We start from the raw sequence: 56,412 nt of genomic DNA on the forward strand, positions 1-56,412 counted from the left end.
GGCCCGGCCGCGGGCGTCGCGCTGGTCGCGGGCGCGGGGGGGGGGCCCGCCGCCCGGGCGGCCGCGGGCCGTTAACCCCGGGGGCCGCGCGGCCGGGGGGGGGGCGGCGGGGGGGCCGCCCCCCGCGGCCAGCCAGCCGGCGGTGTGCTCGACCGCGCGGCCGAGCACCTCGGGCTGGTCGGCCGCGGTCAGCGGGCGTCCTGCGACCCGCTCCACCGCCTCCCACCACAGCCGCTCGGTGTCCACGAGCGTGCCGTCCATGTCGAACAGGACGGCCTGGAGCGGGAGTCGGGGATGGGGGGTCACGTCGGTCTCTCTCCTCACTTCTGGATACGTTCCGCCACCAGCACCGGCCGCTCGGGCAGCGACACCCGCACGGTGCATCCCGCGCCGAGCCCGGCGGCCTCGTGGGCGGGCAGGTCGGCCTTGGCCTCGGTGCCGTCGGCGAGTCTGACGGTGACCCGGACCACGGCGCCCAGGAAGGCGGTGGCGGCGACCCGGGCGGTGCCCGCCTCGTCGGCGCTGACCCGGACGGCCTCGGGCCGGACCAGGACGTCCACCTCGGTGGCGGCCGGAACCGTCCCGTCGACGGGCAGCCGCTGCCCCAGCACGTCCACCGTGCCGGCGGCGAGGGATCCCGGGATCCGGCTCATCGTGCCGACGAACTCGGCGACGAAGGCGGTGGCGGGCCGCCCGTACAACTCGGCGGGTGCCGCGCACTGTTCGAGCCGTCCGGCCCGCATGACGGCGACCCGGTCGGCGACGGACAGCGCCTCTTCCTGGTCGTGCGTCACGAACAGCGTGGTGATGCCGAGTTCCTGCTGGAGCCGGCGGATCTCCTCGCGCAGGGTCAGCCGTACCTTGGCGTCGAGCGCCGACAGCGGCTCGTCGAGCAGCAGCACCCGCGGGCGCAGCGCGAGGGCCCGGGCCAGCGCGATGCGCTGCTGCTGGCCGCCGGAGAGCTGGTGCGGGAAGCGCCGTCCCTTGTCGGCGAGGCCGACCAGCTCCAGCAACTCGGCGGCGCGGGCCCGCCGTTCGGCGGTGCGCACGCCCCGCATGCGCAGTCCGAAGGCGACGTTGTCGAGGGCGTCGAGGTGCGGGAAGAGGCTGTACGACTGGAAGACCATCCCGGCGTCGCGGCGGTGGGCCGGCACCCGGGTGATGTCCTCGCCGTCCACCAGCACGGCGCCGGCGTCCGGGTGCTCGAACCCGGCGAGCATGCGCAGCGCGGTGGTCTTGCCGCACCCGGAGGGGCCGAGCAGCGCCACGAACTCCCCTTGGCGCACGGCGAGGTCGAACCCGTCGAGGGCGACGGTGGTCCCGAACGCGCGGCGCAGGCCGCGGAATTCGACGGTGGCGGCCTGCTGAGCGACGGCCTTCTCCAGTGTGGTGGCGGTCATGGTGTCATCCCCGGGACGAAGCGGTTCGGGTACGCCCGCCGGCACCGGCGAGCGCGAGGAGCAGGGCCCAGGTGACGAGCAGGCTGAGCACGGACACGGCGACGGACATCTGGGCCTGGGAGCCGCCGACGTTGTAGATCCATACCGCGAAGGGCTGGAAACCCAGCAGCCGGGCGACGGTGAACTCGCCGAGCACCAGCGCCAGCGTGAGGAAGGCCGCGTTCAGCAGCGCCGGGCGCAGATTCGGCAGGACGGCCCGCAAAAGGGCCTGCGGCCAGGAGGCGCCGCAGCTGCGGGCGGCCTCGACCAGGGTGCGCACGTCGATGGCGCGCAGTCCGGAGTCCAGCGCCCGGTGCACGAACGGCAGCGCCATCACGACGTAGGCGAGGACGAGCACGATCGGGAAGCTGGGGTTCTGGACGGCCACGAACGTCTGGAACAGCGGTGTACGGGAGAGGTGTTCGGGTCCCCACCTGAGCACCGTGGCGATCCCGGCGACGAACGCGATGGGCGGCACGACCAGCGGCAGTGAGCACACCACCTCGACGACGGGCCGCAGCCGGGGCGCGCCGAGTCGCAGGGCGACCAGGGCGGGCACCATCAGCAGCAGGACGACGGCGATGGTGGCCGCGGCCAGCTCCAGCGAGAGCAGCAGCCCGGAGCCGAAGCCGTCGGCGGACAGGATCTGTGCGTAGGCGTCGAAGGTGAGGCCCTGCCCGGGCACGTCCACCGTGAAGACCACGGACGCGGCGAGCGGCACCAGGAAGTACAGCGCGGCGAGAGCGAGCACGGCCCACCGCCCGGGGTTCAGGCGTCGAGCCATCGGGCGCTCCGTCGTTGCGGGGGCAGGTACACGGCCATGACGAGGACCGCGACCAGGACCATGTCGAGGCTGAGGGCGAGTGCCACGTTCTCCTGGCCGACCAGCACGTTGCCGGAGATGGCGTCGGCGATCTGCAGGGTCACCAGCGGGACCGTGCTGCCCACCATGGCGGCGGCGGTCGCGTACGCGGCGAACGCGCTGCCGAACAGCAGCACCAGGCCGCCGAGCAGGGACGGCGCGAGGACGGGCAGGGCCACGTGCCGCCAGTACTGCAGGACGGTGGCGCCGTTGTTGCGGGCGGCCTCGCGCCACTGGGAACGCAGTCCGTCCAGGGCCGGGGTGATGGTGAGGACCATCAGCGGGATCTGGAAGTACAGATAGACGATCACCAGCCCCCAGAAGCTGTAGAGGTCCCAGCCGGCGTCCGCGAGGCCCAGGTGCCGGGTCAGCACGCCGGCGTTGCCGAGGGTGGCGACGAAGGCGAAGGCCAGCGGGACGCCGCCGAAGTTCGCGAGGACGCCGGAGGCGGTGAGCACCGCGTCGTGCAGCGCCCGGGAGCGGGAGGCCACGACCGCCTGCGCGAGCGGCAGTCCGAGCACGACCCCGAGGACGGCGGTGACCGCGGACAGCTTCACGCTGCCGGCGAGGGCGGTGAGGTACGGCCCCTGCAGCGAGGTGGTCAGGTTCTCGACGGTGTACGACGTGGCGCCCGTGGCCCGGTCCTCGACCGTGAAGGCGCCGTGCAGCATGGCCAGCGCGGGGATGCCGAAGGCGACGGCGGTGAAGACCAGCAGCGGGGCGACGGCGAGCCAGCCGGGGGCGCGGCGCCGCCGCTTGGGGGAAGCGGTCGGCGCCACGTCCGCGCGCGGGAGGGCGGCGGTCATCCGGAGACGGCCTTGGACCAGCCCTGGCCGAGGACCGTCTTGGCCTTGCTCTGCTGCTCCTCGGTCGGGAAGGCGGGGGTGCCGGTGACGCTCGGGAGCTTGGCGGCGGCCTCCTTGTCGAGGGTGCCGGCCTTGTCCAGGGCGGCCATCAGGACCGGGCGGGCGTACCCCTTGAGCCACAGGTTCTGGCCCTCGGCGCTGTAGAGGTACTCCTGCCACAGCCGGGCGGCCGCCGGGTGCGGGGCGTCCTTGTTGACGGCCTGGGAGTAGTACTGGGCGTACTTTCCGTCGGCGGGCACCGCGACCTTCCAGTCGACGCCCTTGGCGCGGAACTCGTCGGCGTAGCCGGCGTTGAGGTAGTCCCAGTCGATGCTGATCGGCGTCTCGCCCTTCTCGACGGTGGCCGGCGTGGACTCGACGGGCGTGTAGTTGCCGTTCTTCTTCAGTTCGGCGAAGAAGTCGAGGCCGGGCTGGATGTCGTCGAAGGAGCCGCCGCCCGCCAGCGCGGCCGCGTAGACGCCGCCGAAGGCCGAACCGGACTTGGTGGGGTTGCCGTTGAGCGCGACCTGGCCCTTGTACTGCGGCTTCAGCAGGTCCTTGAAGGTGGTCGGGCACTCCTTGACCCGCTTGGCGTCGCAGCCGATGGAGACGTAGCCGCCGTAGTCGTTGTACCAGCGGGCCTGCGCGTCCTTCTGGCCCTCGGGGATGTCGGCGAACGAGACCACCTTGTAGGGCGCGAGCAGCCCCTGCTCGGCGGCACTGAGCGCGAAGGAGCTGCCGAGGTCGAGGACGTCAGGGGCGCGCTTCTGGCCCTTGCGGGAGGTGACGGCGTTGATCTCGTCCTGGCTGGAGCCGTCGGGGCTCTCCACGGCGATCTTGATGCCGTACTTCTTCTGGAAGCCGTCGATGAGGGCGCCGTAGTTGGCCCAGTCGCGGGGCAGCGCGATGGCGTTCAGCGTGCCCTCCTTCTTGGCGGCCTCGACCAGCGCGTCCATGCCGCCGAAGTCGGCCGCGGAGGTGGCGGTGGCGGCGCTCTTGCCGTCGGCGGTGGTGGAGGCGTCGTCGGGGGCGGCGCCGCAGGCGCTCAGGGCGAGCGCGGCTACGACGGCGAGGGAGCCGCTCAGGACGGCAGTTCTCGGCAGGGACACGGTCACGGTCTCTCCAGGAGTACGCACGAGGGTGAGATGACGCAGATAACTTGTCTGAACAAGTTGGCACTCAGTACGCCCGCCGCCGATGTCCTGACCGTGAACATCGGCCAAACCCCGACCGGAGATTCCCTGCACAATCCCGGCCGGCACACAGCACCGAAGAGCGTCGATTAGGCTGCTCACGCTGTGCACAGCGACCTATGCAGAGGGGATACATGGCCGCGCGACACGAGGAGATCGCCGACGAACTGCGCCGGGCGATCGACCGCGAGGAGTACGCAGTCGGCAGTCGGCTGCCCGCGGAGACCGAACTCATGGCGCGGTACGGCGTCTCGCGCGGCACGGTGCGCCAGGCCGTCGCGACCCTCACCGCCGAGGGACTGATCGGCTCCCGCCAGGGCGCCCGACGGGTGGTCCTGGCCAGCCGCCGCAGCCAGAGCTTCGCGGAGCTGCGCAGCTTCGCCCAGTGGGCGCGCGCGATGGGCCGCGAGGCGAGGGGGCACGTGGTGGCGCAGGAGCGCCGCGCGGCCACCGAGGAGGACGCCGTGCGCCTCCAACTGCGCGCCGGGACACCGGTGTTGCATGTGCTGCGGGTGCGCGGTCTGGACGGCGAACCGGTCCTGCTGGAACGGACCGTGTACGCGGACTGGATCGCGCCGGCGGTCGAGGCGATCGAGCCGGACTGCCCCTCCGTCACCCAGCGCCTGTTCGAGGACACGGGCCTGGTCTTCGCCTACGGCGAGCACGTCATCGACGCGGTGGCGGCGGGCGCCCAGGACGCGGAACTGCTCGGCGTGCGCCGGACGAGCCCGCTGCTGCGGGTCCGCCGGGTGACCACGACCCGCGAGGGCCGCCCGGTGGAGTGGTCGGACGACCGCTACCGCTCGGACGCCGTCAGCTTCAGCGTGCGCAATTCGATCGGGAACAACGCCCTGGCCCGCAAGACCGCCGACCGAGCCGACTGAAGGGACCCCACGGACCGAGCCCGCACCACCGCACCGCGGCTCGCCGACGAGCACACGCGCGCGCCGGGCTTCGGCTTGCGCGTGCGGACGGCGGTCGGGCTCGTGTTCTACTTCGGGTACGGCCATCGCCGTTCCCGTCCCGCGTCGGCGCAGGCCCCCGCGGTGGCGGAGGAGGACCCGGACGAAGAAGTGAACCACGCGCAGTGCTGAACGATCTCGACGAACGCATCGTGCACGCCCTCGCCGAGGACGCCCGCCGCTCCTACGCGGACATCGGGCAGTTGGTCGGCCTGTCCGCACCGGCCGTGAAACGGCGCGTCGACCGGCTGCGCGCCACCGGGGCCATCACCGGATTCACGGTGCGGGTGGACCCGGCGGCGCTCGGCTGGGAGACCGAGGGGTTCATCGAGCTGTACTGCCGGCGCAACACCTCACCGGAGACCATCCAGCGGGGCCTGGAGCGCTACCAGGAGGTGGTGGCCGCGTCCACCGTCACCGGGGACGCGGACGCCGTCGTGCAGGTCTTCGCCGCCGACATGCGCCACTTCGAGCGGGTGCTGGAGCGCATCGCGGGCGAGCCGTTCGTGGAGCGGACCAGGTCCGTGCTGGTGCTGTCACCGCTGCTGCGCCGCTTCTCCTCGGGCGCACCGGGCTGATCGGCTGTCACCCGAAGCGGCGGCGGACCGCCGTCCGCAGGGGCCGCACGCCCCAGGTGTGCCCGCCGGTTCCGGGCAGGAGGCCGGCGCGTACGAGGAGAAGTGATGGCGTCCGGTGAGCACCCGCTTCCGTCCCGGGGCGGCGGAGACGACCCGGAACCCGGGGACCGTCGAGCCCTCGGCGTGGGGCCGCGGACCGGACACGGCGCGGTCGGCGCAGGCGGGCGTGCGGGCCGCGCCGCGGCGGGCGAAGGACCCTTCCAGTGCCGTGCCGAGTCCGCGGCGCACGGTGGCACGGCCCGCCGCCACGGCCCGCGCGGCACCGGCGACCGCGGGGTCAGTTCCAGCTGGCGTGCAGAGGCTTGCCCTCGGCGTAGCCGGCCGCGCTCTGGATGCCCACGACGGCCTTCTCGGCGAACTCCTCCAGAGAGCCCGCCCCGGCGTAGGTGCACGCCGAGCGGACGCCCGCGATGATCGAGTCGATCAGGTCCTCGACGCCCGGACGGACCGGGTCGAGGAACATCCGGGAGGTGGAGATGCCCTCCTGGAACAGCCCCTTGCGGGCCCGGTCGTAGGCCGACTCCTCCGAAGTGCGGTTGCGCACCGCGCGCGCGGACGCCATGCCGAAGGACTCCTTGTACAGGCGCCCGTCGGCGTCCTGCTGGAGGTCGCCCGGCGACTCGTACGTACCCGCGAACCAGGAACCGATCATCACGTTGGAGGCGCCGGCCGCCAACGCCATGGCCACGTCCCGCGGGTGCCGGATCCCGCCGTCGGCCCACACGTGCTTGCCGTACTTGCGGGCCTCGGCGGCACACTCCAGCACGGCCGAGAACTGCGGCCGGCCCACGCCGGTCATCATGCGGGTCGTGCACATCGCGCCCGGCCCCACGCCCACCTTGACGATGTCCGCGCCCGCCTCGATCAGATCCCGGACGCCCTCGGCGGAGACGATGTTGCCCGCCGCGACCGGGACCCGCGGGCCGAGGTCGCGCACCAGCTTGAGCGCGCTGATCATCGATTCCTGGTGGCCGTGTGCGGTGTCGATGACGAGCGTGTCGACCCCGGCGTCCAGCAACTGCTGCGCCTTGCCCGCCACATCGCCGTTGATGCCGACCGCGGCGGCGATGCGCAGCCTGCCCTGCGCGTCGGTGGCCGGGGTGTACAGCGTGGCGCGCAGCGCACCCTTGCGGGTGAGGATGCCGGCCAGCCTGCCGTCCCCGTCCACCGCCGGGGCATAGCGGCGGTTGGCCGCGTCCAGCGTGTTGAAGGCCTCGCGCGGATCGATGTCCGCGTCGAGCAGCAGCAGGTCGCGGGACATGACCACGGCGAGCTGGGTGAAGCGGTCGACGCCGGACAGATCCCGGTCGGTGACGACACCGACCGGCCGCCCGGCCTCGTCGACGACGACACCGGCGTTGTGCGCACGCTTCGGCAGCAGCGCCAGCGCGTCGGCGACGGTCTGGTGCGGGGCGAGCACGATCGGCGTGTCGAGGACCAGATGGCGGCTCTTCACCCAGGTGACGACGTCCGTGACGACGTCGATCGGTATGTCCTGCGGGATCACCACCAGGCCGCCGCGCCGGGCCACCGTCTCGGCCATGCGGCGGCCCGCGATGGCGGTCATGTTGGCGACGACCAGCGGGATCGTGGTGCCCGTGCCGTCCGGGGAGCTGAGGTCCACACCCTGACGCGAGCCCACCGCGGAACGGCTCGGCACCATGAACACGTCGTCGTACGTCAGGTCGTACGCGGGCTGGATGTCATTGAGGAAACGCACGTGCTGCACATCCCAGTCGATCAGAGGTGGCCCCCGGACAGGTCTGCCAGGGGGAAGAGCACGTACTTCATTGTCCCATGGCGACCGGAATGCGCGGCCCGGGCGGATCGTCCAGGCAGGTCAGGGGCGGATTCGGAGGATCCGACGAAGACCGGCCGGGCGCCGACATGGCGGCCTCGACGGGCCGCCGTCAGCCGAGGGCGAGGGCGACGGTCAGCCGCGGTTCACGCCCGGACGCCTCGGTGAACACCTCCTGCGCGACGGACCACTCCTCGGGCCGCTCACGGGCGTACTCCCGCCAGCCGGTGACGACGACGAGCAGCGCGCGGCCGGCCGTCGCCGTCGGCCACACGGACGGATCGGCGAGGCTGTCGGCGAGGGCGTCCCAGTTGCGGCCGAACCAGTCGGGCAGACCCAACGCGTGCGCCGACCGGTCCATCAGCCCGGCCTTGTCGACGATGCCGCCGAGATCGACCGTCACCACGTACGGGATCGTCATCTCAGCACCGCCCGGAACGACTCGTAGTGATCACCGGAGTAGTAGACCTCCTCGCCCTGCCCCGTGACAATGCGCCGAGCGCCACGGTCGCGCGCTCCCGGGGTCCGCACGGTGTATGCGTGGCAATTCTGCCGCATCCCTCTGACCTGGGCTTATGACGGTTGAAACAGCTGTGACCTGCGAAGGGCACACGGCCGCGCAGAGCATCGGCTCATCCCTCGACGTCACCCGCACCGCACAGGACTTGGCGTTCCTGGCGTCCGACGAGGCCGCCTACGTCACCGGCGTCGTCCTGCCCGTCGACGGCGGTATCGCCATCTGACGCGGTGCGCAGGCGCCGGACCCCCTCGGCACGGTGGCCCGGCGGCCAACGCCTCCCCTGGGACGGCGAGTCGGCGGGCGAACTGGAGGTGCGCGGGCCGTGGATCGCGGGCGCGTACTCCAACGGCCCCGGCACCGAACCCCTGCGCCCCGCCGACAAGTTCAGCGAGTGCGGCTGGCTGAAGACGGGGGACGTCGGCACCATCAGCCCGGACGGCTTCCTCACCCTCACCGACCGGGCCAAGGACGTCATCAAGTCCGGCGGCGAGTGGATCTCCTCGGTCGATCTGGCGAACGCCCTGTCTCAAGGAAGACGCCACCGCCGACTTCAAAACCCTGCACGCCTTCCTCGCCGAGGAACGCCGGATCGCCAAGTGGCAGCTCCCCGAACGCTGGACCAGCAGCCCGCGACCAGTACGGCGAGACAGAGCAGGAGCGCCGAGAGCGCACAGGGGACGGGCCGCGGCAGCATGCGTCGATGCTGTCACGGCCGTCCCCGCGTCGGTCCGCTGCCGCGGCCGGTCAGGGTCCGTCGGGGTCCGCCCGGTTCAGGGCGGGTCGCGGCGTGGGGCCCGCGGTCATCAGGTAGTCCGCGGCCGAGGTGTCCGTCACCAGGCTGGTGACGAGGCCGGAGCGCAGCACCGCGTCGATCGCCGCCGCCTTGCGCTGCCCGCCCGCGATCGCGACGACCTCGGGGACCCGGCGCAGCTGGTCGGCCTTGACCGTGATGCACCGCTCCCCCAGGTCCCGGCCGACCCGGCGGCCCTCCGCGTCGAAGAGGTGCGCGGACATCTCGGCGGCGACCCCGAGCGAGGCGTAGTGGCCGCGCTCCTCGTCGCTGAGCATGTCGTGCACCGTCGAGATGCCCGGCTCCCAGGAGCCGATCGAGACACAGGCGACCGTGACCTTGTCGAAGTACTCGAAGGCCCGGGCGATCCCCGTCTGGTTGCGCAGCGCCGCCGCGGTGGCCGCGTCCGGCAGCAGCATCGGCGCGTAGATGGGGTGCGCGTCGCCGCCGGACACCTGCGCGGCGCGGCGGACGGCCTCGACCGAACCGCGCTCGGCGGTCCCGGCGTCGTACACACCGGTCAGCTGGACCACCGTGCACGGCGGCAGCCGGTCGAGGGCGGCGGCCATGTGAATGGTGGACCGGCCCCAGGCCAGGCCCAGCACGTCTCCCTCGTTGACCAACTCGCCCAGCAGGTCGGCCGCGACCTCGCCGAGGTTCTCCGGATCCGGGGTCTCCTCCGCCTCGGCCGGGGACTCCACCACGACGGCGTGTCTGAGGCCGTAGCGGGCGCGGAGCGCGTCGGAGCGATCGGCGTCCAGTTCGGCCGGCACACGGATCTCGATGCGCACGAGATCCCGTTCCAGGGCGGTCTCCAGGACCCGGGCCACCTTGAAGCGGCTGACGCCGAACTCCTCCGCGATCTGGATCTTGGACTTGCCCTCAAGGTAGAAACGGCGGGCCATGGCCGCCGCCTGCACCAGCTCAGCGGGTCCCATCCGCATGCGGCCCGCCGACATACCCGACACGGCGCTCTCCTCACTGCTGTTCACACTCTGGATTCGCCGTTCATCCTTGCAGATCCGGCGCGGTTGATCAGCCCTGATGGCCGCCGTTCACGTACCCGTGGCTCAGTGGTCGCATGCCCAGGACGCCTTCGCGGTGGCCGCCTGCGCCTGTGCGCGCAGTGCACGTACCGCCGCTGCCGGGTCCTGCGCGCCGTAGACGGCCGAGCCGGCCACGAAGACGTCGGCTCCCGCGTCCGCGCACCGCTCGATCGTGGCCGCCGAGACGCCACCGTCCACCTGGAGCCACAGTTCGAGGCCGTGCTTGTCGATCAGTTCACGGGTGCGGCGGATCTTCGGGAGCATGATGTCGAGGAACGCCTGGCCGCCGAAGCCCGGCTCGACCGTCATGATCAACAGCATGTCGAGTTCCGGGAGCAGGTCCTCGTACGGCTCGATGGGCGTCGCGGGCTTCAACGCCATGGAGGCGCGGGCGCCCTTGGCGCGGATCTCGCGGGCGAGCCGCACGGGCGCGGCGGCCGCCTCGACATGGAAGGTGACCGAGGAGGCGCCCGCCTCGATGTACTGCGGGGCCCAGCGATCGGCGTCCTCGATCATCAGATGGCAGTCGAGCGGCGTGTCCGTGGCCCGGGCCAGGGACTCCACGACCGGCACGCCGAGCGTGAGGTTCGGCACGAAGTGGTTGTCCATGACGTCGACGTGGAGCCAGTCGGCGCCCTCGACCGCCTTCGCCTCGTCAGCGAGACGGGCGAAGTCGGCGGACAGGATGCTGGGGTTGATCTGCACGGCCATGCCCCAAGCCTGCCACGTCCGCCCCGCCACGTCCCCGCCGGGAGCCCACAGACACCCACCGCATCCACCGCCCCCAGAGCCCGCCCTCCTCGCCCCCGCCCGAACACTCGGCACCCGAGACCCAGCCGACCCCCTACCCCAACAGCCGGGAGCCCGCAGCCCCGCCACCCCGCGGCCCCGGAAACACCTCGACCCACAGGCCACACACCCGAAGGCCCGAGCAGCCCCACCACCCAAGCCACTCCCCGCCAAAGACCCGCCGACCGGCCCAGGCGGAGACCGTGGGCCCACTCGGACGCAGAGGCCGGGGGTGGGTCAGGCTGTTCGGCGGATCAGGGCCAGGTACATGGCGTCGGTGCCGTGCAGGTGCGGCCACAGTTGGATGTCGGGGCCCTCGCCGAGCGCGGGCATCCCCGGCAGCAGCGGGCGGGCGTCGATGAGTTCGGTGTCCGGGCGCTGCTTGAGCACGTCCGCGACGACCGCACGGGTCTCGGCGAGGTGCGGCGAGCAGGTGGCGTAGCCGACGACGCCCCCGACCCGCACCGAGTCCAGCGCGCTGCGCAGCAGGGCCCGCTGCAACGGCGCGAAGCCGTCCAGGTCCTCCGGGCGGCGCCGCCAGCGGGCCTCGGGCCGCCTGCGCAGGGCGCCGAGACCGGTGCACGGCACATCGACCAGCACCCGGTCGAAGCCGCCCGCCCGCCACGGCGGCCGGGTCCCGTCGGCGACGACGACCTGGTACGGCCCCGGATTGCCGTGCAGCGCCCTGGCCACCAGACCGGCGCGGTGCGGCTGCCTCTCGGCGGCGACCAGGACGGCCCCGCGCTCGGCCGCCAGCGCCCCGAGCAGCGCGGCCTTGCCGCCGGGTCCCGCGCACCCGTCGAGCCACTTCTCGTCCGGCCCGTCCAGGGGCGCACCGGCCAGAGCGAGAGCGACCAGCTGGCTGCCCTCGTCCTGCACACCGGCCCGGCCCTCCCGTACCGCGTCGACGGCGCCGGGCTCCCCGCCCTCGGTGAGCCGCACGGCGTACGGCGACCAGCGTCCCGGCACGGCGGCGTCCTCGCGGAGCAGTTCCCGCGGGTCGGCCCGGCCCGGCCGGGCGACGAGGGTCACCTCGGGGCGTTCGTTGTCGGCCTCCAGCAGCTCCTCGATCCCGGCGCGCCCGCCGCCGAGCGAGTCCCACAGCGCGGAGACGATCCAGCGGGGGTGCGAGTGCACGACCGCGAGATGGTCCTCGGGGTCCTCGTCGTAGGACGGTGCCACCTTGGCCAGCCAGCCGTCGAGGTCGTCCTGCGCGACCTTCCGCAGCACCGCGTTGACGAACTTGGCCCGCCCGTCGCCGAGGACGACCCGGGCCAGCTCGACGGAGGCGGACACGGCGGCGTGCGTCGGGATCCGCGTGCCGAGGAGCTGGTGCACGCCGAGGCTGAGCACGTCGAGGACCGGCGGGTCGACCTCGCGCAGCGGCCGGTCGACACAGGCCGCGATGATCGCGTCGTAGGTGCCCTGCCGGCGCAGCGTCCCGTACACCAGCTCGGTGGCGAGGGCGGCGTCCCGGACGTCGAAGTCGCCCTTCTCCCGTGCCTTGCGCAGCAGCGGCGGCAGTACGAGGTTGGCGTACGCGTCCCGCTCGTCCACGGCCCGCAGGGCGTCGAAGGCGAGGATGCGGACGGGGTCCTTGTGGGGACGGCGGTAGGGCTTGCCGGGCCGGCGCGGCCGGCGGGACTGCTCGCTCACGAAAAAGGTGCTCCGGTGCTGGAAGGGGTGCGCGTCCCAGCGTACGTCGGCAGGACGCCGCGGGCGCCGGACGGGGCGTCAGCCGCCCAGCGTCTCCCCGTCGGCGATCCGCACGCCGCGCGCCCAGTCCGCCGCCCGCATCGGCTTCTTGCCCTGGGCCTGCACCCACAGCAGCTCGACGGCGTACGAGCCGGTGCCGACGTGGACGCTGTGCTTGCCGACCGCCGGCTGCCCCGGGGCGAGGTCGGTGCGCTCCGGCGCGGGCGTGACGTGGATGAGCTTGAGCCGCTCGCCGCGGAAGGTGGTCCAGGCGCCCGGCGCCGGGGTGCAGCCGCGCACCACCCGGTCGACGCGCAGCGCCGGGGCGTGCCAGTCGACCCGGGCGTCCTCGACGGTGATCTTCGGTGCGACGGTGATGCCGTCCGTCGGCTGCGGTACGGCCTTCAGCGTGCCGTCCTCGATGCCGTCCATGGTCGCGGCGAGCAGCCCGGCACCGGCGAAGGCGAGCCGGGTGAGCAGGTCGCCGCTGGTGTCGGTGGGCCGGATTGCCTCCGTGACCGTCCCGTAGACGGGGCCCGAGTCGAGCCCTTCCTCGATCAGGAAGGTCGAGGCGCCGGTGATCTCGTCGCCCGCCATGAGGGCGTGCTGCACGGGCGCGGCGCCGCGCCAGGCGGGCAGCAGCGAGAAGTGCAGGTTGACCCAGCCGTGGGCGGGGATGTCCAGGGCCACCCGCGGCAGCAGCGCCCCGTAGGCGACGACGGGGCAGCAGTCGGGGGCGATCTCCCGGAGCCGTTCCAGGAATTCGGGATCGCGTGGCTTCGCCGGCTTCAGCACCTCGATGCCGGCCTCCTCCGCCCGCTCGGCCACGGGGGACGCGACCAGCCGACGCCCGCGCCCGGCCGGCGCGTCGGGCCGCGTGACGACGGCGGCCACCTCGTGCCGCCCGGCGGCGATGAGAGCGTCCAGGGCGGGAACGGCGACCTCGGGGGTACCGGCGAAGACGAGCTTCATGGGCGGGTGGGGGCCTCTCGGGCGGGGGTGGACGGGCAGCGCACCAGTCTATGCCGACGGGGCCGCCCGGGGCGGGGCGCCCGCGGGCGGAGGCCAGGCTTCCGCGTATCTGCAACGGCCGGGTGGTGTATGGGTGGCCCGACGGCGTACGCATATGCCCACACGCCCCCACACCGTGACCAGCCGCGGGCAGACGCGTTGGTCAAGAAAGAGTTGACCACAACGGGCCGCCAGCGCGGCCCGATTCCTTTCAACGCCGGTTCGAGAGGCTTGTTCATGGCCGACCACGCAACGCACGACGCCCAGGCCCGGGCCAGCCTGCACTTGTTGGTGCGGGACATCGAGCGGGTCCGTCGGCAGGTGGACGCACTGCGTACGCTCACCGCCCAGTTGGGCAACGTCTACCGCCCGCGCCGCTCGGGACCCTCCACGGGCTTCGTCGTCTACGGACGGGCCCCCGCGCCGACCGTCCGTCTCGCCCAGGAACTCCGGGACAGTGTGGAAACCCTGGTCACGTCCGCCGTGGACTTCGACCGCTCGCTGGGCTTCTCGTGGGACGCGGTGGGCTCGGCCCTCGGCGTCACCAAGCAGGCGGTGCACCGCCGTTACGGCGCACGTCGCGCCGCGGCCCGGGCGGCTACGGAGACCGAGCACGCGCCGGAGCCGACGGGCAGCCGCACGGTGAACGTGAACACCGGTCTGCCCGCGGTGCCGACGGTCCCCGCGGCCCGTTCGATGCCGACCCAGCCGACCGCGGGCAGCCCCACGCTCCGCGAAGAGGTCCGCCCCACGGCCTTCCCCGGCCCCCGCAACGGCTGACCCCCCGTCACCCGCCCTCCCGACCCAGGCCCCGGGAGGGCAACCACCGCCCCGCAGACAACCAACGCCCCAAAGGGGCGCGAGGAACTGCGCGACCAGCCACAACGACGCCCCAGACAACCAACGCCCCAAAGGGGCGCGAGGAACTGCGCGACCAGCCACAACGACGCCGCAGACAACCGACGGCCCAAAGGGGCGCGGGGAACTGCGCGACCAGCCACGACGGCACCGCAGACGACCGACGACACAGCGCCGCACCCAGCGGAGCGCTCAGCCGATGTCCGGGGGGTCGATCCGGATCCGTACCGGCTCGCCGCCGCCCCGTACCATCCGTGCCGCCTGGGCCGTCTTCAGTGCCGCCGCCAGCGCGGACCCGCTGCCGGGCGGAACCCGGACCAGCGCCCGTTCCCACCGCTCCCCGGGCGGCGGCCCCCCGGTACGCCGGGGCCGTCCGGCCGCCACGAACGGCAGCGGCACGGGCCCCAACACCTCGGCGTCCGGCGGGAGTTCGACCGTCGCCAGGAATCCGGCCACGGCCTCGACCGGGCCCGAAACGGCCGCCATCCGGGAGACCGGCGGGAACCCCAGCTCGGCCCGCTCCGCCAGCTCCCGCACCGCGTGCCCGACCGGATCCCACCGCACCAGGGCCTGCACCGGCCGCAGGGTCGGCTCGGCGACGACCACCACCGTGCCCCCTTCCCCCTGCGGCCGCACCAGCGCCGCGGCCCCGAGCCAGCGCCGCAGCGCGTCCTCCCCGGCGCGCAGGTCCGGCCGGCCGAGCATGGCCCAGCCGTCGAGGAGCAGCGCCGCCGCATAGCCGCCCTCGGCGACCGGCTCGGCCCCCGGTGTGCTCACCACCAGCGCGGGCGTCCCCGGCACCGTGTCCAGCACCTGCTCGCGCCCCGAGGTGCGCACCGGCACCGCCGGAAAGGCCCGCCCCAGTTCCTCGGCGGTCCGTCGCGCCCCCACGACCTGCGCGCGCAGCCGGAACGAGCCGCACTCCGGGCAGTGCCAGCCGGCCTCCTCACGACCGCACCAGCCGCACCACAACGCCCCCGCGTCCCGCGCCTCCAGCGGCCCGGAGCAGTGCCGGCACCGAGCGGGCGCCCGGCACGTCGCGCAGGCCAGGCGCGGCACATATCCGCGCCGGGGCACCTGCACCAGCACCGGGCCGTGCCGCAGTCCGTCCCGGACCGCCTGCCAGGCCGGCGTCGGCAGCCGGGCGGCACGGGCGGCCTCGTCCCGTGCCAGGTCGCCGTCGCCCACGGTCCGCACCAGCGCGGCGGCCCGCCGCACCTGCTCCCGGACGGCGACCAGGGGCCGCGCCCAGCCGCTCTCCACCAGCTGCGCCGCCTCCACAGTGCAGCTCCAACTCCCCAGCAGAAAAGCGCACTTGTCCAGGGCGGCGCGCAGCAGCAGCACATCCCGGGCATGCGGCTGCGGGGCGTGCGGCTCACTGTGGCTGTCGTCGCCGTCGTCCCAGATGGCGAGGAGCCCCAGGTTCCGCACCGGCGCGAACATGGCGGCCCGCGTCCCGACAACGGCCCGGACCGCCCCCCGGCGCACCGCGAGCCACTGCCCGTACCGCTTCTCGGGCCCGGCGTCCGCGGTGAGCAGTGCATGCCGTCCCCGGCCGAGCCGCGCGGTGAGCGCGGCGTCCACCCGGGCCGCGGCACGCCCGTCCGGTACGACGACGAGCGCGCCGCGCCCCGAGGCGAGCGTGGCGGCGACGGCGAGGGCCAGTTCCTCGCTCCACTGCGGGCCCGGCAGCGCGTTCCACACGGCCCGCGGAGTGCCCCCCGAGGCCAGCGACCCGATGAACGCCGCCCCCTGCTCGTACCGGGCCCACGATCCGGCCTCGGGCGGCGCCGGCGGTGGCAGCGGCGCGGGCGACGGCCGCCCCTCGGCCCGCGCGCTGCGCGGCGGCACGGCCAGCTGGAGCACATCGGCGAGGCTGCCCGCGTACCGGTCGGCGACGGCACGCGCGAGCCCCAGCGACTCCTCGCTCAGCACCGGCTCGGGGGACACCACCTGGGCCAGCGCGGCCAGCGGCCCGGAATAGTCGGACTCGGCCCGCCGCTCGATGAGGAACCCGTCGATGAGCCCGCCGCCCTCCCGGCGCCCCTCCCGCACCCGGTGCCGGCCGGCCCCGAACCGCACCCGCACCCGCACCCCGGGCTGTGCCTGCTCGTCCAGTTCCTCGGGCACGGCGTAGTCGAAGTACCGGTCGAGGTGGAGCACGCCCTTGTCGACCAGCACCCGCGCGACGGGCAGCTCCTTGGCCAGTGCGGCACCCCGCCAGGTCCGCGGCTTGGCCCGCGGCGCCTTGGCACCGCGCACGCTCTCCCGGATGAGCGCGAGCTGCTCCGGCGGCGCCCCGTCGGCTCCACCGTCCCGCTGCCCGTTCTCGCTGCTCACGCTTGCATTCTTACCAAACCCCACCGACAATCGACGGCTGACCGCCGCGTCGGCGGCCGGATGCGGGGCCCGTGCCTTCCGCGCGCCGCCCGTGCCATGGCGCGGCGAGGCCCGGCTTCCCACGGGAAGCCGGGCCTCGTTTTCGGGCGTCGTCGGGACTACAGGCCCACGGCCTGGCGCAGGGCGTCCACGCGGTCCGTGCGCTCCCAGGTGAAGTCCGGCAGCTCACGGCCGAAGTGGCCGTAGGCGGCGGTCTGCGCGTAGATCGGGCGGAGCAGGTCGAGGTCGCGGATGATGGCGGCCGGGCGCAGGTCGAAGACCTCGTCGATGGCCTTCTCGATCCGCTCGGGCTCGACCTTGTGCGTGCCGAAGGTCTCCACGAACAGACCGACCGGCTCGGCCTTGCCGATCGCGTACGCCACCTGGACCTCGCAGCGGGCGGCAAGGCCCGCGGCCACCACGTTCTTCGCGACCCAGCGCATCGCGTACGCCGCCGAGCGGTCCACCTTGGACGGGTCCTTGCCGGAGAACGCGCCACCGCCGTGCCGCGCCATGCCGCCGTACGTGTCGATGATGATCTTCCGGCCGGTCAGGCCCGCATCGCCCATCGGACCGCCGATCTCGAACCGGCCCGTCGGGTTCACCAGCAGCCGGTAGCCCTCCGTGTCCAGCTTGATGCCCTCGTCCAGGAGCGCCTTCAGCTCCGGCTCGACGACGAACTCACGGATGTCGGGGGCGAGCAGGGACTCCAGGTCGATGTCCGAGGCGTGCTGGCTGGAGACGACCACCGTGTCCAGGCGCACCGCCTTGTCGCCGTCGTACTCGATGGTGACCTGTGTCTTGCCGTCCGGCCGCAGATAGGGGATCGTGCCGTTCTTGCGCACGTCGGACAGCCGCTTGGACAGCCGGTGCGCCAGGAAGATCGGCAGCGGCATCAGCGTCGGCGTCTCGTCGGTCGCATAGCCGAACATCAGGCCCTGGTCGCCCGCGCCCTGCTTGTCCAGATCGTCACCCTGCTCACCTCGCAGGGCGCCCTCGACCCGGGACTCGTACGCCGTGTCCACGCCCTGGGCGATGTCCGGGGACTGCGCGCCGATCGACACCGACACACCGCAGGAGGCGCCGTCGAAGCCCTTCTTCGAGGAGTCGTAGCCGATCCCCAGGATCGTGCCCCTGACCAGGTTCGCGATGTCCGCGTACGCCTTGGTGGTGACCTCGCCGGCCACATGCACCAGGCCGGTCGTGATCAGCGTCTCCACGGCGACCCGGGACGTCGGGTCCTCGCGCAGGAGCGCGTCGAGAATGGTGTCGCTGATCTGGTCAGCGATCTTGTCGGGGTGGCCCTCGGTCACGGACTCCGAGGTGAACAGGCGACGGGACACAACGCTCCCTGGGGTTGCAGCGGCTGCTGGCTGATCATTGGCGGACGACGCGGGGGCTGCGCCCGGCGACGTCCGCCAACAGTTTATCGGTCGCACTCCGTCGCAGGGGCACCCTCCCCCGCTCTCGCCTTTGCTCGACGGGGGCGCGCCCTCCAGTTCTCGGGGGCGCCGTGACCTGCGGCACGGGCATTCTGCCCAATGCCCGGTCCCGTTGGCCAGAGGCTTCCCGCGAGAATGTCGGGTTCGAGCAAATCGTCGAACGACTGAAACACTTCAGGCCAGACGGCCGCGCACCAGGTCCCAGACTGCCTCGGCAAGGGCCTCCTTGGGGCCGTGCGGCACGGGCGTCTCGCTGCCGTCGGCGCCCAGCACCAGGGCCTCGTTCTCCTCGGAACCGAATGTCTTTCCCTCCCCCACCTCGTTCACCACGAGGAGGTCGCACCCCTTGCGCGCCAGCTTCGCCCGGCCGTTGGCGAGGACGTCGTCGGTCTCGGCGGCGAAGCCGACGATCACCTGTCCGGGCCGCGCCCGCTCGGCCGAGATCTCCGCGAGGATGTCCGGATTGCGTACCAGGGCGACGGGCTCCGGGTCCTGGCCGTCCTTCTTCTTGATCTTCCCGGTGGCGTAGCGGGCCGGACGGAAGTCGGCCACGGCCGCGGCCATCACCACGGCGTCGGCGTCCGCGGCGGCCTTGAGCACCGCCTCGCGCAGCTGGACCGCGGTGCCGACCCGGACGACGTCCACGCCGGCCGGGTCGGGCAGGCCGGTGTTCGCCGCGACCAGGGTCACTCGGGCGCCCCGTGCGGCGGCCGTGCGCGCGAGGGCGTAGCCCTGCTTGCCGGAGGAGCGGTTACCGAGGAAGCGGACCGGGTCGAGGGGTTCGCGGGTGCCGCCGGCGGAGACGACGACATGCCGGCCGGTCAGGTCGGGCTCGGTGACCCCGCGGGCCAGCACCCGCCGGCAGACCTCGAAGATCTCCACGGGATCGGGCAGCCGCCCCTTGCCGGTGTCGACGCCGGTCAGCCGCCCGACCGCGGGCTCGATGACGACGGCACCCCGGCGGCGCAGCGTCGCCACGTTCTCCTGGGTGGCCGGGTGCTCCCACATCTCCGTGTGCATGGCCGGGGCGAAGACGACCGGGCAGCGGGCCGTCAGGAGCGTGTTGGTCAGCAGGTCGTCGGCGAGGCCGTGGGCGGCCTTGGCGAGCATGTCGGCCGTCGCGGGGGCCACCACCACGAGGTCGGCGTGCTGGCCGATGCGGACGTGCGGGACCTCGTGGACGTCGTCCCAGACCTCGGTGGCGACGGGTTTGCCGGACAGGGCGGACCAGGTGGCGGCGCCGACGAAGTGCAGCGCGGCGGCGGTGGGGACGACGCGCACGTCGTGGCCCGACTCGGTGAATCTGCGCAGCAGCTCACAGGCCTTGTACGCGGCGATGCCGCCGCTGACCCCCAGAACGACCTTCGGCTTGTCCACCGTCTCTCCCCGGACTCGGAACGTACATCCCCATGCTGCACGACGGCGGGGTACGCGTTCCCCGCACCCCCGAGCAGACCACAGGCCCGGCAGTCGTGCTGCCGGGCCTGTGGAAAAGCCAACCGCAGTCTGAACGTACGACTGCGCGTGTTCCCGCTGACCGCGCGGGTTACTGCGCCGGGCCCTCGATGGCCTCGGAGGTCAGCAGACCCGCGTTGATCTCGCGCAGGGCGATCGAGAGCGGCTTCTCGTGGACATGGGTGTCGACGAGCGGACCGACGTACTCCAGCAGGCCCTCGCCGAGCTGCGAGTAGTACGCGTTGATCTGGCGGGCACGCTTGGCCGCGTAGATCACGAGGCTGTACTTCGAGTCGGTGGCCTCAAGCAACTCGTCGATCGGCGGGTTGATGATGCCCTCGGGCGCGGTGATGGAAGAGGACACGCTCTACCTTCCGAAAGATGGGAAAAGATCAGACACAATCACACAACGTCCATCAAGGCTAGCAGCTCGCGCGCCACATCCTCGACGGAGGTGTTGACCAAGGTCTCGTCGAACTCCGGCTCGGCCGCCAGCTCGATCCTGGCCGCCTCCAGGCGGCGCTCGATCACCTCGGGCGGCTCGGTGCCGCGGCCGGTGAGCCTGCGCACCAGCTCCTCCCAGGAGGGCGGAGCCAGGAACACCAGCTGGGCCTCCGGCATGGACTCGCGGACCTGCCGGGCGCCCTGGAGGTCGATCTCCAGGAGGACGGGCTCGCCCGCCTCCAGGCGGTCCAGCACGGCGGCACGCGGCGTGCCGTAGCGGTTGCCGGCGAATTCGGCCCATTCCAGCAGCTCGCCGTTGGCGATCAGCTTGTCCATCTCCTCGTCGGTGACGAAGAAGTAGTGGACGCCGTGCTGCTCGCCGGGGCGGGGCGCGCGGGTGGTCGCCGACACCGAGAGCCAGACCTCAGGGTGTTCCTTGCGCATATGGGCGACGACCGTGCTCTTGCCGACCCCGGAGGGGCCGGAGAGCACGGTCAGCCGCGGACGTTCACTCATGCAGCGATTATTCCAGCAATCCCGGGGTGCCCGGGACTCAGGAGCCGGTGCTGCCGAACTCGCGCTCCAGGGAGGCGATCTGGTTGGAACCGAGGCCGCGCACCCGGCGGCTCTCGGAGATCCCGAGTCGCTCCATGATCTGCTTGGCGCGGACCTTGCCCACGCCCGGCAGGGACTCCAGCAGGGCGGAGACCTTCATCTTGCCGATGACTTCGTTCTCCTGACCCTGCTTGATGACCTCGTGGAGGGAGGCGCCGGAGTGCTTGAGTCGATTCTTGACCTCGGCCCGCTCCCGGCGAGCCGCGGCGGCCTTTTCGAGCGCGGCTGCGCGCTGTTCAGGGGTAAGGGGCGGAAGAGCCACGCCTACGTCACCTCGGATGTCGAACTGTCGGATACGGACCGGTGAGGAACCTAGTCGCCCCACACCTGGGGAGGCACGAGCAACACGCTGCCCGTTCTCCCCCACTGCCTTGAGGAGCGTGGGAGGTGTCCCCACTGCTCGGAGACTAGCGGGCAAGTCCGCCAGAGTCAGCGAGAACAGCGGAAAAGTCCTGGTCAGCCTCCATCAGGCCAGACATTTGAGACATATTGCCCCAGATTTGAGGATGTATTCAGGCTCAAGGCGGCCCGGCGGCACTCCTTGGAGCACCCGTCGCGGGACTCAGGCACCCGTCACACCGGCCCGGATCGCGTCCGCGAAGCGTTCCGCGGCGGCCCGCAACGCCCCGACCTCGGGACCGTGACGAAGAACACTCCGGCTGATGTGCGGTACGACGTTGCGCACGGCCGGCCCGAAGAGCCCCGGCAGATCCGCGGGGCTCGCCCCCTGGGCGCCGATGCCGGGTGCCAGGAGCGGCCCGTTGATGTCGAGGTCGTAGGCAGACAGGTCGCCCAGCGTGGCGCCCACGACCGCGCCGAACGAGCCGAGGGGCGTGGCACCCGCGTTCTCCGCGGCCAGGTGGGCCAGCATCGTCGCGCCGACGGTCCGGCCGTCCGCGCGCACCGCGTGCTGCACCTCGGCGCCCTCCGGGTTGGAGGTCAGCGCCAGCACGAACACACCCGTTCCGTTCTCCCGCGCCATGGCGAGGGCCGGGCTCAGCGAGCCGTAGCCGAGGTACGGCGAGACGGTCAGGGCGTCCGAGAACAGCGGGGCGTCCGGGTGCAGGAACGCCTCGGCGTAGCCGGCCATGGTCGAGCCGATGTCCCCGCGCTTGGCGTCCATGACGACCAGGGCGCCGGCCGCGCGCGCCTCCCGGACCGACGTCTCCAGGACGGCGATGCCGCGCGAGCCGAAGCGCTCGAAGAACGCGCTCTGCGGCTTGAGGACCGCGACCCGGTCGGCCACCGCCTCGACGACCGTGCGGCTGAACCGCTCCAGGCCGGCGACGTCGTCGTGCAGACCCCACTCGGCGAGCAGGGAGGCGTGCGGGTCGATGCCCACGCACAGCGGGCCCCGCTCGTCCATGGCGCGGCGCAGGCGGGCGCCGAAGGGTTCGGCCGGCGTGGTCCGCCCGGACGGCCGCGCGGAGGGCTGGTGGTCGGGTGACGGGTGGGCACTCATGCGGCTGCCTTCTTCACGTCGGCGCCGACCGCGTCGGCGAGGGTGGCGTACGGGCTGGTGCGGAGGCGGGCGGCGAGACCCTTGTGGATGGCGCGGCCCCAGAAGGGCCCCTCATAGATGAAGGCGCTGTAGCCCTGCACCAGGGTCGCGCCGGCCAGGATGCGCTCCCAGGCGTCCTCGGCGTTCTCGATGCCGCCGACCCCCACCAGGGTGATCCGGTCGCCCACGCGCGCGTACAGGCGGCGCAGCACCTCCAGGGAGCGTGCCTTCAGGGGCGCTCCCGAGAGCCCGCCGGTCTCCTTCACGAGCGCCGGGTCGGTCGCAAGGCCGAGGCCGTCGCGGGCGATGGTGGTGTTCGTGGCGATGATGCCGTCCAGGCCCAGCTCCACGGCGAGGTCGGCGACGGCGTCGACGTCCTCGTCGGCGAGGTCGGGCGCGATCTTCACCAGCAGCGGCACTTGGCGGCCGGGCACCGCGCGGTCGGCGGCCGCGCGGACCGCGGTGAGCAGGGGGCGCAGCGCCTCGGTGGCCTGCAGATCGCGCAGTCCCGGCGTGTTGGGCGACGAGACGTTCACGACCAGGTAGTCGGCGTACGGTGCCAGCCGCTCGGCGGACTTCACGTAGTCGGCGACCGCGTCCGTCTCGGGGACGACCTTGGTCTTGCCGATGTTGACGCCCACGACGGTCCGGAAGACGGGTTCGCGCGCGGCCAGCCGGGCGGCGACGGCGAGCGAGCCCTCGTTGTTGAACCCCATGCGGTTGATCAGCGCCCGGTCGGCGACGAGCCGGAACAGCCGCTTGCGCGGGTTGCCGGGCTGTGCCTCGCCGGTCACCGTGCCGACCTCGACGTGGTCGAAGCCGAGCATCGCCATCCCGTCGATCGCGACGGCGTTCTTGTCGAAGCCGGCGGCGAGGCCGAAGGGGCCGTGCATGCGCAGCCCGAACGCCTCGGTGCGCAGCTCCTTGTGGCGGGGGGCGAGGGCGGCGGCGAGGAACGTGCGCAGCACCGGGACGCGGGCGGCGAGACGGATCCAGCGGAAGGCGAGCCGGTGCGCCCGCTCCGGGTCCATCCGGGTGAAGACGAGTCGGAAGAAGAGCTTGTACATGTGGATGTCCTCATGAGGAGCCCCGACAAGAGGGCCTGAAGAAGGGCCCCAAGACGAGGGGGACACCGTTTCCGGTGTCCCCCTCGGGGCTGCTAGTCGCGGGCCGCGGTCAGGTGGTGTGCGTGTTCCTGGAGCGAGCGGACGCCCACGTCGCCGTGGGTGAGCGCGTCGATGCCCTGGACCGCCGCGGCGAGCGCCTGGACCGTCGTCAGACAGGGCACCGAGCGGGCCACCGCCGCCGTGCGGATCTCGTAGCCGTCGAGGCGGCCGCCGGTGCCGTAGGGCGTGTTCACGATGAGGTCGACCTCCCCGTCGTGCACGAGCTGGACGATGGTCCGCTCGCCGTTCGGTCCTGTGCCCTCGGACTGCTTGCGCACGACCGTGGCGTTGATGCCGTTGCGCTTGAGGACCTCGGCGGTGCCGGAGGTGGCGAGCAGTTCGAAGCCGTGGGCGACCAGTTCCCGGGCCGGGAAGATCATGGAGCGCTTGTCGCGGTTGGCGACCGAGATGAACGCCCGCCCCTTCGTCGGCAGCGGCCCGTACGCACCCGACTGCGACTTGGCGTACGCCGTGCCGAAGACGGAGTCGATGCCCATGACCTCGCCGGTGGAGCGCATCTCCGGGCCGAGCACGGTGTCCACGCCCCGGCCGTGGATGTCCCGGAAGCGCGACCAGGGCATGACGGCCTCCTTGACGGAGATCGGCGCGTCCAGCGGCAGCTCGCCGCCGTCGCTGTGCGCCGGGAGCAGCCCCTCGGCGCGCAGTTCGGCGACGGTCGCGCCGAGCGAGATCCGGGCGGCGGCCTTGGCCAGCGGCACCGCGGTCGCCTTCGAGGTGAAGGGGACGGTGCGGGAGGCGCGCGGGTTGGCCTCCAGGACGTACAGGATGTCGCCGGCCAGCGCGAACTGGATGTTGATCAGGCCGCGTACGCCGACGCCCCGGGCGATCGCCTCCGTCGAGGCGCGCAGCCGCTTGATGTCGAAGCCGCCGAGGGTGATCGGCGGCAGCGCGCACGCCGAGTCGCCGGAGTGGATGCCGGCCTCCTCGATGTGCTCCATGACCCCGCCGAGGTACAGCTCCTCGCCGTCGTAGAGCGCGTCGACATCGATCTCTATGGCGTCGTCGAGGAACCGGTCGACGAGCACCGGCCGGGAGGGGCTGATCTCGGTGGACTCGGCGATGTAGGAGGCGAGGCGGGTCTCGTCGTAGACGATCTCCATGCCGCGTCCGCCGAGGACGTACGAGGGCCGCACCAGGACCGGGTAGCCGATCTCGTCGGCGATGGCCTTGGCCTCCGCGAAGGCGGTGGCGGTGCCGTGCTTCGGGGCCGGCAGGCCGGCCTCCGCGAGCACCCGGCCGAAGGCGCCGCGGTCCTCGGCGGCGTGGATGGCCTCGGGCGGGGTCCCCACGATCGGCACGCCGTTGTCCTTGAGTGCCTGCGCAAGGCCGAGCGGCGTCTGGCCGCCGAGCTGCACGATCACGCCCGCGATCGGGCCGGCCTGCGACTCCGCGTGGACGATCTCCAGCACGTCCTCCAGCGTCAGCGGCTCGAAGTAGAGGCGGTCGGAGGTGTCGTAGTCCGTGGAGACGGTCTCCGGGTTGCAGTTGACCATCACGGTCTCGTACCCGGCGTCGGACAGCGCGAAGGACGCGTGCACGCAGGAGTAGTCGAACTCGATGCCCTGGCCGATGCGGTTGGGTCCGGAGCCCAGGATGATCACCGCGGGCTTCTCGCGCGGCGCGACCTCGCTCTCCTCGTCGTAGGAGGAGTAGAAGTACGGCGTCCGCGCGGCGAACTCGGCGGCGCACGTGTCGACCGTCTTGTACACCGGGCGGATGCCGAGCGCGTGCCGCACCTCGCGGACGACGTCCTCGCGCAGCCCGCGGATCTCGCCGATCTGCTGGTCGGAGAAGCCGTGCCGCTTGGCCTCGGCCAGCAGGTCGGCGGTCAGCTCGGCGGCGGCGCCCAGCTCGTCCGCGATCTCCTTGATCAGGAAGAGCTGGTCCACGAACCACGGGTCGATCCGGGTGGCCTCGAAGACCTCCTCGGGCGTGGCGCCCGCGCGGATCGCCTGCATCACGGTGTTGATCCGGCCGTCCGTGGGGCGCACGGACTCCGCGAGGAGGGCGGTCTTGTCGCCCGGTGCGCCGACGAACGTGAACTGGCTGCCCTTCTTCTCCAGCGAGCGCAGCGCCTTCTGGAAGGCCTCGGTGAAGTTGCGGCCGATGGCCATGGCCTCGCCGACCGACTTCATGGTGGTGGTCAGCGTGGAGTCGGCGCTCGGGAACTTCTCGAAGGCGAACCGCGGCGCCTTGACGACGACGTAGTCGAGGGTCGGTTCGAAGGAGGCCGGGGTCTCCTGGGTGATGTCGTTCGGGATCTCGTCGAGGGTGTAGCCGACGGCGAGCTTGGCCGCGATCTTGGCGATCGGGAAGCCGGTCGCCTTGGAGGCCAGGGCCGACGAACGCGACACGCGCGGGTTCATCTCGATGACGATCACGCGGCCGTCGTCGGGGTTCACCGCGAACTGGATGTTGCAGCCGCCGGTGTCCACGCCGACCTCGCGGATCACGGCGATGCCGATGTCGCGCAGGATCTGGTACTCGCGGTCGGTCAGGGTCATCGCCGGGGCGACGGTGATCGAGTCACCGGTGTGCACGCCCATGGGGTCGAAGTTCTCGATGGAGCAGACGACCACGACGTTGTCGTTCTTGTCGCGCATCAGCTCCAGCTCGTACTCCTTCCAGCCGAGGATCGACTCCTCCAGGAGCACCTCGGTGGTCGGGGACAGCGTGAGGCCCTGGCCGGCGATGCGGCGCAGTTCGTCCTCGTCGTGGGCGAAGCCGGAACCGGCGCCGCCCATGGTGAAGGAGGGGCGGACGACGACCGGGTAGCCGCCGAGCTCGTCGACGCCCGCCAGCACCTCGTCCATGGAGTGGCAGATCACGGAGCGGGCGGACTCGCCGTGTCCGGTCTTGCGGCGGACCTCCGCCACGACCTCCTTGAACCGGTCGCGGTCCTCGCCCTTGTGGATGGCGTCCACGTGGGCGCCGATCAGCTCGACGCCGTACTTCTCCAGGACGCCGTTGTCGTGCAGCGAGATCGCGGTGTTGAGGGCCGTCTGGCCGCCCAGGGTGGGCAGCAGGGCGTCGGGGCGCTCCTTGGCGATGATCTTCTCGACGAACTCCGGGGTGATCGGCTCGACGTAGGTGGCGTCGGCGATCTCCGGGTCGGTCATGATCGTCGCGGGGTTGGAGTTGACGAGGACGACGCGCAGTCCCTCGGCCCTGAGCACCCGGCACGCCTGCGTACCGGAGTAGTCGAACTCGGCGGCCTGGCCGATGACGATCGGACCCGAGCCGATGACCAGGACGGACTGGATATCGGTGCGCTTAGGCACGCTGGCCCTCCATCAGGGATACGAAGCGGTCGAACAGGTAGGCGGCGTCGTGCGGGCCCGCTGCCGCTTCGGGGTGGTACTGGACGGAGAAGGCCGGCTGGTCGAGCAGGTGCAGCCCCTCCACGACGTCGTCGTTGAGGCAGACGTGGGACACCTCGGCGCGGCCGAAGGGCGTCTCGCTGACCCGGTCGAGCGGCGCGTCCACGGCGAAGCCGTGGTTGTGCGCGGTGACCTCCACCTTGCCGGTCGTACGGTCCTGCACCGGCTGGTTGATGCCCCGGTGGCCGTACTTGAGCTTGTAGGTGCCGAAGCCGAGGGCGCGGCCCAGGATCTGGTTGCCGAAGCAGATCCCGAACAGCGGCGTGCGCCGTTCGAGGACGGCGGTCATCAGCGCCACCGGGCCGTCGGCGGTGGCCGGGTCGCCGGGCCCGTTGGAGAAGAACACGCCGTCGGGCGCGACGGCGTACACGTCCTCGGGGGTGGCGGTGGCGGGCAGCACATGGACCTCGATGCCCCGCTCGGCCATGCGGTGCGGGGTCATGCCCTTGATCCCGAGGTCGATCGCGGCGACGGTGAACCGTTTCCCGCCGATCGCCGGGACCACGTACGCCTCCTTGGTGGCGACCTCCTCGTAGAGGCTCGCGCCCTTCATGTGCGGCTGGGCCCGCACGCGCGCGAGGAGGTCCGCGTCGGCGGCGATCGCGTCGCCGGAGAAGACTCCGGCCCGCATGGAGCCGCGCTCGCGCAGATGGCGGGTGAGGGCGCGGGTGTCGATCCCGGAGATGCCGACGACGTTCTGCGCGAGCAGTTCGTCGTCCAGGGAGCGCCTGGCGCGCCAGTTGGACGGCACGCGCGCGGGGTCGCGCACCGCGTAGCCGGACACCCAGATGCGGCGGGACTCGTCGTCCTCGTCGTTCCAGCCGGTGTTGCCGATCTGCGGGGCGGTCGCGACGACGATCTGGCGGTCGTACGACGGGTCGGTGAGGGTTTCCTGGTAGCCGGTCATGCCGGTGGCGAACACGGCCTCGCCGAAGGTCTCCCCCACGGCCCCGTAGGCGCGGCCGCGGAAGATCCGGCCGTCCTCCAGGACGAGTACCGCGGGAAGCACCCCTTTCCTCTGCGAGGCGTTCTCCTTCGTGGAGGTCGTCATCGTTCGGCGCCTTCCGTGCTGTCTGTCTTGATCATGGAGTTGATGGCGTCGACCCAGTCGCCGTGCTCGGCCGCGCGGTCGGAGCGGAAGCCGGAGTCGATCAGCCGGTCGCCGTGCGCCCAGGTCACCACGAGCAGGCCGCCCTCGGTGAGGACCTTGCCCGCGATGCCCTTGTCGAGCCGGGCCTCGCGCAGCGCGCCGGCCGGGACGAAGAAGTCGGCGGCCCCCGGGCGTACGACGTCCAGGCCCGCGTCCGTCAGCGTCAGCTCGGCGCGGCTGCGGGTGCCCAGGCCGTGCGCCACGATGCGGTCCAGCCACTGCCCGGCGGTGGTGGAGCCGTGGTAGCGGCCGCTCATCGTCAGTGTGGCCGGGCCGGGGTCGTGCGGCGTTCCGGGCAGGGGCGGCTCGCCGCCTCCGTCGAGGGTGGCGGAAGGAGACGGGCGGGCCGGCAACGCGGGCAGGTCGCCCTGGAGGTGGCCGCGCCACTTCCAGCCCTCGCGCATCAGCCAGTAGACGAGCGCCACGAAGAGGGCGAGTGCGACGAGCCAGCCGATCCGGGCGGCCCAGTCGGTGACCGGGGCCGACTTCTGTTCGGCGGCGAGCGCGGGCGCCAGTCCGGCCGCGAGCAGTGGTGCAGGTGTCACGTGAGCTTCCCGTCGACGAGCGTGGCCTTGCCCCGCAGCCATGTGTGGGTGACACGGCCCGGCAGCTCGCGACCCTCGTACGGGGTGTTGCGGCTGCGCGAGGCGAAGCCCGCGGGGTCCACCCGGCCACGGTATGCCGTGTCGACCAGGGTGAGGTGGGCGGGCTCGCCTGCCGAGACGGGACGGCCGTGGCCGGTGGCCCGGCCGATGCGCGCGGGGGCGAACGACATGCGGTCGGCGACGCCCGCCCAGTCCAGCAGACCGGTGTCGACCATGGTCTCCTGCACCACCGACAGCGCCGTCTCCAGGCCGACCATGCCCATGGCGGCCGCGGCCCACTCGCAGTCCTTGTCCTCGTGCGGGTGCGGGGCGTGGTCGGTCGCGACGATGTCGATCGTGCCGTCGGCAAGGGCCTCGCGCAGGGCCCGCACATCGCGCTCGGTGCGCAGCGGCGGGTTGACCTTGTAGACCGGGTCGTACGAGCGCACCAGTTCGTCGGTGAGCAGCAGGTGGTGCGGGGTGACCTCGGCGGTGACGGCGATGCCGCGGGACTTGGCCCAGCGGACGATCTCCACGGATCCCGCGGTGGACAGATGGCAGATGTGGACGCGGGAGCCGACATGCTCGGCGAGCAGCACGTCGCGCGCGATGATCGATTCCTCGGCGACCGCGGGCCAGCCGCCCAGGCCCAGCTCGGCGGAGACGACGCCCTCGTTCATCTGGGCGCCCTCGGTCAGCCGCGGCTCCTGCGCGTGCTGGGCGACCACTCCGCCGAACGCCTTCACGTACTCCAGCGCGCGCCGCATGATCACGGCGTCGTCGACGCACTTGCCGTCGTCGGAGAAGACGGTGACGCCCGCGGCGGACTCGTGCATGGCGCCCAGTTCGGCGAGCTGCTTGCCTTCCAGGCCGACGGTGACGGCGCCGATCGGCTGTACGTCGCAGTAGCCGTGCTCCCGCCCGAGCCGGTAGACCTGCTCGACCACGCCCGCGGTGTCGGCGACCGGGAAGGTGTTGGCCATGGCGAACACGGCGGTGTAGCCGCCCGAGGCGGCGGCGCGGGTGCCGGTCAGCACGGTCTCGGAGTCCTCGCGGCCGGGCTCGCGCAGATGGGTGTGCAGGTCGACGAGGCCGGGGAGCAGGACCTTCCCGGCGGCGTCGACGACCTCGGCGCCCGCGGCGTCGAGCCCGCTACCCACGGCGGCGATGGTCTCGCCGTCGATCAGGACGTCCTGCGCTGCACCGCCGAGCACCTCGGCACCACGGATCAGGATCTTGCTCATGGTTCTCACTTCTCCTCGGTGGTGCGGGCCTGGGTGACGGCGGGCTCGTTGCCGCCGAGCAGCAGGTAGAGCACGGCCATCCGGATGGACACTCCGTTGGTGACCTGTTCGACGGCGGTGCAGCGGTCGGAGTCGGCGACCTCGGCGGTGATCTCCATGCCGCGGACCATCGGGCCGGGGTGCATGACGATGGCGTGCTCGGGCATCCGCGCCATCCGGTCGGCGTCGAGGCCGTAGCGCCGGGCGTACTCGCGCTCGGTCGGGAAGAAGGCGGCGCTCATCCGCTCCCGCTGCACCCGCAGCATCATCACCGCGTCGGACTTGGGCAGCGTGGCGTCGAGGTCGTAGGAGACCTCGCAGGGCCATGCCCCGATGCCGACCGGCAGCAGGGTGGGCGGGGCGACCAGGGTGACCTCGGCGCCCAGGGTGTGCAGCAGGTCGACGTTGGAGCGGGCGACGCGGCTGTGCAGGACGTCACCGACGACGGTGATGCGCCGGCCGGCGAGGTCCCGGCCGAGTCCGGCGTCCCGGCCGACCAGCCGGCGGCGCATGGTGAACGCGTCGAGCAGCGCCTGGGTGGGGTGCTGGTGGGTGCCGTCGCCGGCGTTGATCACGGCGGCGTCGATCCAGCCGGAGTTGGCCAGGCGGTAGGGGGCGCCGGAGGCGCCGTGCCGGATGACGACGGCGTCGACGCCCATGGCCTCCAGGGTCTGTGCGGTGTCCTTCAGGGACTCGCCCTTGGAGACGCTGGACCCCTTGGCGGTGAAGTTGATGACGTCCGCGGACAGCCGCTTCTCGGCGGCCTCGAAGGAGATCCGGGTGCGGGTGGAGTCCTCGAAGAAGAGGTTGACGATCGTGCGGCCGCGCAGGGTCGGCAGCTTCTTGATCGGCCGGTCGGCGACCCGGGCCATCTCCTCGGCGGTGTCGAGGATCAGGACGGCGTCGTCGCGGGTGAGGTCGGCGGCCGAGATGAGATGGCGCTGCATCTGTCAGGCTCCGTAAGGCAGTTCAGGTATCGGGAGAATCCGGGCAGGCGTGGGCACGGTGACGCGGCGCACGGCGCGCGCCGACGTGCTACTGATCGCCCGGGGCGGCCTGCTTGACGCCGAGCAGCACAGTGTCGCGACCGTCCTCCTCGGTGAGCTGGACCTTGACCGTCTCCCGCAGCGACGTGGGGAGGTTCTTGCCGACGTAGTCGGCGCGGATGGGCAACTCGCGGTGGCCACGGTCGACGAGGACCGCGAGCTGCACGGCACGGGGGCGCCCGATGTCGCCAAGGGCGTCGAGGGCGGCGCGGATGGTGCGGCCGGAGAAGAGCACGTCGTCGACGAGGACGACCAGCCGGCCGTCGATGCCGTCACCGGGGATGTCGGTGCGGGCCAGCGCGCGCGGCGGGTGCAGACGCAGGTCGTCGCGGTACATCGTGATGTCGAGCGAGCCGGCCGGAACCTTGCGGTCGGTGATCTCGGCGAGCTTGGCGGCGAGCCGCTGCGCGAGGAAGACACCCCGGGTCGGAATGCCGAGGAGCACCACGTCGTCGGCGCCCTTGGCGCGCTCGACGATCTCGTGGGCGATGCGGGTCAACACCCGCGCGATGTCGGCACCTTCGAGCACGGGCCGGGCATCGGACGCTTGCATGTCCATACGAAACGGACCTCCTTCTCCGCCTCACGGGACGGACCTTAAAGGACGTCGGAATTGCGCCATCTACCGTAGCAGGTCGCCCGGACCACCCTAGTCACCCGATTGGCGCAATCGTTCGCCGGCACCACGGAAGAGTCGGTGTGGACCATTCGGCTTGACGCAGAAGTGTCACGCTGCGTAACCTCACAGTGAGTTACCAGCCGCGCGGCGGGAATCGCAGCCGGCCGCGTCGACACAGTGTCCGGGGAGCTATATGTCCAGCGAATACGCCAAACAGCTCGGGGCCAAGCTCCGGGCCATCCGCACCCAGCAGGGCCTTTCCCTCCACGGTGTCGAGGAGAAGTCCCAGGGCCGCTGGAAGGCAGTCGTCGTCGGCTCGTACGAGCGCGGCGACCGCGCCGTGACCGTGCAGCGCCTCGCGGAGCTGGCGGACTTCTATGGCGTTCCCGTGCAGGAACTGCTGCCCGGCACGACCCCGGGCGGCGCCGCCGAGCCGCCGCCCAAGCTGGTCCTGGACCTGGAGCGGCTGGCCACCGTGCCGGCCGAGAAGGCGGGTCCCCTGCAGCGTTACGCGGCGACGATCCAGTCGCAGCGCGGAGACTACAACGGCAAGGTGCTGTCGATCCGCCAGGACGACCTGCGCACACTCGCCGTCATCTACGACCAGTCGCCGTCGGTCCTCACCGAGCAGCTGATCAGCTGGGGCGTGCTGGACGCGGACGCGCGCCGTGCCGTGGCCACCCCGGCGGTTTTTGCCGTCGTACGACCTCGCAGGGGGGCGCGACAACCTGCGTGAGCACCCCGAGGAGCGCCGCAGGCGCCCTTCTGCAGCCTTCCCGCGGCGCCCCGGCAGCCTGCGGGCGCGGGCCGGTCTAATCGCGCCGCAGCGAGGGCTTCAGCTCCTTCAGCCGGCCGAGCAGCCCGTTGACGAACGCGGGCGACTCGTCCGTGGAGAACTCCTTGGCCAACTGCACCATCTCGTCGAGGACGACGGCGTCCGGGGTCTCGTCGCCCCAGATCAGCTCGTGGGCGCCGAGCCGCAGGATGTTGCGGTCCACGACCGGCATCCGGTCGAGCGTCCAGCCGACCGAGTACTGGGCGATCAGCTCGTCGATGCGCTCCGCGTGCTCCGCGTAGCCCTCGACCAGCTGCATCGTGTACTCGCTCACCGGCGGCTGCCGGGGGTCGGTCCGCGAGAGCCGGATCCAGTCAGCGAGGACCGTCAGGACCCCGGCACCGCGCTGGTCGGCCTCGAAGAGGATCTGGAAGGCACGTTTGCGGGCCGTGTTGCGGGCAGCCACGGTTAGCTGTTCACCCGGCCGAGGTAGTCGCTCGTGCGGGTGTCGACCTTGATCTTCTCACCGGTGGTGATGAAGAGCGGAACCTGGATCTGGTGGCCGGTCTCCAGCGTGGCGGGCTTGGTGCCGCCGGTGGAGCGGTCGCCCTGGACGCCGGGCTCGGTCTCCTGGATGGTCAGCTCGACGGCGGCGGGCAGCTCCACGAAGAGCACCTCGCCCTCGTGCTGCGCCACGGTGGCCTCGAAACCCTCGATCAGGAAGTTGGCGGCGTCGCCGACGACCTTGCGGTCGATGTGCAGCTGGTCGTAGGTCTCCATGTCCATGAAGACGAAGTAGTCGCCGTCCATGTACGAGAACTGCATGTCGCGCTTGTCGACAGTGGCCGTCTCGACCTTGACACCGGCGTTGAAGGTCTTGTCGACGACCTTGCCGGAGAGCACGTTCTTGAGCTTGGTACGCACGAATGCCGGGCCCTTGCCGGGCTTGACGTGCTGGAACTCGACGACGGACCAGAGCTGGCCGCCTTCGAGCTTGAGCACCAGGCCGTTCTTGAGGTCGTTCGTGGAAGCCACGGTTGCGGAATCTCCTGGACTGACGTGGACGACCCCGGGGCACGAACCGAGCGGCGCCGGGACGTGCCTGCACCTCCCTGCGTTCGCTACAGCGCGAGCAGCTCCTTGGTCGTGATGGTGAGTAGCTCGGGTCCGCCGTCCGCCTCGGGGCGCACGACGAGCGTGTCATCGATCCGGACACCGCCCCGTCCCGGGAGGTGGACCCCCGGCTCGACGGTGACCGGCACGCAAGCGTCCAGTTTACCCATGACGGCGGGGCCCAACTGAGGGTCCTCGTCGATTTCGAGTCCGACACCGTGTCCGGTGACGGGTGGCAGCCCCTCGCCGTAGCCCGCGCAGTCCAGCACCTGACGGGCGGCGCGGTCCACGTCGCGGAACGCTGCGCCGGGCGCTAGGGCCTCCCGGCCGGCCCGCTGGGCGGCGAAGACCAGGTCGTACAGCTCGACCTGCCAGTCGGCGGGGGACGTGCCGATGACGAAGGTCCGGCCGATCTCGCAGCGATAGCCCCGGTACGCGGCGCCCAGGCAGACGGAGAGGAAGTCGCCCTCCTCGACCCGCCGGTCGGTGGGGCGGTGACCGCGGCGCCCGGAGTGGGGTCCGGTGGCGACGGAGGTCGGGAACGCGGGCCCGTCGGCGCCGTGGTCGACCAGGCGCCGCTCCAGCTCCAGCGCGAGGTGCCGCTCGGTGCGGCCCACCAGGATCGACTCCAGCAGCTCGCCGAGGGCCTGGTCGGCGATCTCCGCGCCGATCCGCAGAAAGGCGATCTCCTCCTCGTCCTTGACGACCCGCAGCTGCTCGACGGCCGTGCCGAGATCGGTGAGGCGCAGACCGGGGGCGGCGGAGACGGCGGCCCGGTAGCGGGCCATGGTGAGGTGGTGTTCCTCGACCGCGAGGGTGTCGGCCCCCTGGCCGGCGGCGAGACCCGCGGCGGCCACGGCCGGGTCACTACCGGGCGTGGGCAGGACGTGCACGCGCAGGTTCTCGTCCGGCCGTCCCTCGGTGGGGCGGTCGTCGGGCGGTTCGGCGCACACCAACAGGTCCTCGCTGCTGCCGAGGAGCATGACCGCGCCCTGCGGGGCGGCGCCGGCGAGATAGCGCACATTGGCGGGGCGGGTGACGAGCGCCGCCGCGGTGCCGGCCGCGGTGCAGCGCTCCCTCAGGCGGGAGCGGCGGTTCACGTACACCTCTGACATGAGTCGAGCCTAGAAGCGGTGACCGGATTGTGCCGGTTGAGAGGCTGCCGTTCGAGGGATCGGGGGCGCGGACGGCCGTGTCCCGGGTCCGGGCAGGGGTGCCGCGCGGCCGGTCCGCGGGCGCCGGCGAGGGGTGTGCCCGTCCCGGTTCACCAGGTGGGCGGGCTCGCTATCGCCCTGGCCAGGACGTCGTTCAGGACGCGGGCCGTGCCGGGCACGTCCAGCTGGGAATTGTCGATGATCGGCAGCCCCGAGCCGTACCACCCGGCCATGCGGCCGTGGATGCGGGCGACCTCCTCGTCGGTCAGCCTGCGGTTGCCGGTGCGTTCGGCGTTGCGCTCCAGGACGATGTCGAGGCCGGGCAGCAGCACGACCGGGAGCAGGCCGGGGCCGACATGCCGCTTCCAGCCGCCGAGGCCCACCACCGGACGGTCCGGGAACACGGCGTCGTCGAGGATGCAGGAGATGCCGTTGGCCAGGAAGTTGCGCGCGGCGAAACCGCAGGTGCGGCGGGCCAGCCGGTACTGCGCTTCGGAGTGGTCGTTCCAGCCGGTCTGGGGGTCGGCGAAGCCGGAGCGTACCCATTCGCGTACGTCGTCGAGGCTGATGTGGGCGGTGGGGACCCGTCGGTGGTCCGCCCAGTACTTGGCGACGCTCGTCTTGCCCGCGCCCGCGGGGCCGATGAGCAGCACGGCCAGCGTCGTGGTGGTCGCGTCCGGCGCGGTGGCGGTGGCGGGCGGTGTGCTGGGCGCGGGGACGGGGCCGCCCGGTGGCAACGGCACATGCCCGGTGCTGTCCGGCACGGGCGGGGCGGACGGGGCGGGGGTGTGCCGCGGGGGTGCGGGCGGCACCGGTCCCGCTGGGGCGCCGGTGAAGCCCGGCACGGGTGGCGGCGGGGGCACGGGGGCGGGACCCTGGTGGGCTCCCGCTCCCGGGTGGTGTGCGGCCGGCGACCAGCCGGCGGCCGGTTCCTGCCCCGGCTGGTGGGGCGGCGGCAGCGGTGACCCCACTGCGTGCTGCATCCGGTGCCACTCCGTCTCGTTCTTCTCGGGCTCACTCCGCCGCTGGCCCTGGGCGCCGGCCACGGAGTGCGAGCCCCCGCTCGCTACCGAACGGTACCGTCCCCGGCCGTCGTTTGGTGAAACGGCCGAGGACGGTCCGAAGTGCCCGCTCCGCGAGGCGAATCGGACGGATGGAGCGCGGGCGGACTTACTGCCCCACTTCGCCGTAGGCGGCGAGCAGCACGGCCGGGTCCGGTCCCTCCAGGACGGTGGGCTTGGCGAGCCCGTCCAGGACGATGAAGCGCAGCAGGTCGCCGCGGGACTTCTTGTCGACCCTCATCGTCTCCACCAGCTTGGGCCACTGGTCGTGGCGGTAGTGCAGGGGCAGCCCCACCGACTCCAGGACGGTGCGGTGGCGGTCGGCGGTCGCGTCGTCCAACCGGCCCGCGAGACGGCCGAGTTCGGCGGCGAAGTGCATGCCCACGGCCACGGCCGCGCCGTGCCGCCATTGGTAGCGTTCGTTCTTCTCGATGGCGTGGCCGAGCGTATGGCCGTAGTTGAGGATCTCCCGCAGGCCGGACTCCTTCAGGTCGGCGGAGACCACCTCCGCCTTCACCCGGATCGAGCGCTCGATCAGTTCGGCCGTGTGCGGACCGGCCGGGGTGCGGGCTGCCTCGGGGTCCGACTCGATGAGGTCCAGGATGACCGGGTCGGCGATGAACCCGGCCTTGATGATCTCGGCGAGACCGGAGACGTAGTCGTGCACGGGGAGCGTCTCCAGCGCGGCGAGGTCGCACAGCACGCCCGCGGGCGGATGGAAGGCGCCGACGAGGTTCTTGCCCTCGGCCGTGTTGATCCCGGTCTTGCCGCCGACCGCCGCGTCCACCATGGCCAGCACGGTCGTCGGTACGGCGATCCAGCGGACGCCGCGCAGCCAGGTCGCGGCGACGAATCCGGCGAGGTCGGTGGTCGCGCCGCCGCCCACGCCGACGATGACGTCGGTGCGGGTGAACCCGGACTGGCCGAGCGCCTTCCAGCAGTAGGCGGCGACCTCGGCGGTCTTGGCCTCCTCCGCGTTCGGCACCTGGACGGCGATCGCCTCGTAGCCCTGCTCGGCCAGGTCGGCGCGGAGCGCGTCGCCGGTCTCGGCCAGCGCTTCGGGGTGGACGACCGCGACCCGCTTGGCCCGCGGCCCCACCAGGCGGGGCAGTTCGCCCAGGAGCCGGCGGCCGACCAGGACCTCGTAGGGTTCCGTGCCCGCTGTGCCGCCGACCTGGATCCGCGTCACCGTCTCGCTCATGCTTCCTTCAACTCCAGTGCGTTCAGGGCCTCTTGGGTGACCTCTTCGGGCGTGCGGCCGTCGGTGGCCACGACCGCGGTGGCGACCTCCTCGTACAGGTGCCGGCGCGCCTCCATCAGGTCCCGCCACTGCCGGCGCGGATTGACCGCCAGCAGCGGCCGGGCCACGTTCAGACCGGTGCGCCTGACCGCCTCCTCCACGTCCATGGAGAGGTAGACCACCCGGTGCCCGGACAGCAGGGCGCGGGTGTCCGCGTCGAGGATCGCGCCGCCGCCCAGCGCCAGCACGCCTGCGTGCTCGGCGAGCGCGGTGCGCACCGCCCGCTTCTCGATCGCGCGGAACGCGGCCTCGCCGTCATCCACGAAGATCTCGGCGATGGTCCGCGCCTCGGCGGCCACGATGTCGTCGTCGGTGTCCCGGTAGGGCACGCCGAGGCGGACGGCCAGTAGTTCCCCGACGGTGGACTTACCCACCCCCATCGGCCCCACGAGCACGATCGCAGGCACGGCGCTCACCGGATCGTGAGGCTGTCGAGGTAGGAACGCACGTTGCGTCGGGTCTCCGGCACGCTGTCGCCGCCGAACTTCTCCGCGACCGCGTCCGCCAGCACCAGGGCGACCATCGCCTCCGCGACGATCCCCGCGGCCGGCACCGCGCACACATCCGACCGCTGGTGGTGCGCCCGGGCCGGCTCGCCGGTGGCCACGTCGACGGTGGCAAGGGCGCGCGGCACCGTAGCGATCGGCTTCATCGCCGCCCGCACCCGCAGCAGTTCACCCGTCGACAGCCCGCCCTCGGTCCCGCCGGAGCGGCCGGACGCACGCCGGATGCCCTCCGGCGTGGTCACGATCTCGTCATGTGCCTTCGACCCCGGCACCCGCGCCAGGCCGAACCCGTCACCCAGCTCGACGCCCTTGATCGCCTGGATGCCCATCAGCGCCGCGGCCAGCCGCGCGTCCAGCTTCCGGTCCCAGTGCACATGCGAACCGAGCCCCACCGGCACCCCGTAGGCCAGCACCTCGACCACACCGCCGAGCGTGTCACCGTCCTTGCGGGCCTGGTCGATCTCCGCGACCATCGCCTTCGACGCGTCCGCGTCCAGGCAGCGCACCGGGTCCGCGTCCAGCCGCTCGACATCGGCGGGCGTCGGGTACACGCCGTACGGCGCCTTCGCCGCCGCCAGTTCCACGACGTGGCTGACGACCTCGATCCCCGCGGTCTCCTTCAGATACGACCTGGCCACCGCGCCGAGCGCCACCCGCGCCGCGGTCTCCCGCGCCGAGGCCCGCTCCAGGATCGGCCGGGCCTCGTCGAACCCGTACTTCTGCATCCCCGCCAGATCGGCGTGCCCCGGACGCGGCCGGGTCAGCGGCGCGTTGCGGGCCAGCCCCTCCAGCACCTGCGGATCCACCGGATCGGCCGCCATGACCTGTTCCCACTTCGGCCATTCGGTGTTGCCCACCATGACCGCCACCGGCGAGCCCAGCGTCAGCCCGTGCCGCACCCCGCCCAGGAACGTGACCTCGTCCCGCTCGAACGACATCCGAGCGCCCCGCCCGTACCCGAGCCGCCGCCGGGCCAGCTGGTCCGCCACCATCTCCGTGGTGATCGGCACGCCGGCGGGGAGGCCCTCCAGCGTCGCGACGAGTGCGGGACCGTGGGACTCCCCCGCGGTCAGCCAACGCAGCCTGCTCAACGGTGCTCCTCTGGGATCGCGCCCTGGTACTGCCCTGCGTACGCGCGTCCTCGCGTACGGCGACGGTGTGCCCGGGTGCGCGGCCCCGGTCCGCCACCTCCGATCCTCCCACGTCCGCCCCCGCGCAAGGCCGCCGGTCCAGCAGGCGGACGCCGAATGGACACGTCAGCGTTCGGCGAGGGCCTTCTCCCCCGCCCGGCGCATGGCCTCCAGCGGGGCCGGTGCGCGGCCGGTCATCTGCTCGACCTGGAGCACGGCCTGGTGGACGAGGAGGTCGAGGCCGCCGACGACGGCCCCGCCGGACATGGACCAGCGGGCCGCGAGAGCGGTCGGCCAGGGCTCGTAGAGCACGTCGAAGAGGGTGGCGGGCCGCTCCGGTACGACGGTGGCGAGCGCGTCGGTGGTGCCCGCCGGCGTGGTGGCGATGACCAGCGGGGCGTGCAGCGCCTCGGCGGCGTCGGCCCAGTCCGCGGTGCGGATCTCGACGTCGAGCCGTTCGCCCCACTGCCGCATCTCGGCGGCGCGGGCCGCGCTGCGGACGTAGGCGACGACCTCGCCGGTGCAGATCCGCGCCAGGGCGGCGAGCGCGGAGGAGGCGGTGGCGCCGGCACCGAGGATCGCGGCGGAGCCGACCTGTTCGATTCCGTGCTCGCGCAGCGCGGCCACCATGCCCGGGATGTCGGTGTTGTCGCCGACGCTGCGGCCGTCCTCGGTGAACACGACCGTGTTGACCGCGTCGACCGAGGCGGCCGTCTCGGTGATCTCGTCGACCAGCGGGATGACCGCGCGCTTGAGCGGCATGGTCAGCGAGAGCCCTGCCCACTCGGGGCCCAGCCGCGCGAGGAAGCCGGGCAGCCCGGCCTCGTCGACCTCGAAGCGCTCGTACACCCAGTCGGTGAGCCCGAGTTCGGCGTACGCGGCGCGGTGCAGCACCGGGGAGAGCGAGTGCGCGATGGGGGATCCGAGCACGGCGGCCCGCTTGTACCGAACGTTTTCCATCACCGCTCCGCCGCTCTTCACCGACCCGATGTGCATCGGGCTGCAACGGTACCGGAGCCGCCCGCCGCCGAGCGCGGCGGGCGGGCGGTGTCAGCGGCCGCTGTTGGCGTTGAACTTGTCCTTCAGTTTCTGGAACTCGTCGAAGGTCTTGGCGAATTCCGTGTTGCTCTCGCCGTCGGTCGCCACGAAGTAGATCCAGCCGTCGTGGGTCGGATTGAGCGTGGCCTTCAGGGCGTCGTCGCTCGGGTTTCCGATCGGACCGGGCGGCAGGCCCGCGTTGGTGTAAGTGTTGTACGGGTCCTTGTTGCTCTGGATCTCGGACTCGCTGATGTGGATGTTGCTCTGGCCCTTAAGGTAGTTGTACGTCGAGTCGAACTGCAGCAGCCGGTTGGTCTCGGTGTTCGTGGGCTTGAGACGGTTGTAGATCACTTCCGCCATCTTGCGGAAGTCGTCGTGCGTCTTGCCCTCGGCCTGGACCAGGCTCGCGACGGTGACGAGCTGGAAGGGGTTCGCGAGGTCGAGTTCCTTGGCCTTGGCCTCAAGGCCGTAGCCGGCGTACTTCTGCTTGGCCTGGGCGACCATCTGCTTCAGGACGGCGTCGGGCTTCATGCCCTTCGCGGCCGGGTAGGTGCCGGGGAAGAGGAAGCCCTCCAGCGGGTCCCGGATCCGGCTGTTGTTCTGCGCCCAGCTCGGCATCCCGAGCTTCTTGTACTCCTTCTTGGCGGTCTTTTGCGTGGTGCCGGATGCGAGGCCGAGTTGTTTGTCGATCGCCTGGTACACCTGGGCATTGCGTTCACCCGGTTTGACCAGCACATTGCTCTGGCTCGTCGGGTCGAGCATCAATTTCACGGCGCTGGCGGCGGACATCTCTTTCTTCAGCAGATAGGCGCCGGCCTGGATCGTGCCGCCCTCGGGGTTCTGCGTCTGGGCGGAGACGAACGCGTCGACGCTCTTGACGACCCCGGCGTCCTTCAGCCGTCGCCCGATCTCGTAACCGCCCGCGCCTTTGGGGATTTCCACGGTCACGGTTTCGTTCGTGCCGTTGCCCGCATAGTCCGGGGCCGCGCCGAAACGATTTTGGTAGAACTTCAATCCGAAGTATCCGACCCCGCCGAGGCCGCCGCCGAAGACGAGGACGACCACCATGCACGCGCAGCCGTTGCGCCGTTTCTTGGCTCCTTTGCCGCCCTTCGCGCCCTTGCCCCTGCGGTCGCCGCGCCCGCGGCGCGCCGTCGGATCATGGTCGAGGTCGTCGTCGGAATCGTCATCGCCGCCGCCCGCGAAGAACGCGTGCTCGCCCTGGTCCGGGCCGGGGTCCCAGTCGGTCTCGGGCTCCGGCTCGGGTCGTCTGCGGCCGGGCGGCCGCGGCGGCGGATAGGCGTCGGGGGTGCCGTAGAGGTCGGGCTGCTCCGCGCCGTACGCCACGGGCTGCTGGCCGTAGGGGTCGCCCGGGTCGGCGGCGTACGGCACCTGGCCGTGGGTGCCGGTGGCGTCCCAGCCGCCCTGCGGGTACTGCGGCTGGGGCTGCGCCGGGTACTGCGGCTGGCCGTGGCCGCCGTAGTGCTGCTGGTCCTGACCGTCGTTGTGGTGCTGCTGGTGACCGCCGTAGTGCTGCTGCTCGTGACCGTCGTTGTGGTGCTGCTGGTGACCGCCGTAGTGCTGCTGGTCCTGACCGCCGTAGTGCTGCTGGTTGTGACCCGTGTGGTGCTGCTGCTCGTGGCCGGTGTAGTGCTCGTTGCCCTGCTGTGCGTACTGCTGGTGGCCCTGTTCCCCGTAGTGCTGGTACTGCTGCCGGCCGTACTGGTCGTACCCGGGCTGCTGCTGGTGCCAGCCGTCGTACTGCGACTGCTGCGACTGCTGCGGGTCGTGCTGGGGCAGGCCGCCGTAGGGGACCTGCTGACCCGCCTGGGTCTGCTGGCCTCCCCATCCGCCGTCCCCGTACAACGGGTCCTCCGGATGCCACGGTTCGGGGCCTGGGCCCCGGCCATACTCAGTCATCGATCCCCTAGAGCCGCGAGGCGGCGGTCACGCGGCTTCCGCCGGCTCCCGTTCCGCCTCTTGCTGTGCGGCAGCTGTTCGAACACCGCCGCATCGCGCGGAACGTTACCGTATCGCGATCAGATGACCACTTCGACGCCCTCGCCGGGTGCCTTGCCTGACACCCGTTCGGATTCGAGGGACTGCTGAAGGATGATCACGGCCGCGGCCTGGTCGATGACGGAGCGGCCCTTCTTCGACCTGACACCCGAGGCGCGCAGTCCCTGGCCGGCCGTCACGGTGGTCAGCCGCTCGTCCACGAGCCGTACCGGGACGGGCGCGATGCCCTTGGCCAGCTCCTGGGCGAAGGCGCGCACCTTGACCGCGGCCGGGCCCTCGCCCCCCTTGAGGGAGCGGGGCAGGCCGACGACGACCTCGATCGGCTCGTACTCCTCGACGAGTTGCCCGAGCCGGCGGTGGGCGGCCGGGACGTCCCGGCCGGGGACGGTCTCCACCGGGGTGGCGAGGATCCCGTCGGGGTCGCACGAGGCGACCCCGATGCGGGCGTCCCCGACGTCGATCGCGAGCCGACGTCCTCTGCGCATGATCTGGGCCGTCCCCTACTTGGCGGTCTCGGCGACCAGGCGTTCGACGGCGTCCACGGCGTCGCCGATGGCGGCCGGGTGCTGACCGCCGCCCTGGGCGACGTCCGGCTTGCCGCCACCGCCGCCGCCGAGCGTCTTGGCGGCGGCGCGGACCAGGTCACCGGCCTTGAGGCCGCGCTCGCGGGCGGCCTCGTTGGTGGCGATGACCGTGAGCGGCTTGCCGTTCGCCACGGTGAACAGGGCGACGACGGCACCCCGGCCGCCCTGGATGCGCCCGCGCACATCGAGGACCAGCTTGCGCAGGTCGTCCGGCGTGGTGCCGTCCGGCACCCGGCCCGTGACGACGGCGATCCCGCGGACGTCCTTGGCGGACTCGGCGAGACCGGCGGCGGCCTGGAGCACCTTCTCGGCGCGGAACTTCTCGATCTCCTTCTCGGCGTCCTTCAGCTTGCCGAGCATCGAGGAGACCTTCTCCGGCAGGTCCTCCGGGCGGCCCTTGAGCAGCTCGGTGAGCTGGTTGACGACCGTGTGCTCGCGGGCGAGGAAGGCGTAGGCGTCCACGCCGACCAGAGCCTCGATGCGGCGCACACCGGAGCCGATGGAGGACTCGCCGAGCAGCTTCACCAGGCCCAGCTGGGCGGTGTTGTGCACATGCGTGCCGCCGCACAGCTCCTTGGAGAAGTCGCCGATGGTCACGACGCGGACCCGCTCACCGTACTTCTCGCCGAACTCGGCGATGGCGCCCTGCTTCTTGGCCTCGTCGATGCCCATGATCTCGGCGTGCACGTCGAGATCGCGGGCCAGCACCTCGTTGATCTTCTGTTCGACGTCGGTCATCACGGCCGTGGGCACGGCGGACGGGGAGCCGAAGTCGAAGCGGAAGCGGCCGGGCTGGTTCTCCGAACCGGCCTGGGCGGCGGTCGGGCCGAGGGCGTCGCGCAGCGCCTGGTGGGTGAGGTGGGTGGCCGAGTGGGCGCGGGCGATGGCCTTGCGCCGGCGGTGGTCGATGGAGGCGTGGGCCTTGGCGCCGACGGTCACCTCGCCGACCTGGACGACGCCCTTGTGCACGTACACGCCGGGCACCGGCTTCTGGGTGTCGCGGACCTCGATGACGGCACCGGAGTCGGCCCTGATCCGGCCGGTGTCGCCGATCTGGCCGCCGCCCTCGGCGTAGAACGGGGTGCGGTCGAGGACGATCTCGACCTCGTCGCCCTCCGTGGCGGCGGGCGAGGAGACGCCGTCGACCAGGATGCCGACGACCGTGGACTCGCCCTCGGTGTCGGCGTAGCCGATGAAGTCGGTCTCGCCGGCCGAGTCGGCGATCTCCCGGTAGGCGCCGAGGTCGGCGTGGCCGGTCTTCTTGGCCTGGGCGTCGGCCTTGGCGCGCTCCCGCTGCTCCTTCATCAGGCGGCGGAAGCCCTCCTCGTCCACGGACAGGCCCTGTTCGGCGGCCATCTCCAGGGTGAGGTCGATGGGGAAGCCCCAGGTGTCATGGAGCAGGAAGGCCTTGTCGCCGGGCAGGACCGTGCCGCCGGAGGCCTTGGTCTCGGTGACCGCGGTGTCGAGGATGTTGGTGCCGGCCTTCAGCGTCTTGAGGAAGGCGGCCTCCTCGGCGAGGGCGACCTTCTCGATGCGCTCGCGGTCGGTGACCAGCTCCGGGTACTGCCGGCCCATCGTGCCGATCACCGTTTCGATCAGGTCCTTGACGACCGGACCGGTGGCGCCCAGCAGCCGCATGTTGCGGATGGCGCGGCGCATGATGCGGCGCAGCACATAGCCGCGACCCTCGTTGCCGGGGGTCACACCGTCGCCGATGAGCATGGTGGCGGTGCGCATATGGTCGGTGACCACGCGCAGGGAGACGTCCGAGGCGTGGGCGTCGCCGTAGGCGACACCGGTCAGCTCGGTGGCCTTGTCGATCACCGCCATGGAGGTGTCGATCTCGTACATGTTCTGCACGTCCTGCAGAATCATGGCGAGCCGTTCCAGGCCGAGGCCGGTGTCGATGTTCTTGCTCGGCAGATCGCCGAGGATCTCGAAGTTGTCCTTGCCGGTGCCCTCGCCGCGTTCGTACTGCATGAAGACGAGGTTCCAGATCTCCACGTACCGCTCGTCGTTGACGGCGGGGCCGCCCTCGACGCCGAACTCGGGGCCGCGGTCGTAGTTGATCTCGGAGCAGGGGCCGCACGGGCCGGGGACGCCCATGGACCAGAAGTTGTCCTTCATGCCCAGGCGCTGGATGCGCTCCTTGGGCACGCCGACGGCCTCGTGCCAGATCTGCTCGGCCTCGTCGTCGTCCTTGTAGACGGTGATCCACAGGCGTTCGGGGTCGAGGCCGTAACCACCCTTGTCCTGGGGCGTGGTGAGCAGCTCCCAGGCGAGCTTGATGGCGCCTTCCTTGAAGTAGTCACCGAAGGAGAAGTTGCCGCACATCTGGAAGAACGTGCCGTGCCGGGTGGTCTTGCCGACCTCCTCGATGTCCGGCGTGCGTACGCACTTCTGCACGCTGGTGGCGCGCGGGAAGGGCGGCTTGACCTCGCCCAGGAAGTAGGGCTTGAAGGGCACCATGCCGGCCGGGACGAGGAGCAGAGTCGGGTCGTCCGCGATGAGCGACGCCGAAGGGACGACGGTGTGACCGCGCTCCTCGAAGAAGCTCAACCAGCGGCGACGAATCTCGGCCGACTCCATCAGTGGTCCTCATTCCGGTCGTGCGAGTACGTCGTGGGGTCGACGTACGTCGGGTTGCTGCGGTTCTCGATGGCGGCGTAGCGCCTGGGGGCGGGGAGCTGCGGGTCCTCGTGGATGCCGAGGGCGTCTTCGAGTTCGGCTTCCCGCTGGGCCATGTTGTCGCGGACGTCGAGGGCGAAGCCCACCGCTCGGTCCTTGACGCGCCGGCCCGTCACGAGCGCCTTGTTGGCCGCGGTCGCGGCGAGGCTTTCCGGGGTCAGCTGCTTCAGCTTGCGGTTGACCTTGGTGGTGGCCCAGACGCCGGCGGCGACGCCCGTGGTGAACCAGAACGTACGGCGGAACATCGCTCGGTCAGTCTCTCTTTTCCCGGGTGTTCCGCTTCCCCCGTCGCGCGGACGGGATGGTGCGGCCCACGATCACGGTACGCCGGGGCGCCTTGCCGGGCACGTCCTCGCGCCGGCCGGTGATGGCCCGGCGCACGCCGTAGCCGAACGCCGCGACCTTGACGAGGGGGCCGCCGAAGGTGGAGGCGACGGTCGTCGACAGCGCCGAGGCGTTGGACGTGACCTCCTGGACGTCCGAGGCGATGGCGTCGACCCGGTCGATCTGGGTCTGCGCGGAGCGCACGGCGGCGGAGGCGTCGGCGAGCAGCGGGACGGCCTGATCGGTCACGTCCGCCACCAGTTTGGTGGTCGCCTTGAGCGTCTGGGCCAGCCTCGCCAGGGCGACGGCGAGGAAGGAGACCAGGATCGCCCAGAAGACGGCCACCAGGATCCCGGCAACCTCTCCACCGGACACGCTGCACCGCTCCCTGTTGTCACTGGGGTGCCCATGGGCTGCCGCTGGGCACCTGCCGACGGGCACTTTCAAAAGTCGCCATCCGACCCTATCGCGCCCGCGGTGGCCCGCCGTACCGGATTTCGGCTTCCGGAAGGCGTCGGGTGGACGAAAGTGCCCGCCGCTTCCCACCGGTGCGGTGGGAAGCGGCGGGCGAGGCGCGAGGCCTGGTGGTACTGCCGCCGCCGAGGGTGATCAGCGGGCGTAGTACTCGACGACGAGTTGCTCGTCGCAGATCACCGGGACTTCCTTGCGGTTCGGCTCGCGGTCCAGGCGGAACGCCAGGGCCTTGAGGTTCACCTGGAGGTAGCGCGGGGTCTCGCCGTCGGGGGCGAAGCCGCCCTCGCGGGCGATCTGGAAGAGCGTCTTGTCCTTGCTGCGGTCGCGGACCTGGATGACGTCGTCCGGGCGCACGCGGTAGGACGGCTTGTCCACCTTCTGGCCGTTGACCTGGATGTGGCCGTGGACGACCATCTGGCGGGCCTGGTAGATCGTGCGGGCGATGCCCGAACGCAGGACCAGCGCGTCGAGACGGCGCTCCAGCTCGACGATCAGGGCCTCACCGGTCTTGCCCTGGACCTTGGACGCACGCTCGTAGGCGCGCACCAGCTGGCGCTCGGAGATGTCGTACTGAGCGCGCAGGCGCTGCTTCTCCAGCAGACGGACCTTGTAGTCCGAGTTCTGCTTGCGGCCGCGGCCGTGCTCACCCGGCGGGTAGGGACGGGCCTCGAAGTACTTGACGGCCTTCGGGGTCAGCGCGATGCCGAGGGCACGCGACTTCTTGACCTTGGGGCGGGACTGGTTCGCCACTGTTTCTGTCTTCTTTCGTCGTTTCGGCTTGTCAGCGTGGAGAGTGGTGCGGGAGGTCGCATCCGCAGCCGGGGAATCCCGCCGGGTCCGCAGGGGACCTGTTGGGCAGCCGCTTCCCTGGTCTGGGCACATACGTGCAGCACGCGAGTGGCCCACCGGCCGGTCCCGGGACTCCGGGTGGTGGTGGGCTGCCCGCGACACCGTTCGACGGTGCGCGACGCTCCTGGAGCCAGCCCCGAGGGACTGGGTCTCCGGCTGGCTGTCCCGCTCTGACGGCGCGGGACTCAGCACTTTTCGGCAGTCTACAGGGCGCTCAGGACCGCTTGCGACCGAGGTGCTTCCTGGTCCATTCGACCGCGTCCGCGTACCGGGCCTCGGCGCCGTGCCGGGTCGGGGTGTAGTACTCGCGGTCCTGGAGGGCGTCAGGCGCGTACTGCTGGGTCGCGATGCCCTCGGGCAGGTCGTGCGGGTACACATACCCCTGGGCGTGGCCGAGCTTGGCGGCGCCCTTGTAGTGCCCGTCGCGCAGATGCGGCGGGACCGGGCCCGCAAGCCCCTTGCGTACGTCGTCCAGGGCGGCGCCGATCGCGGTCGTCGCGGCGTTGGACTTGGGGGCGAGGGCCAGGGCGATGGTGGTGTGGCTGAGGGTGAGGGCCGCCTCCGGGAAACCGATCATGGCGACGGCCTGGGCGGCGGCCACCGCGAGCGGCAGGGCGTTCGGATCGGCGAGGCCGATGTCCTCGCTGGCGGAGATCATCAGCCGGCGGGCGATGAAGCGGGGGTCCTCGCCGGCCTCGATCATCCGGGCCAGGTAGTGCAGGGCCGCGTCCACGTCGGAGCCGCGGATGGACTTGATGAGCGCGCTCGCCACGTCGTAGTGCTGGTCGCCGTCGCGGTCGTACTTCACGGCGGCTCGGTCGACCGTCTCCTCCAGGGTGCCGAGCGCGATCTCCGGCTCGCCCTTGTCGAGCGCGGCGCCGGCCGCCGCCTCCAGGGCGGTCAGGGCGCGGCGGGCGTCGCCGCCGGCGATCCGCAGCAGGTGGTCCTCGGTGTCCTCGGGGAGGGCGACGGCCGCGCCGAGGCCCCGCTCGTCGGCCAGCGCGCGGCGGAGCAGCCCGCGCACGTCGTCGTCCGTGAGGGGTTCGAGGGTGAGCAGGAGGGAGCGGGACAGCAGGGGGGAGATCACCGAGAAGTACGGGTTCTCGGTGGTGGCCGCGATCAGGGTCACCCAGCGGTTCTCGACCGCCGGGAGCAGGGAGTCCTGCTGGGCCTTGCTGAAGCGGTGGATCTCGTCCAGGAAGAGGACCGTCTCCTTGCCGAAGCCCCCGGTGGCGCGGCGTGCGCCGTCGATGACCGCGCGGACCTCCTTGACGCCCGCGGTGATCGCGGACAGTTCCACGAAGCGCTTGTTGGTGGCCTTGGAGACGACGTACGCCAGGGTCGTCTTGCCGGTGCCGGGCGGGCCCCAGAGGATCACCGAGGAGGGCCCGGCAGGGCCGCCCGCTCCCTCGCCGACCAGCCGGCGCAGGGGCGAGCCGGGCTTCAGCAGGTGTTGCTGGCCCACCACCTCGTCGAGGGTGCGCGGGCGCATCCGCACCGCCAGGGGGCTGCCTGCCGGGTCCTTCTCCTGGCGCTCTTCCGCCGCGGCGGTGAACAGGTCGGGTTCCACGCTGAAACCCTAAATCACCGCACTGACAACGCGGCCGGGCCCCGGTGCCGGCAACGCGGCGGGGACCCGGTCCGGGCTCAGCCGGTCCAGAAGTCCCACCAGCGGGTCAGGATCAGCATGCCGATGATGCCGACGTGCAGCACCGGGAGCACCCAGGTGAACTCGCCGAAGAAGCCCTTCAGCCAGCGCGGGGCGGGCAGGAAGTCCTTGCGGACGTTGAACGACGTCACGTACCAGAACATGATGATCGTGGCGACCCAGGCCAGGCAGCACCACAGGCACAGCGCGTTGATCCGGTACAGCGACTGGAACTGCAGCCAGGTGCAGAAGCCGACGCCGAAGAGCGTGCCGGCGTTGAAGGTCAGCCAGTACCAGCGTGGGAAGCGGGCCCGGGTGAGCAGGCTCATGCCGACGCAGATGACGATGCCGTAGCAGACCAGGCCGAGCATGGGGTTCGGGAAGCCGAAGACGGCGGCCTGCTTGCTCTCCATGACGCTGCCGCAGGAGACGACCGGGTTGAGACTGCACCCGGGGATGAAGGTCTTGCCCTCGACCTTCGCCTCCAGCAGCTTGAACTTGTCGATCGTGATGACCCAGGCGGCGAGCACCCCGGCCGCACCGGTGATCACCAGCAGCAGGGCGAAGGCGCGGCTGCCGCCCTCCGTCCGCGGTCCGGCGGCACGCTCGGGTCCGGGCTCGGTGGAGACGTCCTTGACTGTCGTCTTGCTCATCACGCCGATTCCGTCTGCTTGAGAGTTGGACCTTCTTCGGGCAGGGGCCATTGTGCCGCACCAGGGGGCCTGTCCACCGTTCGGTGGACATAAGGAGGTACGCACGGTCGTACCGGAGCGCTCAGTTCTGGCCGACCCTCAGTGCCATGACAGCACACGCGAACGACTTCGCGGTGGACGTACGGGGGCTGCGCAAGCAGTACGCGGACGTGACCGCGGTGGACGGCATCGATCTCGGCATCCGGCGGGGCGAGGTGTTCGGCCTGCTCGGACCCAATGGAGCGGGCAAGAGCACCACGGTGGAGATCCTTCAGGGCAACCGGTCCCGGGACGGCGGCGAGGTCTCGGTCCTGGGGGCGGACCCGGCGACCGCCACGCGCGCGTGGCGATCCCGTGTGGGAATCGTCTGGCAGGACGAATCGGCACCCGCCGAGTTGACGGTGCACGAGACCGTGCGGCATTTCGCCCGTTACTACCCGTGTCCGCGCGACCCGGAGGAGGTGATCGGCCTGGTCGGCCTCCAGGAGAAGGCGGGCAGCCGGATCAAGTCCCTCTCCGGCGGGCAGCGCCGCCGTCTCGACGTGGCGCTCGGGGTGATCGGCGGGCCCGAGCTGCTGCTCCTGGACGAGCCGACGACCGGTTTCGACCCGGCGGCCCGCCGGCGGTTCTGGGAGCTGATCCGGCTGCTCGCCGACGAGGGCACGACGATCGTGCTGACCACGCACTACCTGGAGGAGGCCGAGGCGCTCGCCGACCGGCTCGCCGTCGTCGCCCGGGGCCGGGTCGTCGCCATGGGCGGGCCCGGTGAACTGCGCGAGCGGTACGGCTCCGAGGCCACCGTGGAGTGGACAGGACCCGACGGCCGGGTGCGCACCGAGCGCACGGACACCCCGACGCGCACGGTCGCGCACCTCATGCGGCGCTTCGACGGCGAGATCCCGGGGCTGCGAGTCGGCCGCCCCACGCTGGAGGACGTCTATCTGCGGCTCACCGGACAGGTCACGGACCCGCTCGGCGCACGGCCCGCCCAAGAACGCGCCGCGGACCTCCCCGGCGACAGCGCCGACGACCTCGCCGGACGGGAGGACGCGCGGTGACCACGACCGAGACGCGCCCCCGCACGCAGGCCCGGTCCGACCGGCTGCCCGGGGCCTGGGCCGTCGGACTGCACCGGGGCGCACTGGAGATCAGGCAGTTCTTCCGGCAGCGCGACCAGGTGGTGTTCACCTTCGCCTTCCCGGTCGTCTTCCTCTTCCTGTTCGCGTCGATCTTCCAGGACGACGTGCGCGGCAGCGGCGTGACCGCCTCCCAGCTGTACGTGCCCGCGATGATGGCCTCGGGGATCATGTCGACGAGCTTCCAGTCGCTGGGCATCTCGATCGCCGTGGAGCGGGACGAGAAGGTGCTGCGGCGGCTGCGCGGCACACCGATGCCGCCGGCGGCGTACTTCCTCGGCAAGATCTGGCTGGTTCTGTTCACCGGGATCCTGGAGACGGCGATCCTTCTGCTCGTCGGCACCACGCTGTACGGCGTCGACCTGCCGTCGGACGCGGGCCGGTGGTTCGACTTCACATGGATCTTCGTGCTCGGTCTGACCGGGTGCGCGCTGCTCGGCATCGCGATCAGCTCGGTGCCCAGGTCGGCCAGGAGCGCGAGTTCCGTCGTCGTACTGCCGTTCCTGGTCGTGCAGTTCGTCTCCGGGGTCTACATCTCCATCGGCACCATCCCCGACTGGATGCTGAACATCGGCGCCCTGTTCCCGCTGAAGTGGCTGTGCCAGGGGCTGCGCGGGGTGTTTCTGCCCGACTCCGCGCGGGTCCTGGAGCAGGCGGGCAGCTGGGAGTTCGGCCGTATCGCCCTGGTGCTCGCCGCCTGGTGCGTCGGAGGATTGGCGCTGTGTCTGCTGACCTTCCGCTGGAAGAACCGGCGCGACGGATGACCGGCCGGGCCTCGGCGCGCGACGTGCACGCCTGGGACCGCACGATCCGGCTCTGGGACGCGTACTTCGCCATCGCCTGGGCGGCCACCCTGGTCCTCGTCCTCACGGCGGGGCAACCGGGGTGGCCCGTCCGGGCTCTCGCCGCCGGGCTGCTGCTCCCGCTGGTGCCCTGGTATGTGGCGCTGGGCCGGCCGCTGCTCCAGGAGGACATGCCGGACGGGCGGCGGGTGGTGCGTTATCTGACCGGGACGATCGCGCTGTTCCTGTCGTCGGCCGTGCTGACGGGCGAGGCGCGGCTGGCGACGTTCGCGCTCATCCCGCAGTGCTTCATGACGCTGCGGCTGCGCGGGGCGCTGGTGGCGGTCACCGTGATCAACCTGGTGCCGGTGCTCGCCGGGGCGCTGCTGTGGCGGCCGGCCGGCGCGGAGCTGTTCGCCGAGGCGCTCTCCGCGCTGGTCTCCCTCACCTTCTCGGTGGCGGTCGGCGGCTGGATCATCCGGATCATCAGGCAGAGCCGAGAACGGGCCGAGCTGATCGCGGAGTTGGACGCGAGCCGGCACGAGGTCGCCCGGCTGTCGGCCGCGCACGGCGCGCTGGCCGAGCGCGAGCGCATGGCCCGCGAGATCCACGACACCCTCGCCCAGGGCTTCACCAGCCTGCTGATGCTGGTCCAGGCGGTCGAGGCCGAGCTGGAGCACGACCTGCCGCTCGCCCGGCGCCATTTGGCGCTGATGGACGAGACGGCCCGGCAGAACCTCGCCGAGGCCCGGGCGCTGGTGGCCGGGGGCACCCCGGCCGATCTCGACGGCGCGTCCCTGCCGGACGCCCTGGGCCGGCTGGCCGCCCGGCACGGTGCGGTGCTGGAGGTGACCGGACCGGTGCGGGCGCTGCCCGCCGGGCCGGAGGTCGTGGCGCTGCGCTCCTGCCAGGAGGCGCTGGCCAACGCCCGCAAGCACGCGGGGAGTCCGGCAGCGTTGGGCATCCGTCTGCGGTACGCCGCGGGGACCCTGACCGTCTCGGTGCGCGACGACGGCCGCGGATTCGACCCGGCGGCCGTCCACGGCGGTTACGGCCTGGCCGGGCTGCGCGCCCGCGCCGCCGAGGTGGGCGGGACGGCTTCGGTGCGCAGCGCGCCCGGTGCGGGCACGACGGTCACCGTGTGCCTGCCCGTCCCCGCGGCCCCCATTGACACCGGTCCCGGCACAGGGCCGGGCACCGGACCCGCAAACGGACCCGCCCCGGATCCCGGCACCGGAGCGGACACCGGCTCCCCCCGCCCACCCCCGCACCGCACCCGGGGCCGAACCCGGTGCCGGTCCTGCCCCCGCCGCCGTCCCGTTCGCCGTGAGGAGTGAGTACCCGTGATCCGGATCGTCCTGGCCGACGACCATCCCGTCGTACGGGAGGGCCTGCGCGCCATGCTGAGCGCCGAGCCGGACCTGGAGGTGGTGGCGGACGCGTCCAGCGGTCCGCAGGCGGAGGCGCTGGCGGCCGAACTGCGGCCCGACATCGTACTGATGGACCTCAGGATGCCGGGCGGCGGGGGCGTCGAGTCCATCGTGCGGATGGCCGAGTCCGGCCTGACGTGCCGGGTGATCGTCCTCACGACGTACGAGACGGACCGGGACATCCTGCGGGCCGTGGAGGCGGGGGCCGCGGGCTATCTGCTCAAGGACCTGGCGCGGGGTGAACTGGCCGCCGCGGTACGGGCCGCCGCGCGCGGCGAGACGGTGCTCGCGCCGTCGGTCGCGGCCCGGCTGGTGGACCGGCTGCGGACCAGACCGGAGCGCCCCCGGCTGTCGGAACGGGAGGTCGCGGTGCTGCGGCTGGTGGCCGAGGGCCGCACCAACGCCGAGATCGGGCGGGAGTTGTTCATCGGGGAGTCCACGGTGAAGACCCATCTGCTGCGGATCTTCGGCAAGCTGGGCGTGGCCGACCGGACGGCGGCGGTGACCACCGCGATGCGCAACGGGCTGTTGTGACGTTCGCGTTCACGTTCGCGCAGCCCTGGCCGACGCGGGGAGCGGGGCCGGACGGCGGTGCGCCGTCCGGCCCGCCGGTCACCCGAGCCGTGCTTCCAGCTCCGCCACGATCTCGTTCACGCTGACCGGCTGCTGCTCGCCGGACGCCATGTCCTTGAGCTGGACGACACCCTCCGCCAGGTCACGCTCGCCGAGCACGAGGGCGTACCGCGCGCCGGAACGGTTGGCCGCCTTCATCGCGGCCTTGAGTCCCTTGGCGCCGTAGGAGAAGTCCGCCGCGACGCCGACCTTGCGCAGCTCGGTCACCTTGCCGAACAGCACGCGCCGCGCCTCGTCCCCGAGCGGGACCGCGAACACGCTGGTCGGGGCCGGCAGGTCGAGTGCGATGCCCTCCGCCTCCAGGGCCAGCACCGTGCGGTCGACGCCGAGGGCCCAGCCGACCGAGGGCAGCGCCGGGCCGCCGATCATCTCCGACAGGCCGTCGTAGCGTCCGCCGCCGCCGACCGCGGACTGCGAGCCCAGGCCGTCGTGCACGAACTCGAAGGTGGTGCGCGTGTAGTAGTCCAGGCCGCGCACCAGCTTCGGGTCGTCCTCGTAGGCCACGCCCGCCGCGCTGATCAGCTCACGGACCTCCTCGTGGTACGCCTTGCAGGCGTCGCACAGGTAATCCCGCAGCAGCGGCACGCCCGCCAGCTGCTTCTGCACCGACTCGCGCTTGTCGTCGAGTACCCGCAGCGGGTTGATCTCGATGCGGCGGCGGGTGTCCTCGTCCAGGTCGAGGCCGCGCAGGAACTCCTGGAGCGCGGCCCGGTACACCGGTCGGCACTCCCGGTCGCCGAGGCTGTTGAGCAGAATCCGGAACTGCCGCAGCCCCAGCGACCGGTACGCCTGGTCCGCCAGGATGATCAGCTCGGCGTCGAGCGCCGGGTCCTCGGCGCCGATCGCCTCGGCGCCGACCTGGGAGAAGTGCCGGTAACGGCCCTTCTGCGGGCGCTCGTAGCGGTAGTACGAGCCGGAGTACCAGAGCTTGACCGGGAGGTTGCCCGCCTTGTGCAGATTGGCCTCAAGTGCCGCGCGCAGCACGGACGCCGTGCCCTCGGGGCGCAGGGCGAGCCGGTCGCCGCCCTTGGTCTCGAAGGCGTACATCTCCTTCGTCACGATGTCGGTGGACTCGCCGACACCGCGCGCGAAGAGTTCCACGTTCTCAAAACCGGGCGTTTCGATGTAGCCGTAGCCGGAGTTGCGCAGCGGCGCGGCGATCGCCTCACGGACGGCCAGGTACTTGGCGCTCTCCGGTGGGATCAGGTCGTACGTGCCCTTGGGGGCGCTGAAGGTGCTCACGAACGTCTCTCGTCACATTCCTCGTCGGGGAGCGTCGGCACGCGCTCCCGGGCCGGCGGCCACCTGCCGCAGATACGGATTGGTGGCGCGCTCCTGACCGATGGTCGTCTGGGGGCCGTGGCCGGACAGCACCACGGTCGAGTCGTCGAGCGGCAGGCACACACGGGCCAGCGAGTCGAGCATCTCGGCCATGTCACCGCCGGGCAGGTCGGTGCGTCCGATGGAGCCGGCGAAGAGCAGATCACCCGAGAAGAACACCGGCGGGACGTCCGCCGACTCGGGCATCCGGAAGGTCACCGACCCCTTGGTATGGCCCGGTGCGTGCGCCACGACCAGCTCAAGACCGGCCAGTTCCAGCGTCGCCCCGTCCGTCAGCTCCTTGACGTCGTCCGGCTCCCCCACGGTCAGCTCGCCCATCAGGGGCATGCCGATGGAGCGGCCGAGCGCCTTCTCGGGGTCGCTCATCATGTACCGGTCCTCGGGGTGGATCCAGGCGGGCACGTCGTGCGCGCCGCACACCGGGACGACCGAGGCCACATGGTCGATATGGCCGTGGGAGAGGACGACGGCGACGGGCTTGAGCCGATGCTTTCTGAGCGCTTCCTCGACTCCTGGGGCGGCCTGGTGGCCCGGGTCGATGATCACGCACTCCTCACCGGCGGCGGGGGCGACGAGATAACAGTTCGTCCCCCAGGCCCCGGCGGGGAACCCGGCAATGAGCACGATCGTCCTTCGTTGTGTCGATTACGGGCGGCTTCCGCTGTCGTCAGAGCCTACCGGCGCTGCCGTTTCCTCAGCTAACCCATATACGGTACGGGGCTACACGCAGCGGTCGGCTCACAGGACACACGCGTACCGGTCGACACACGACACGCATGAGGAGAGAACCCGGTGGTCAGCCAGGAGCAGCGGCGGCGTCAGCTCGCCCGGGAGAAGTTCTTGCGGCAGCAGCAGCGGCGTACGTCCGCGCGGCGCAAGGCACGGATGCGGAACTCCGTGATCGCGTCGGTACTCGGCGTGGTCGTCATCGGCAGCCTCGCGCTGTACACGACCGGAGTGCTCAAGAACGACGACGACAAGGCCAACGCGAACGCCGAGGTGACGCCCAGCGCCAGCGCCTCGGCGCCCAGCAAGGCCCCCGATCCGTGCGAGAAGGCCGCCAAGGGGTCGGTCGAGAAGCTCAGCTGGAAGAAGGAGCCGGCGATGACGGTCGACAAGTCGGCCGACTACACCATGAAGCTCGCGACGACGTGCGGTGACATCGGCATCGCGCTGAAGACCTCGGCGGCGCCGCACACCGTCAACTCGTTCGACTTCCTCGCCGGCAAGGGCTACTTCGACCACACCAAGTGCCACCGGCTCACCACGAACGGCATCTACGTGCTGCAGTGCGGCGACCCGACGGGCACCGGCAGCGGCGGTCCCGGCTACACGATCCCGGACGAGAACCTGAAGGACAAAAGCCTGAAGAACAACGTGTACCCGGCGGGCACGGTCGCGATGGCGAACACCGGCCAGGCGCACACCGGCGGCAGCCAGTTCTTCCTGGTGTACCAGGACAGTCAGTTGCCGCCCAGCTACACACCGTTCGGAACCATCGACGAGGCAGGATTGAAGGTGCTCAAGAAGATCGCCGACGCCGGCGAGAACACGGGCGCCGGCGACGGCGCCCCGAACGCGACGGTCGTGATCAACAAGGCGACGGTCACGAAGTCCTGACGCACATGACGGCCCACTACCGAATTTCGGTCGCGCGGGATGCGGACAGGCCACCCGCCGGTCGCCTATGTTGGCCGTGACGAAACTGTGGACGATGCCCGGGGGTGCACAAGCCCTGCGCAGGCATCATGTGGAGGAGGCGCTGTGAGCAGCGACCCGTGGGGCCGCGTCGACGAGACGGGGACCGTGTACGTGCGTACGGCCGACGGCGAGCAGGTCGTCGGTTCCTGGCAGGCCGGCTCCCCCGAGGAGGCGCTGGCCTACTTCGAGCGCAAGTACGAGGGCCTGGTCGTCGAAATCGGCCTCCTCGAAAAGCGAGTGCAGACCACCGACCTGTCGGCGAAGGACGCCCGGACCGCGATCGACCACCTGCGCGAGCAGGTGGACGCGCATCACGCGGTGGGCGACCTGGAAACGCTGCGGGCCCGGCTGGACAAGCTCGTGGCGACGGTGGATGCCCGCCGAGAGGAGCGCAAGGCGCAGCGGGCCAAGCAGACCGACGAGGCCCGCAGGTCCAAGGAGGATCTGGTCGCCGAGGCCGAGCAGCTGGCGCAGTCCGACCAGTGGCGGGCCGCCGGTGAGCG

Annotated in this window: 53 protein-coding genes and 3 pseudogenes (1 of these 56 only partly in view); 12 read left to right on the forward strand and 44 right to left on the reverse strand. The window is 71.9% G+C overall.

The window, feature by feature from the left end; translation table 11 throughout:
• From ACFYTE_RS08780 to ACFYTE_RS08800, 5 genes and pseudogenes are all read right to left on the reverse strand, one after another.
• Positions 1-306, reverse strand: a pseudogene (locus ACFYTE_RS08780) (hydrolase); the annotation flags it as partial.
• A 14-nt stretch (positions 307-320) separates the two neighbouring features.
• On the reverse strand, positions 321-1,400 hold the full coding sequence (locus ACFYTE_RS08785) for an ABC transporter ATP-binding protein (RefSeq protein WP_388706830.1): 1,080 nt from the start codon (positions 1,398-1,400) through the stop codon (positions 321-323).
• 4 nt (positions 1,401-1,404) lie between these two features.
• On the reverse strand, positions 1,405-2,223 hold the full coding sequence (locus ACFYTE_RS08790) for an ABC transporter permease (protein ID WP_388706833.1): 819 nt from the start codon (positions 2,221-2,223) through the stop codon (positions 1,405-1,407).
• A complete protein-coding gene (locus tag ACFYTE_RS08795; protein ID WP_388706835.1) occupies positions 2,208-3,107 on the reverse strand; it encodes an ABC transporter permease in 900 nt (299 codons plus the stop codon). The genes ACFYTE_RS08790 and ACFYTE_RS08795 overlap by 16 nt, the downstream gene beginning before the upstream one ends.
• A complete protein-coding gene (locus ACFYTE_RS08800; protein ID WP_388706837.1) occupies positions 3,104-4,261 on the reverse strand; it encodes an ABC transporter substrate-binding protein in 1,158 nt (385 codons plus the stop codon). Before ACFYTE_RS08800 ends, ACFYTE_RS08795 begins: the two co-directional genes overlap by 4 nt.
• A gap of 212 nt (positions 4,262-4,473) precedes the next feature.
• Between ACFYTE_RS08800 and ACFYTE_RS08805 the strand changes: the two genes are divergently transcribed.
• Both ACFYTE_RS08805 and ACFYTE_RS08810 read left to right on the forward strand, forming a co-directional pair.
• Complete coding sequence (locus ACFYTE_RS08805; protein ID WP_388706840.1) at positions 4,474-5,223, forward strand: GntR family transcriptional regulator; 750 nt, start codon at positions 4,474-4,476, stop codon at positions 5,221-5,223.
• A 203-nt stretch (positions 5,224-5,426) separates the two neighbouring features.
• Positions 5,427-5,879 (forward strand): Lrp/AsnC family transcriptional regulator, encoded by a 453-nt coding sequence (locus ACFYTE_RS08810; RefSeq protein ID WP_388706842.1) that lies wholly within the window; start codon positions 5,427-5,429, stop codon positions 5,877-5,879.
• A gap of 337 nt (positions 5,880-6,216) precedes the next feature.
• Here the strand turns inward: ACFYTE_RS08810 and ACFYTE_RS08815 are convergent, their stop codons facing one another.
• The 3 genes and pseudogenes from ACFYTE_RS08815 to ACFYTE_RS08825 all read right to left on the reverse strand — a co-directional run.
• Positions 6,217-7,659 carry a GuaB1 family IMP dehydrogenase-related protein gene (locus ACFYTE_RS08815; RefSeq protein ID WP_388707571.1) on the reverse strand — a complete coding sequence of 481 codons (1,443 nt, stop codon included), beginning with the start codon at positions 7,657-7,659 and terminating at the stop codon, positions 6,217-6,219.
• A 190-nt stretch (positions 7,660-7,849) separates the two neighbouring features.
• The gene (locus ACFYTE_RS08820) at positions 7,850-8,158 is read right to left on the reverse strand and encodes a barstar family protein (protein ID WP_388706844.1); all 309 of its coding nucleotides are present in this window, start codon (positions 8,156-8,158) and stop codon (positions 7,850-7,852) included.
• Positions 8,155-8,280, reverse strand: a pseudogene (locus tag ACFYTE_RS08825) (ribonuclease domain-containing protein); the annotation flags it as partial. The pseudogene ACFYTE_RS08825 and the gene ACFYTE_RS08820, both read right to left, overlap by 4 nt.
• A 32-nt stretch (positions 8,281-8,312) precedes the next feature.
• Here ACFYTE_RS08825 and ACFYTE_RS08830 point away from each other — a divergent pair.
• Both ACFYTE_RS08830 and ACFYTE_RS08835 read left to right on the forward strand, forming a co-directional pair.
• Positions 8,313-8,480: an SDR family oxidoreductase gene (locus tag ACFYTE_RS08830; RefSeq protein ID WP_388706847.1), complete on the forward strand. Its 168-nt coding sequence runs from the start codon at positions 8,313-8,315 to the stop codon at positions 8,478-8,480.
• 37 nt (positions 8,481-8,517) lie between these two features.
• A pseudogene (locus ACFYTE_RS08835) lies at positions 8,518-8,878 on the forward strand (fatty acid--CoA ligase); the annotation flags it as partial.
• Between the two features lie 123 nt (positions 8,879-9,001).
• On the opposite strand, the gene ACFYTE_RS08840 reads toward ACFYTE_RS08835, so the two are convergent.
• The 4 genes from ACFYTE_RS08840 to fmt all read right to left on the reverse strand — a co-directional run bounded on the left by ACFYTE_RS08840 (position 9,002) and on the right by fmt (position 13,549).
• Complete coding sequence (locus ACFYTE_RS08840; protein WP_388706850.1) at positions 9,002-10,039, reverse strand: sugar-binding transcriptional regulator; 1,038 nt, start codon at positions 10,037-10,039, stop codon at positions 9,002-9,004.
• 78 nt (positions 10,040-10,117) lie between these two features.
• The gene (rpe, locus tag ACFYTE_RS08845) at positions 10,118-10,804 is read right to left on the reverse strand and encodes a ribulose-phosphate 3-epimerase (protein ID WP_388706853.1); all 687 of its coding nucleotides are present in this window, start codon (positions 10,802-10,804) and stop codon (positions 10,118-10,120) included.
• Between the two features lie 315 nt (positions 10,805-11,119).
• Positions 11,120-12,538 carry an RsmB/NOP family class I SAM-dependent RNA methyltransferase gene (locus ACFYTE_RS08850; RefSeq protein ID WP_388706856.1) on the reverse strand — a complete coding sequence of 473 codons (1,419 nt, stop codon included), beginning with the start codon at positions 12,536-12,538 and terminating at the stop codon, positions 11,120-11,122.
• Positions 12,539-12,616: 78 nt separating this feature from the next.
• Positions 12,617-13,549 (reverse strand): methionyl-tRNA formyltransferase, encoded by a 933-nt coding sequence (fmt, locus tag ACFYTE_RS08855; protein WP_388706858.1) that lies wholly within the window; start codon positions 13,547-13,549, stop codon positions 12,617-12,619.
• A 276-nt stretch (positions 13,550-13,825) separates the two neighbouring features.
• Between fmt and ACFYTE_RS08860 the strand changes: the two genes are divergently transcribed.
• Entirely contained in the window at positions 13,826-14,368 is a 543-nt protein-coding gene (locus ACFYTE_RS08860; RefSeq protein ID WP_388707574.1) for a hypothetical protein, read from the forward strand.
• Between the two features lie 270 nt (positions 14,369-14,638).
• On the opposite strand, the gene ACFYTE_RS08865 is transcribed toward ACFYTE_RS08860, so the two are convergent.
• From ACFYTE_RS08865 to pyrR, 14 genes are all read right to left on the reverse strand, one after another.
• Positions 14,639-16,786, reverse strand: a complete 2,148-nt coding sequence (locus tag ACFYTE_RS08865; RefSeq protein WP_388706861.1) for a primosomal protein N' — start codon at positions 16,784-16,786, stop codon at positions 14,639-14,641.
• 158 nt (positions 16,787-16,944) lie between these two features.
• Positions 16,945-18,168 (reverse strand): methionine adenosyltransferase, encoded by a 1,224-nt coding sequence (gene metK, locus ACFYTE_RS08870; RefSeq protein WP_388706863.1) that lies wholly within the window; start codon positions 18,166-18,168, stop codon positions 16,945-16,947.
• Positions 18,169-18,441: 273 nt separating this feature from the next.
• Positions 18,442-19,644, reverse strand: coding sequence for a bifunctional phosphopantothenoylcysteine decarboxylase/phosphopantothenate--cysteine ligase CoaBC (gene coaBC, locus ACFYTE_RS08875; RefSeq protein WP_388706866.1), 1,203 nt, complete (start codon positions 19,642-19,644; stop codon positions 18,442-18,444).
• A 169-nt stretch (positions 19,645-19,813) separates the two neighbouring features.
• Positions 19,814-20,086: a DNA-directed RNA polymerase subunit omega gene (gene rpoZ / locus ACFYTE_RS08880; RefSeq protein ID WP_005319902.1), complete on the reverse strand. Its 273-nt coding sequence runs from the start codon at positions 20,084-20,086 to the stop codon at positions 19,814-19,816.
• Between the two features lie 38 nt (positions 20,087-20,124).
• On the reverse strand, positions 20,125-20,682 hold the full coding sequence (gene gmk, locus ACFYTE_RS08885) for a guanylate kinase (protein ID WP_388706869.1): 558 nt from the start codon (positions 20,680-20,682) through the stop codon (positions 20,125-20,127).
• 37 nt (positions 20,683-20,719) lie between these two features.
• A complete protein-coding gene (locus tag ACFYTE_RS08890) occupies positions 20,720-21,043 on the reverse strand; it encodes an integration host factor (RefSeq protein ID WP_030810589.1) in 324 nt (107 codons plus the stop codon).
• A gap of 300 nt (positions 21,044-21,343) precedes the next feature.
• A complete protein-coding gene (gene pyrF, locus ACFYTE_RS08895; protein ID WP_388706872.1) occupies positions 21,344-22,243 on the reverse strand; it encodes an orotidine-5'-phosphate decarboxylase in 900 nt (299 codons plus the stop codon).
• Positions 22,240-23,349: a quinone-dependent dihydroorotate dehydrogenase gene (locus tag ACFYTE_RS08900; RefSeq protein ID WP_388706875.1), complete on the reverse strand. Its 1,110-nt coding sequence runs from the start codon at positions 23,347-23,349 to the stop codon at positions 22,240-22,242. The genes pyrF and ACFYTE_RS08900 overlap by 4 nt, the downstream gene beginning before the upstream one ends.
• Positions 23,350-23,441: 92 nt before the next feature.
• Positions 23,442-26,750: a carbamoyl-phosphate synthase large subunit gene (gene carB / locus ACFYTE_RS08905; RefSeq protein ID WP_388706878.1), complete on the reverse strand. Its 3,309-nt coding sequence runs from the start codon at positions 26,748-26,750 to the stop codon at positions 23,442-23,444.
• The gene (gene carA / locus ACFYTE_RS08910) at positions 26,743-27,900 is read right to left on the reverse strand and encodes a glutamine-hydrolyzing carbamoyl-phosphate synthase small subunit (protein ID WP_388706881.1); all 1,158 of its coding nucleotides are present in this window, start codon (positions 27,898-27,900) and stop codon (positions 26,743-26,745) included. Before carA ends, carB begins: the two co-directional genes overlap by 8 nt.
• Entirely contained in the window at positions 27,897-28,544 is a 648-nt protein-coding gene (locus ACFYTE_RS08915) for a hypothetical protein (RefSeq protein WP_388706883.1), read from the reverse strand. Before ACFYTE_RS08915 ends, carA begins: the two co-directional genes overlap by 4 nt.
• Complete coding sequence (locus ACFYTE_RS08920) at positions 28,541-29,827, reverse strand: dihydroorotase (protein ID WP_388706886.1); 1,287 nt, start codon at positions 29,825-29,827, stop codon at positions 28,541-28,543. Before ACFYTE_RS08920 ends, ACFYTE_RS08915 begins: the two co-directional genes overlap by 4 nt.
• A gap of 5 nt (positions 29,828-29,832) precedes the next feature.
• Complete coding sequence (locus tag ACFYTE_RS08925; RefSeq protein ID WP_388706888.1) at positions 29,833-30,813, reverse strand: aspartate carbamoyltransferase catalytic subunit; 981 nt, start codon at positions 30,811-30,813, stop codon at positions 29,833-29,835.
• Between the two features lie 88 nt (positions 30,814-30,901).
• Positions 30,902-31,471: a bifunctional pyr operon transcriptional regulator/uracil phosphoribosyltransferase PyrR gene (pyrR, locus tag ACFYTE_RS08930; protein ID WP_388706891.1), complete on the reverse strand. Its 570-nt coding sequence runs from the start codon at positions 31,469-31,471 to the stop codon at positions 30,902-30,904.
• A gap of 253 nt (positions 31,472-31,724) precedes the next feature.
• On the opposite strand from pyrR, the gene bldD reads away from it, so the two are divergent.
• Positions 31,725-32,267 (forward strand): transcriptional regulator BldD, encoded by a 543-nt coding sequence (gene bldD / locus ACFYTE_RS08935; RefSeq protein ID WP_388706893.1) that lies wholly within the window; start codon positions 31,725-31,727, stop codon positions 32,265-32,267.
• 76 nt (positions 32,268-32,343) lie between these two features.
• Here the strand turns inward: bldD and nusB are convergent, their stop codons facing one another.
• The 16 genes from nusB to ACFYTE_RS09015 form a co-directional block, all read right to left on the reverse strand.
• Positions 32,344-32,772 carry a transcription antitermination factor NusB gene (nusB, locus tag ACFYTE_RS08940; protein WP_388706896.1) on the reverse strand — a complete coding sequence of 143 codons (429 nt, stop codon included), beginning with the start codon at positions 32,770-32,772 and terminating at the stop codon, positions 32,344-32,346.
• Positions 32,773-32,774: 2 nt separating this feature from the next.
• Positions 32,775-33,341, reverse strand: a complete 567-nt coding sequence (gene efp / locus ACFYTE_RS08945) for an elongation factor P (RefSeq protein WP_388706899.1) — start codon at positions 33,339-33,341, stop codon at positions 32,775-32,777.
• An 86-nt stretch (positions 33,342-33,427) separates the two neighbouring features.
• Positions 33,428-34,534, reverse strand: a complete 1,107-nt coding sequence (locus tag ACFYTE_RS08950) for an aminopeptidase P family protein (protein WP_388706902.1) — start codon at positions 34,532-34,534, stop codon at positions 33,428-33,430.
• A 149-nt stretch (positions 34,535-34,683) separates the two neighbouring features.
• Complete coding sequence (locus tag ACFYTE_RS08955; protein WP_388706905.1) at positions 34,684-35,556, reverse strand: Pro-rich N-terminal domain-containing protein; 873 nt, start codon at positions 35,554-35,556, stop codon at positions 34,684-34,686.
• A gap of 187 nt (positions 35,557-35,743) precedes the next feature.
• Entirely contained in the window at positions 35,744-36,835 is a 1,092-nt protein-coding gene (aroB, locus tag ACFYTE_RS08960) for a 3-dehydroquinate synthase (protein WP_388706907.1), read from the reverse strand.
• Positions 36,832-37,314, reverse strand: a complete 483-nt coding sequence (locus tag ACFYTE_RS08965) for a shikimate kinase (RefSeq protein ID WP_388707577.1) — start codon at positions 37,312-37,314, stop codon at positions 36,832-36,834. Before ACFYTE_RS08965 ends, aroB begins: the two co-directional genes overlap by 4 nt.
• Positions 37,315-37,346: 32 nt before the next feature.
• A complete protein-coding gene (gene aroC / locus ACFYTE_RS08970; protein WP_388706909.1) occupies positions 37,347-38,531 on the reverse strand; it encodes a chorismate synthase in 1,185 nt (394 codons plus the stop codon).
• Positions 38,532-38,696: 165 nt separating this feature from the next.
• Positions 38,697-39,530, reverse strand: coding sequence for a shikimate dehydrogenase (locus tag ACFYTE_RS08975; RefSeq protein WP_388706912.1), 834 nt, complete (start codon positions 39,528-39,530; stop codon positions 38,697-38,699).
• Positions 39,531-39,620: 90 nt separating this feature from the next.
• Positions 39,621-41,528, reverse strand: a complete 1,908-nt coding sequence (gene mltG, locus ACFYTE_RS08980) for an endolytic transglycosylase MltG (protein WP_388706915.1) — start codon at positions 41,526-41,528, stop codon at positions 39,621-39,623.
• A gap of 119 nt (positions 41,529-41,647) precedes the next feature.
• On the reverse strand, positions 41,648-42,112 hold the full coding sequence (ruvX, locus tag ACFYTE_RS08985) for a Holliday junction resolvase RuvX (protein ID WP_388706917.1): 465 nt from the start codon (positions 42,110-42,112) through the stop codon (positions 41,648-41,650).
• A 15-nt stretch (positions 42,113-42,127) separates the two neighbouring features.
• Positions 42,128-44,800 carry an alanine--tRNA ligase gene (gene alaS / locus ACFYTE_RS08990; RefSeq protein ID WP_388706920.1) on the reverse strand — a complete coding sequence of 891 codons (2,673 nt, stop codon included), beginning with the start codon at positions 44,798-44,800 and terminating at the stop codon, positions 42,128-42,130.
• On the reverse strand, positions 44,800-45,144 hold the full coding sequence (locus ACFYTE_RS08995; protein WP_388706923.1) for a hypothetical protein: 345 nt from the start codon (positions 45,142-45,144) through the stop codon (positions 44,800-44,802). The genes alaS and ACFYTE_RS08995 overlap by 1 nt, the downstream gene beginning before the upstream one ends.
• A 7-nt stretch (positions 45,145-45,151) precedes the next feature.
• The gene (locus ACFYTE_RS09000; protein WP_388706925.1) at positions 45,152-45,598 is read right to left on the reverse strand and encodes a DUF948 domain-containing protein; all 447 of its coding nucleotides are present in this window, start codon (positions 45,596-45,598) and stop codon (positions 45,152-45,154) included.
• A gap of 234 nt (positions 45,599-45,832) precedes the next feature.
• On the reverse strand, positions 45,833-46,447 hold the full coding sequence (rpsD, locus tag ACFYTE_RS09005) for a 30S ribosomal protein S4 (protein WP_388706928.1): 615 nt from the start codon (positions 46,445-46,447) through the stop codon (positions 45,833-45,835).
• A gap of 313 nt (positions 46,448-46,760) precedes the next feature.
• The gene (locus tag ACFYTE_RS09010; protein WP_388706930.1) at positions 46,761-48,116 is read right to left on the reverse strand and encodes a replication-associated recombination protein A; all 1,356 of its coding nucleotides are present in this window, start codon (positions 48,114-48,116) and stop codon (positions 46,761-46,763) included.
• A 77-nt stretch (positions 48,117-48,193) separates the two neighbouring features.
• The gene (locus ACFYTE_RS09015; RefSeq protein WP_388706932.1) at positions 48,194-48,847 is read right to left on the reverse strand and encodes a vitamin K epoxide reductase family protein; all 654 of its coding nucleotides are present in this window, start codon (positions 48,845-48,847) and stop codon (positions 48,194-48,196) included.
• 146 nt (positions 48,848-48,993) lie between these two features.
• On the opposite strand from ACFYTE_RS09015, the gene ACFYTE_RS09020 reads away from it, so the two are divergent.
• Genes ACFYTE_RS09020 through ACFYTE_RS09035 form a run of 4 tightly spaced genes read left to right on the forward strand, consistent with a single transcriptional unit; the run spans position 48,994 to position 52,768 of the window.
• Positions 48,994-49,944, forward strand: a complete 951-nt coding sequence (locus ACFYTE_RS09020; protein ID WP_388706934.1) for an ABC transporter ATP-binding protein — start codon at positions 48,994-48,996, stop codon at positions 49,942-49,944.
• Positions 49,941-50,786 (forward strand): ABC transporter permease, encoded by an 846-nt coding sequence (locus ACFYTE_RS09025; protein ID WP_388706937.1) that lies wholly within the window; start codon positions 49,941-49,943, stop codon positions 50,784-50,786. Before ACFYTE_RS09020 ends, ACFYTE_RS09025 begins: the two co-directional genes overlap by 4 nt.
• A complete protein-coding gene (locus tag ACFYTE_RS09030) occupies positions 50,783-52,141 on the forward strand; it encodes a sensor histidine kinase (protein ID WP_388707580.1) in 1,359 nt (452 codons plus the stop codon). The genes ACFYTE_RS09025 and ACFYTE_RS09030 overlap by 4 nt, the downstream gene beginning before the upstream one ends.
• Before the next feature lie 6 nt (positions 52,142-52,147).
• Positions 52,148-52,768: a response regulator gene (locus ACFYTE_RS09035; RefSeq protein ID WP_388706940.1), complete on the forward strand. Its 621-nt coding sequence runs from the start codon at positions 52,148-52,150 to the stop codon at positions 52,766-52,768.
• A gap of 78 nt (positions 52,769-52,846) precedes the next feature.
• Here the strand turns inward: ACFYTE_RS09035 and hisS are convergent, their stop codons facing one another.
• Positions 52,847-54,109, reverse strand: coding sequence for a histidine--tRNA ligase (gene hisS, locus ACFYTE_RS09040; RefSeq protein ID WP_388706942.1), 1,263 nt, complete (start codon positions 54,107-54,109; stop codon positions 52,847-52,849).
• A 12-nt stretch (positions 54,110-54,121) separates the two neighbouring features.
• Positions 54,122-54,832, reverse strand: a complete 711-nt coding sequence (locus tag ACFYTE_RS09045) for an MBL fold metallo-hydrolase (protein ID WP_388706945.1) — start codon at positions 54,830-54,832, stop codon at positions 54,122-54,124.
• Between the two features lie 168 nt (positions 54,833-55,000).
• Between ACFYTE_RS09045 and ACFYTE_RS09050 the strand changes: the two genes are divergently transcribed.
• Together ACFYTE_RS09050 and ACFYTE_RS09055 are read left to right on the forward strand one after the other, a co-directional pair.
• Complete coding sequence (locus ACFYTE_RS09050) at positions 55,001-55,828, forward strand: peptidylprolyl isomerase (protein WP_388706948.1); 828 nt, start codon at positions 55,001-55,003, stop codon at positions 55,826-55,828.
• Positions 55,829-55,972: 144 nt separating this feature from the next.
• Positions 55,973-56,412 carry the beginning of a DUF349 domain-containing protein gene (locus ACFYTE_RS09055; protein WP_388706951.1) on the forward strand. 790 nt of this gene lie beyond the right edge of the window, so only the first 440 of its 1,230 coding nucleotides appear in the window; it begins with the start codon at positions 55,973-55,975; its stop codon lies beyond the right edge, outside the window.

This window comes from Streptomyces sp. NPDC004629 (genome assembly GCF_042873595.1).
Classification (GTDB): domain Bacteria; phylum Actinomycetota; class Actinomycetes; order Streptomycetales; family Streptomycetaceae; genus Streptomyces.

What these genes read in the sequence shown, in the direction of transcription:
- ACFYTE_RS08830 (WP_388706847.1), top strand. Translation starts at nt 8,313, where the DNA reads ATGACGGTTGAAACAGCTGTGACCTGCGAAGGGCACACGGCCGCGCAG.
- ACFYTE_RS08955 (WP_388706905.1), bottom strand. Translation starts at nt 35,556, where the DNA reads ATGCAGCACGCAGTGGGGTCACCGCTGCCGCCGCCCCACCAGCCGGGG.
- ACFYTE_RS09030 (WP_388707580.1), top strand. Translation starts at nt 50,783, where the DNA reads ATGACCGGCCGGGCCTCGGCGCGCGACGTGCACGCCTGGGACCGCACG.
- ACFYTE_RS08785 (WP_388706830.1), bottom strand. Translation starts at nt 1,400, where the DNA reads ATGACCGCCACCACACTGGAGAAGGCCGTCGCTCAGCAGGCCGCCACC.
- ruvX (WP_388706917.1), bottom strand. Translation starts at nt 42,112, where the DNA reads ATGCGCAGAGGACGTCGGCTCGCGATCGACGTCGGGGACGCCCGCATC.
- carA (WP_388706881.1), bottom strand. Translation starts at nt 27,900, where the DNA reads ATGACGACCTCCACGAAGGAGAACGCCTCGCAGAGGAAAGGGGTGCTT.
- ACFYTE_RS08900 (WP_388706875.1), bottom strand. Translation starts at nt 23,349, where the DNA reads ATGTACAAGCTCTTCTTCCGACTCGTCTTCACCCGGATGGACCCGGAG.
- bldD (WP_388706893.1), top strand. Translation starts at nt 31,725, where the DNA reads ATGTCCAGCGAATACGCCAAACAGCTCGGGGCCAAGCTCCGGGCCATC.
- ACFYTE_RS08805 (WP_388706840.1), top strand. Translation starts at nt 4,474, where the DNA reads ATGGCCGCGCGACACGAGGAGATCGCCGACGAACTGCGCCGGGCGATC.
- fmt (WP_388706858.1), bottom strand. Translation starts at nt 13,549, where the DNA reads ATGAAGCTCGTCTTCGCCGGTACCCCCGAGGTCGCCGTTCCCGCCCTG.
- ACFYTE_RS08820 (WP_388706844.1), bottom strand. Translation starts at nt 8,158, where the DNA reads ATGACGATCCCGTACGTGGTGACGGTCGATCTCGGCGGCATCGTCGAC.
- ACFYTE_RS08975 (WP_388706912.1), bottom strand. Translation starts at nt 39,530, where the DNA reads ATGGAAAACGTTCGGTACAAGCGGGCCGCCGTGCTCGGATCCCCCATC.
- ACFYTE_RS08790 (WP_388706833.1), bottom strand. Translation starts at nt 2,223, where the DNA reads ATGGCTCGACGCCTGAACCCCGGGCGGTGGGCCGTGCTCGCTCTCGCC.
- ACFYTE_RS08925 (WP_388706888.1), bottom strand. Translation starts at nt 30,813, where the DNA reads ATGCAGCGCCATCTCATCTCGGCCGCCGACCTCACCCGCGACGACGCC.
- alaS (WP_388706920.1), bottom strand. Translation starts at nt 44,800, where the DNA reads ATGGAGTCGGCCGAGATTCGTCGCCGCTGGTTGAGCTTCTTCGAGGAG.
- rpe (WP_388706853.1), bottom strand. Translation starts at nt 10,804, where the DNA reads ATGGCCGTGCAGATCAACCCCAGCATCCTGTCCGCCGACTTCGCCCGT.
- ACFYTE_RS08860 (WP_388707574.1), top strand. Translation starts at nt 13,826, where the DNA reads ATGGCCGACCACGCAACGCACGACGCCCAGGCCCGGGCCAGCCTGCAC.
- ACFYTE_RS08950 (WP_388706902.1), bottom strand. Translation starts at nt 34,534, where the DNA reads ATGTCAGAGGTGTACGTGAACCGCCGCTCCCGCCTGAGGGAGCGCTGC.
- pyrF (WP_388706872.1), bottom strand. Translation starts at nt 22,243, where the DNA reads ATGAGTGCCCACCCGTCACCCGACCACCAGCCCTCCGCGCGGCCGTCC.
- pyrR (WP_388706891.1), bottom strand. Translation starts at nt 31,471, where the DNA reads ATGGACATGCAAGCGTCCGATGCCCGGCCCGTGCTCGAAGGTGCCGAC.
- ACFYTE_RS09015 (WP_388706932.1), bottom strand. Translation starts at nt 48,847, where the DNA reads ATGAGCAAGACGACAGTCAAGGACGTCTCCACCGAGCCCGGACCCGAG.
- mltG (WP_388706915.1), bottom strand. Translation starts at nt 41,528, where the DNA reads ATGACTGAGTATGGCCGGGGCCCAGGCCCCGAACCGTGGCATCCGGAG.
- ACFYTE_RS08965 (WP_388707577.1), bottom strand. Translation starts at nt 37,314, where the DNA reads ATGGGGGTGGGTAAGTCCACCGTCGGGGAACTACTGGCCGTCCGCCTC.
- aroB (WP_388706907.1), bottom strand. Translation starts at nt 36,835, where the DNA reads ATGAGCGAGACGGTGACGCGGATCCAGGTCGGCGGCACAGCGGGCACG.
- ACFYTE_RS08920 (WP_388706886.1), bottom strand. Translation starts at nt 29,827, where the DNA reads ATGAGCAAGATCCTGATCCGTGGTGCCGAGGTGCTCGGCGGTGCAGCG.
- gmk (WP_388706869.1), bottom strand. Translation starts at nt 20,682, where the DNA reads ATGAGTGAACGTCCGCGGCTGACCGTGCTCTCCGGCCCCTCCGGGGTC.
- ACFYTE_RS08995 (WP_388706923.1), bottom strand. Translation starts at nt 45,144, where the DNA reads ATGTTCCGCCGTACGTTCTGGTTCACCACGGGCGTCGCCGCCGGCGTC.
- ACFYTE_RS08795 (WP_388706835.1), bottom strand. Translation starts at nt 3,107, where the DNA reads ATGACCGCCGCCCTCCCGCGCGCGGACGTGGCGCCGACCGCTTCCCCC.
- ACFYTE_RS09020 (WP_388706934.1), top strand. Translation starts at nt 48,994, where the DNA reads ATGACAGCACACGCGAACGACTTCGCGGTGGACGTACGGGGGCTGCGC.